Below are 57,088 nucleotides of genomic sequence, written 5' to 3'. Positions count from 1 at the left end.
ACAGTCGACTGGCGGACAGCTGTCCGGAGATGCCGCCCTCGGCCAACGCCTCGGTCAGCCGGCGGCGCAGTTCCCGGCCGACCCGGTACTGCGCCTCCGACGACGTCTTCACGCTGGTCCGCAGGACCGCGCCCTCCACGGTTATCTGCTCGACGCCGAGCACCTCGGGCGGCTCGATCAACAGGTCCCGCCACCGCGGATCTTCGGCCATCCCCCGCGCGGCGGCCCGGAGCAGTTCCACCGACTGGTCGACGCGGTCGTAGTCGACGGTCACGTCGACCAGCACGACGGCCCAGCCCTGGCTCTTGTTGCCGACCCGGACGATCTCTCCGTTCCGGATGTACCAGAGCACTCCCCGGGCGTCCCTAATGGTGGTGATTCGGAGGCCGACCGACTCGACCGTTCCGCTGGCCTCCCCGACGTCGATCACGTCGCCGACCCCGTACTGATCCTCCAGAAGCATGAACAGCCCGGCGATCAGATCCTTCACCAGGGTCTGCGCGCCGAAGCCGATGGCCACCCCGACGATGCCCGCACTGGCCAGCAGCGGCGCCAGGTCGACGCCGATCTCCCGCAGGATCATCAGGGTGGCGATGGAGAAGACCGAGGTGGTCGCGAAGCTGCGCAGCACCGAGCCGACCGCCTCGGCCCGCTGCCGGCGCCGCTCCGGGAACAGCAGCGCGTCGGGCTGCGACGAACCGGGCAGCCGGTCCTTGATCGGCCGGAGAGCGGTCGGCACCGCGCCGCGGGAGGTGCTGCGGACCAGCCGGTTGATCGCCCGGTGCAGCAGGAACCGGGCGAACATCGCGACGACCACGATCGCCAGGATGGACAGCGGCTTGACCAGGAACCAGTAGCTGCCCGCCGCCAGGAACCGGTTGTGGGTCGTGTTGAACACCCAGTGGCACACGTCGTTCGCGGTGGCGCAGTCCGGTGTCGGGGAGATCGGCCCGATGGGCACCTGTACCGGGAGGGACAGCCAGTCAGTCACGCCTGACTTAGTACCGCATGATCGCCTGCGGAGGGGGGATCAACCCGGCGGAACAACCGGACGAACCGGGCGCCGGTCCACGGATTGGCAGGTAAGCCCTGGTCTTGGCCCGCGAACCTTCACGCGGGAGACATTATTAATACGTGCAATTGCGCGATCTATCGGGGACCATTGGCCCACGGGAACTGTTCCGGGTCCGGCGAAGAGGGTGAGTCCGATGCCTGACATACGACGCGCAGTCAGCTCGACCGCGTTGGTCCTCAACCAGACGTACGAGCCGCTGTGTGTCGTGTCAGTGCGCCGCGCCGCCATCCTTCTGCTCGCCGCCAAGGCGGTGTGCGTGGCGGATGGTGACGGCTTCCTGCACAGTGCCCGGGAGGAACTCCCGGTGCCGTTGGTCATCCGGCTGACCCGCTACGTCCGGGTACCTTACCGTGCTCACGTCGGCCTGTCGCGCCGGGCTATCTTCGCCCGGGACGGCTGGCGGTGTGCGTACTGCAAGGGCCCGGCGGAGACTATAGATCATGTGTTGCCCCGCAGTCGGGGCGGCCGGCACGCTTGGGAGAACGTGGTGGCCGCCTGCGCCCGGTGCAACCACACCAAAGGGGACCGCACGCCCGCCGAGCTGGGTTGGCGCCTGCACGCGACCCTGGCCGCGCCGAAGGGCCTGGCCTGGCGGGTGCTCGGCCACCGGACCCCGGACCCGCGCTGGGCGGACTGGCTGGACCTCCCCAGAGCCGCCTGAGCCGTTCGTTGGCGAGGCCGAGCACAGGCCACAGGGTGCACCGCCTGAGCGCAGCCGCAGCCGCGGCATGGCACCGCGTGGTCAGTACCCGTTCGGGCGACGCCCGATCAGGTGACGCGCGACCGCTGCGTCGGGAACCCCTCGTGCCGTCCGGAGGCGACGATCTCGCGTAGCCGGGCGGCCGCGACGTACAGCTCGCCGAAGGTCGTATACAGCGGCGCGACGCCGAGCCGCAGCCGGTCCGGGGTGCGGAAGTCCGGGATCACCCGCTCCTGGATCAACGCCTGGCACACCTGCCACGCCTGCGGGTGGTGCAGCGTGACGTGTGCCCCGCGCTCGGCGGCCGCGCGCGGGGAGGCCAGTTGGAACCCGAGGGGCACCAGCCAGGCGTCGGCGAGCTCGATCAGATAGCCGGTCAGTGCCCGGGCCTTCGCCGCGATCGCCTCGATCCCCGCCTCGGCGGACAGCCGTGCGCCCTCCAGCGCCGCGTACCCGCCGAGCACGGGCGGGGTGCCGACCAGGAACCGTTCGATGCCGTCCGCCGGGCGGTACCGGCCGGCCATGTCGAACTGGTCGGTCTGGCCGAACCAGCCCCAGATCGGCTGGCGGAGCCGGGGTTGCAGATCGCGCCGGACGTAGAGGAACGCGGGCGCCCCGGGGCCGCCGTTGAGGTGCTTGTACGTGCAGCCGGTGGCCAGGTCCACGCCCGCCGCGCCCAGCCCGACGGGTACCGAGCCGGCGGAGTGCGACAGGTCCCAGAGCACCAGCGCCCCGGCCTGGTGCGCGGCCTCCGTGATCCCGGCCAGGTCAGCGATCGCCCCCGACCGGTACGCGACGTGCGACAGGCAGACCAGCGCGACGTCCTCGCCGAGCGCCGCCCGGACGGCGTCGGGGCTCACGCCCCGGTCCGGGTCGCTGGGCAGGACCCGCAGGTCGAGGTCGCCGGCCTCGGCGAGCCCCTGCAACAGGTACTGATCGGTGGGGAAGTTGTCGTCGTCGGTGAGCACCGTCCGCCGGCCCGGCCTCGCGCGCAGCGCCGCGGCGGCCAGCTTGTACAGGTTGACGCTGGTGGAGTCGGAGAGCGTCACCTCGCCCGGCTCGGCCCCGATCAGCCCGGCGATCACGTCGCCGGCCCGCCGCCCCAGCTCGATCCATCGGCTCCAGCCGCGGATCAGGTCCTCGCCCCACTCCACATCGATCACCTGACGCAGGCGGTCGCGGGTCGCCTTCGGCAGCCGGCCCAGCGAGTTGCCGTCCAGATAGACGGTGTCGGGGTCGGAGATCACGAACCGGTCCCGGTACCCGGCCAGCGGGTCCTCGGCGTCCAGTCTCCGGGCGCGGGCCAGCAGGTCGTCCGGGCCCCGTGACTGGCCCGGTACGCCGGCCGGCACCTGCGCCGGATCCTCCGCAACCGGTACCCGCGGCGTGCCGCCCGGTCGGCGATCATCTCCCATCCCGTCACCGTAGCGGCCTGCCAGGCCCGCAACGGCACCCGGCCGCGTGCAGCGCGCTGCTTTCCGCTACCGTTGATCCGTCCCATGGTTCCTCTGACGCCTGGGGGCGTTGAGCTTGTCCATCACACAGACGGCGCTGGTCTTCGCCGGCATACCGATCGTGGTGATCGCCGCGGTCTTCGCACTCGTGTACGGCACGAGCGCGCGCCGAAGCAGCAAGCGTTACCGGCCGGGACGGCCGTTCACGTTCACTCCGGTCTGGTTCCTTGCCGCACCCGAACGGGTGATCGGCGAGGGTCCGGGCGCTACCGAGCTGCCCGCCGCGCACCGGCCCACGCTGCCCGCCGGCCCACTGCTGGCCCAGGCCGCGGACGCGCCGGCCACGGCGACCGCCGTCCATGGTGAGACTGGAGGCGCAAGTGACAGCTGGTAACAGTACGAAGCTGACCGACCGGCCGGGCGTGCTGGACGGACCGTTCAACACCCCGCAGTTGCTGCGTCTCGACGAGGCGCTGCGGTTGGCTGACCGGTCCACCGGGCTGATCTTCAGCGTGTACGTCGGCGATCTCGACGAGCCGACCCGTGGGCACGCGGAGAAGCTGCATGAGCAGCTGGCCGACCCGGATAGCGCCGTGATCGTCGCGGTCTCCCCCAACCAGAGGCTGTTGGAGATCGTCACCGGTACCGTGGCCCGCAAGCGCATCCCGGATCGCGCCGCCAAGCTCGCGGCCCTCTCGATGGCCGCGGCCTTCGGCGGCGGCGACCTCGCCGGAGGCATCGTCGCCGGGCTCGCCCAGCTCGTGGAGCAGGCCGGCAAGTCCTGAGTGGACCGGCGCGTCCCGAGCCGGCCGGCGTGTCCACACCCGAGCCGGGCCGGGCGGCGCCCTGCCGCGCCGCGGCCCCGGTCACACTGCGCGGCGACGAGAAACCGCCGCGCGCGACAGCCGGGGAATCAGACCGACGCGGCCCGCCCCCCAAATGATCGTCAAGAACCACCGGCGGCGGCCGGCCCCTCCGGGCCGGCCGCCGCCGTCTGTCGTATCCCCGCGGGTCAGGCCGCAGCCGAGCCGTTAGGCCGCGGTCGGGCCTTCCGCCCCGCGGTCAGGCCGCGGCCGAATCCTTGGCGCGCGCCCGCAACGCCCGGGCGACGCCGTCCCGGCCCTCACCGATGAGCCGGCGCAACGGGGCCGGCTTGTCCGGATCGGACAGCCACGCGTCCGTCGCCTCGATGGTCTCGTCGCTGACGTGCATCGACGGGTACGCCAGCTCGACGAACTCCTGTGCCGGCTCGCTGTCCCGGGTGGCCCAGATCTGGTCCACCGCCTCGAAGTAGCGGGACACGTACGGCGCGGTCAACGCGAGCTGCGAGGAGTGCTGGAAGCCGAGGAGCAGGGCCCGCTGCAGCCAGTTGGGCAGCGCGTCAGGTCCGGTCAGTCGGCGCCACGTCGTCTCCTTCGCCTCCGGCGTGGCCAGCAGCGCCGAGGCGACGGTGGCCTGCCGCTCCCCGCTGGCCGTGCGGTCGCGCTCCAGCTCGGCCTGGATCTCGGACTCGCCGATCCGGCCCCCGGCCGCCAGGGCCTGGACGAGCCGCCAGCGCAGCTCGGTGTCGATGGCCAGCCCCTCCGGCGCGTCGCCGTTCAGCCAATCCCGCAGCAGGTCGAGCTCGGCGTCCGAGCGGGCGGCCGAGGCGTACGCGCGGGCCCAGGCGAGCTGGAATCCGCTGCCCGGCTCCGCGTCGGCCATCGTGGCTCGTGCGGTCGCGGCCAGCAGCGCCCAGCCGACCGGCGCCCAACTCTGGTCCGCGTAGTAGGTCAGCGCGCCCTGCGCCTGGGACAGGCTGGCGGTGACAAGGCTGATGTCGCGCTCGGGTGGCAGCCCGTTGCAGACCAGGGCGACGTAGTCGCGCGCGGCCAACTCGCCGTCGCGGACCATGTCCCAGGCCGCTCCCCAGCACAGCGCGCGGGACAGCGAGTTGGACAGGCCGCTGATGTGGTTGACGACGGTGTCCATCGACCGCTCGTCCAGCCGCAGCTTGGCGTAGGACAGGTCGTCGTCGTTGAGCAGCAGCACGTCGGCGGCCGGCTTGCCGGCCAGCTGGGGAAGTTCGGTGCGCGGGCCGTTGACCGTCACCTCGATCAGCTCGCGGCGGATCAGGTTGGCGCCGACCAGGTCGTACAGGCCCACGCCGATCCGGTGGGTGCGCAGCGCCGGGTACTCCTCGGGAGCCTGCTGGAGGACCGCCACCGACGCGTAGGCGCCGTCGGCCCCGATCGAGAGCTCCGGCTGCAGGGTGTTGACCTGTGCGGTCTTCAGCCACTGCGCGGAGAACTCGCGCAGCTCCACGCCGGAGGCCGACTCCAGGGACGTGAGCAGGTCGTCAAAGGTGGCATTGCCCCAGGCGTGCCGGCCGAAGTAGTCCTGCAGCCCCTTGCGGAACGCGTCGATGCCGACGTACGCGACCAGCTGCTTGATCACGCTGGCGCCCTTGGCGTACGTGATGCCGTCGAAGTTCACCTCGACCGCCGCGACGTCGGGGATGTCGCTGTACACGGGGTGGGTCGAGGAGAGCTGATCCTGCCGGTAACCCCAGTTCTTGCGGATGGACAGGAAGGTGGTCCAGGCGTCGGTGAACCGGCTGGCGTTGGCGTTGCACCAGTGCGAGGCCCACTCCGCGAACGACTCGTTGAGCCACAGGTCATCCCACCACCGCATGGTGACCAGGTCGCCGAACCACATGTGGGCCATCTCGTGGGTGATCGTGTTGGCCCGGTTCTCGTACTCGTAGTCGGTCACCTGGGACCGGAAGATGTAGTGCTGCTCCGCGTGCACCACGCAGCCGAAGTTCTCCATGGCGCCGGCGTTGAACTCCGGTACGAACACCTGGTCGTACTTGGGCAGCGGGTACCGGATGCCGAACTGCTCGTTGAAGAAGTCGAAGCCCTGCTTGGTGACCAGGAAGAGGTTGTCCGCGTCGAGGTACTGGCGCATCGACTGCCGGCAGTACAGGCCGAGGTCGATGCCGTCGTGCTCCTCGCGGACCTCGTGGTAGGGGCCGGCGCACACCGCGGTGATGTACGTGCTCATCCGGACCGACTCGAGGAAGTGCCACGTCTTGGCGCCCTCGCCGGCGGCCTCGGTGCTGGCGAGGCGCGCGTTGGACACCACGGTCCAGTGCGCCGGCGCCGTGACATGCCAGGTGAACACCGACTTCAGGTCGGGCTGATCGAAACAGGCGTAGGTGCGCTGGGCATCGGCCGTCTCGAACTGGCTGTAGAGGTAGACCTCCTTGTCCACCGGGTCGACGCTGCGGTGCAGCCCTTGGCCGCTGTTCGAGTACGCGAACTCCGCCTCGATCACCAGCTGGTTGTCCGCGGCCAGGGCCGGCAGCACGAGGCCGCGATCGGACGACCATGCGGAGGTGTCCAACGGTTGCCCGTTGAGCGCCGCGGAGAGCAGTCGCTCGGCGGCCGCCTCGATGAAGGTGGTGGCGCCTGGCTCGGAGCAATGGAAGTCGACCCGGGTGGTGCAGCGGAACACCCGGTCGCCGGGGCCGCCCGTGCCATCGGTCAGGTCGAGCGTTATGTCATACCCGGTGACGTCGAGCAGCCGGGCACGCTCGATCGCTTCGACCTGGGTCAGGTTTCGTACTCCAGCCACTCGTCAAGTCTCCATCCGAACGGGTCGCGCTGTCTTCATTGGCAGCTCGGCTACGCCGCACGGTACCCGGGTCTCGGGTTCGGCGGCTCGCCGCGAGTGTCGCACGGACACTACGGTTGAACCAGAAGTGGTTCACGTCACGTGACCTCCGGTCGCGCGCGCCCGTCGACGCGAGAAACGATCGGGCGGAAGCGTGGCCCTCTGACACTAATCGGGAGACGTCGTGGTTGTGGAACGTATGACAGTGGACATGTGGTTCGATCCGCTGTGCCCATGGGCGTGGTTGACCTCGCGGTGGCTGCTGGAGGTCGAGAAGGTACGACCGGTGGACGTCCGGTTCCACGTGATGAGCCTGTCGGTCCTCAACCAGGGCCGTGACCTGCCGGAGAAGTACCGGGAGGCGATGGACGCCGCCTGGGGGCCGGTGCGGGTGTGCATCGCCGCCGAGCAGAAGTACGGCAACGGAGTGCTGCGCGACCTCTACACCGCGTTGGGCACCCGCCGGCACCCGGGCAAGCAGGAGTTCGGCCGGGACACCTACGTGGCGGCGCTCACCGAACTGGGCCTGGACCCGGCGCTGGCCGACGCGGCGGAGTCCACGGACTACGACGCCGCCCTGCGGGAGAGCCACGAGGCTGGCATGCGCCCGGTCGGGCTCGACGTCGGTACCCCCGTGATCCACGCCCCCGGGCCCACGGAGGGTTCGCAGATCGCCTTCTTCGGCCCGGTGGTGACCCCGGCCCCCAAGGGCGAGGCGGCCGGCCGGCTCTGGGACGGTGTGCTGCTGGTCGCCGGGACCGAGGGGTTCTACGAGATCAAGCGGACCCGCGACGTGGGCCCCGTGTTCGACTGACGCGCCGGGAGGGCGCGTCACGCGAGCGACGCGCCCTCGTTTCTTCCTGCGGAATCAGCCGCGGCGGGACTTGTGATGCCCGCCGCGCCGCCCGCGAGGAGGAGCCGATGGGCAGGGACGAGCCGCGCTCGGAACCAGCCACGCCGACCGTGTCCGAGACAGGGGTGTGCCGCGGCGAAGCGCGATGGACGGTCGCCCACTCCGCGTGGGAGGCGGTGGCGCCGGGCCTGCCCGATGAGGTCCGCTCACTTCTCGCGGCGCCGATCGTGGTGTCCGTCGACGTGTCGGGCGATGCCCGGGGGGCCGCTGGCCGCCGGGGCGCCGCGCGCGCCGAGGACGACGACGAGGAGAGGCAGCCGGAGCGGTACCCGAGCCCGGTCGACCCGTGCGCGGGCCTCGGCACCCGGCACGGTGAGGCCCGGCACGGTGAGGCCCGGCTCGGTGAGGCACTGCGCGGTGAGGTTCGGCCGGCCGAGCACCGGCACGGCGAGCCCCGGCCGATGTTTCTCGCTCCGGCCGGGCTGCGGCCGAGGGCCCTGGCCCGGCACCGCGTCTGAGCCGGACCTATCCGGGCAGGTCACCATGGCGAAGTCGATCGGGTGTCAAACTTCTGGGACGGGCCGGCCCGGCCGGCGGGGCCCGGCGGCCGGGCCGATAGCGTCATGGGTATGACGATCGCGCATGCCATCGCCCGTGCCTGGCTGTCCACCGGCGGCACCGGGGCACAGAACTACGACGAGTTCGCGGACGAGACCGAGATCACCGACATCATCGCGGCGAACCCGGCCAGCGCGCTGGCCGTGGAGATGCCGCACCGGGCGCCGGAGAACCTCGGCCGCTCGTTCGCCGAGACGCTGCCCTCAGCCAGGGCCCGGCTGGACGCCGCGCAGGCGGACGGACATTACCGGCCGCACGAGCGGATCGTGGCCCTGTACCGGATCAGCGGCGCGGGACAGGTCGGCTACGGCCTATGGACCATGATCGACACCGATCAGATCTCCACCAGCGCCGAGGAGCCCGGACTGGTGATCCGCAACGAGGACGTGTTCCTGGAGAAGGTGCGCGAACGGGTCGCCCTGGCGCAGGCCGTGGGCCGGCTGCTGTCCCCGGTGCTGCTGCTGCAGACCGCGCTCGGCGACCGGCTGCAGGACGCGCTCGTCCGGACGGTACTGGCCGCCGGCGCGCCGGACGTGACCGACACCGACCAGGCTGGCCGCACGCACGAGGTGTGGGCCGTGCCGGCCGGGCCGACCCAGGACGAACTGCTCGCACTGGCCGGAGGCGGCGAGCTGGTGGTGGCCGACGGTAACCACCGCAGCCTGGCCGCGCAGACCGCCGGGTACCCGCGCTTCCTCGCGGTGGTGACCACCCCCCAGTCGGTGGCCATCCAGCCGTACAACCGGCTGGTCTCCGAGCTGCCGGACGGGGTCGACGGGCTGCTCGCCGGCCTGCGCGCGGCCGGCGCCACGGTCACCTCGGTGGACGCGGCGGACGTGCCGACCGGACGCGGCACGGTCATCGCGTACGCGGGTGGGCAGGCCTACGCGATCACCCTGCCGCCCGACCCGACCGCCCGGCCGGTGGACAACCTGGACCACGCGCTGGTCGAGCGGGTGCTCCTGCGCGACGCGCTGGGCCTGGACCCGGGCGACAAGCGGATCACCTACGTCGGCGGCGACTACCCGGCGTCCTGGCTGGCCGGAGAGGTCGACGCGGGCCGTGCGGAGCTGGCGGTGCTGGTGGCGCCGGTCACAGTCGAGGACTTCGTGGCGGTAAATCTTGGCCGACAGAAGCTGCCTCGCAAGAGCACCTGGTTCACGCCGAAGGCCCGTGCGGGTCTGGTCGTCGCGGACCTGTCCGCACAGGGATGACAGACTGCGCGTATGCGCGTGTATCTCGGCTCGGACCATGCCGGCTATGAATTACGGAAGCACCTGGTCGATCAGCTGTCCGGACAGGGGTACGAGGTGGTTGACGTCGGTCCCGCCACCTACGACCCGAACGATGATTACCCGGCCTACTGCTTCGAGACCGGCGAGCGGGTCGTCGCGGACCCGGGCAGCCTGGGCGTGGTGATCGGCGGGTCCGGCAACGGCGAGCAGATCGCCGCCAACAAGGTCGAGGGCGTACGGGCCGCGCTGGCCTGGAACGCGGAGACCGCCACGCTGGCCCGCGAGCACAACGACGCGAACGTGGTGGCCATCGGTGCCCGGCAGCACTCGCTCGACGAGGCGACCGGGTTCGTGGAGATCTTCCTGGCCACCGCGTTCTCGGGCGACGCGCGGCACGCCCGCCGTATCAACCAGGTCGGCGAGTACGAGCGCGCCCACCGGGGCACGGGAGCCTGACTCCCCAAGCAACCCCGCGGCTCTGACACCCCGGCGCCTACTTTCGGGCGTCGGGGGGAGTCCAGCCGCGCCGGATGATGATCAGGTTCGTCTCCGCGGCGGCCAGGTCATCCGGGCTCGGCCGGGTGGCGTCCCGGGCCCGCATCGCGGCGCCCACGCTCACCTGTGAGGACCCGCCGCCCACCAGGCCGCGCAGGCCGCGCTCGGCCTCCCGGTCGTCGCCCGCCGGGGCGTCCTCGTCGTGGATCGCGCTGGTCACCGCGGCCAGGTCGGTCGGGGACGGCGCCGGGCCGTCGCCGACCGGTTCGGAACGCACCCGACGCCGCCGCCGTGGGGTCTCGGTCATGCCGGGCCACCTCCTCGTCCCGCCGGCGGCCCGCCCCGCCGGGCGAGGCGGGGCGGGTCACCGGTGACGGTCAGAATATTTCCGTCGCGGCGGGCGCCCGGTGCCAGCGGAATGCCGCATCGACCCCGACCAGCGTGCCGGGGGTCAGCTCCCTGAGCCGGCCACCCGCGGCCAGCGTACCCAGCGGGGTGCCCCCCAGGTATACGGCGCCCAGCGCGCCCAGCTCGAAGTCCAGGTCGGCGGGCCGGTCGGTACGGGTACAGCTGGCCCGATCCGGGCCGCCGATGAGGTGCCAATTGCCGGAATTCTCCGGCAGCAGCGGATCTTCGGTGCGCAGCACCACGTCGACCGGCACCGGGTACCGGCGGGCGGCCAGGGCGGCCGGTACGTCGACCAGCCGCAGCCACAGCGCGTCCTCCAGCCTGGCGCCCAGTGCGGTCGGCTCGTTGACCAGGTACAGCAGGGGCTCGTCGATGGCGGCGAAGGTGAACTGGGTGCGCCGGGTCAGGTCCATGTTGAGCAGGAAGTGCCACAGCGCCCGGTACCCGGCCGGATCGGCGGCGACCACCTCGCGGACGTCCACCGTGCCCGGCCCATCGTCTTCCCTGTTGCGGCCCCGCCACAGCGCGTACCCGTCGATCCCGCCCGCCGTCTCGTGGAGCACCGCCCGCATCGCGGTGCCGCCGTGTCGCCAGCTCTTCGGGTCGGCGGTGATCCGGTGCCAGAGCCGGTCGTGGCGGCTGGACCAGCCGGGCCGGCCTGGTAGCGCCTGGTCGTACACCTTGCGAAGGTCGGCGACGACGTCGGCCGGGACGGCGGAGCGCAGCCGGCCGCTGTCGTGCGGCGGCTCGCGCAGCTGAACCTCGCGGTCGGCGTTCAACATCAGCCGGCACGCGGCCAGGCCGTACCCGTACCGCTGGTAGATCTTCCCCTCGCTGGCCCACAGGTGGGCGACCGGCTCGCCGAGCCGGCGGGCGTCGGCCAGCAGGTGGCCCATCATCCGGTTGAGCAGCCCGTGGCGGCGGTGGGTGGGCTCCACCCCGACCCCTGTCACGTGGGCCGACGGGACCACCGCCCCCGGCACGGCCAGGTCGCGGGTGTACGCGCTGGCGGACCCGGCGAGGATGTCGCCGTGGTACGCCACGACGGCCCGCGCGGGCTCGAAAACGGCGCGATAGAGGTCGATGACCCCTTCGTCGGGATCATCATGGAAAACGGTAGTCAGCAGCCTGTGAATCGGTTCGAAATCCTCGGGGGTGCCGGTCCGCAGCACGTACTCATCGCTCACCATCCCCCCTTCCTAAGCGATTGGGGTGGGGCAAAGCGAGCTATTTACGCGGTCGCTACGCTCGACAGAGGCGGCAGGACGAGGGGGAGTGACCGGTATGGCCGAAGTGCTGGATCTGGTGTGCGGTCCGGCGAGCCCGCTGCCGGAGACCTACCAGCGCTACCGGCTGGTCGCGCACCTCGGCTCCGGCGGCCAGGCCGAGGTATACCGGGCGGTCCGGCTCTGCGGCGGGGTGGCCAGCGCGCCGATGACCGTGAAGGTGTTCCGGGTCGATCCCAAGCGCCCGCTGGTCGACGAGCTGCGCTCCTGGGACAAGGGTGACGCCACGCTCATGGACCTCAACAACCGGGGCGTGACGGGCATCTGCCGGCGCGCCGACGGCTTCTACGGGCCCCCGCCGCACCGGCCGGGTGAGGCCCCCGAGCCGGGCAACGCGGTGCCCTACCAGATCTACGACTACCTGCACGGGGTGAACCTGCGGGTCTACCTGCTCTCGGCGGGCGCGGCCGGACCCGGCCCGAAGCTGAACGCGGTGTCCGCGCTGCGTACCCTTGCCGGGATCCTGCGTGAGCTGCATCATCCCGATGACCCGGGTGCCACCCCCGTGCTGCACATGGACGTCAAGCCGTCCAACGTGATGGTGCTGGCCAACGGCGAGGTGCGGCTGATCGACTTCACCGGGGCGCGGTACTGGCGGACCGGGGAGATCACCCAGATCGCGTACACCCCGGAGTCGGGCGGGCCCGAGGCGCTGCGGGGTCAGGTCGGCCCCGCCTACGACGTGCACGGTCTCGGCGCGGTCGCCTACTTCATGGTCACCGGTGCCCTGCCGCGCGGCGAGCAGGCGCCGCCACCGGCCGCCCACCCGGTGCTGTCCGGCCGGCCGGCCCTGCGCGACGTACTGCTCGCCCCGCTGGCCGACCGGCCCGGCGACCGCCCGTCGACCCTGGAACTCAACGCCTGGGTGGACCGCCTGGCGGCGCTGGTGCGCTCCGGCTCGCTGCCGGAGACCGGGGTGGACTGGGCGGAGCCGGAGCAGGCGGTCACGGTGCGGGCGGTCGGCCGGGCCGCGGTGGTCTCCGGTACCGAGACCGACGCCTTCCAGCGCATCGAGCGGCTGGAGCGGGAACTGGTCAAGCTGCGCGGCTCGCTCGGCGCGGACCGGGCCGCCTCGGCCGGCCCGCTGCTGGCGGCCGCCGCGTACGCGGCACACCCGCTCGGCGATCGGGAATCCCCGGCGGGCACCGAGCCGGGCTCGCCGGAGCCGGCAGGGGCGGGACTGGGCGGCCTGGCGACCGCCCGGATGGGCCGCGCCAACGGCGGCTCGGGCGGCGGCCCCAACGGTGGCTCTCCCGGTGGCTCTCCCGGCGCTGGGGCGGCCGCCGCGACCGTGCTCAACGACTCCCTGGCGGACCGCGGCCTGAACAACCGCACCCTGGTCGAGCGGCCCGGTGGTGGCGGCTCGGGCGGCGGCAACGGGCGACCCGGCGGCGCGTCCTCCGGCCCGGCACCCACCCGGCTCGCCGAGGCTGACCAGTCGGGCGGCGGCGCCCACCCGGCGGACGGCCAGGGCGCGGGCGAGCAGGCGATCCGGGGCCGCGCCGCGGTGGTGTCCAAGCCGCCGCCGGGCCCCGACACCAGCGTCTACGAGCCGGGTGAGCCGCCCCGCGAGCCCCGCCCGTCGATGGACGAGCAGATCCGGGTGCTCAAGCGCGGCGGCGGCTGGACCTGGTTCGGCGGGATCGTCGCCTTTGTCGGCTGGGGCGTGTGGGCGATCGCCAACCGGGGGCAGAGCCTGTTCGCCCCGCTGCTCGAATTCGCCGCGGTGCTGGCGGTCGGCGCCGGCCTGTTCATCGTGTTCCGGCTGATGGGCAGGCTGGTCGTGGAGCGCTGGATGGGTCACCGGCGGCAGACCGCCCGGCTGGCCCACCTCGGTACCGCCCTGTACCTGGTGGTGGTCGGGGTGGCGTACCTGCGCCAGACGCCGTGGGTGATGCACCTGGTGTCCTGGGTGCACGGGGCGTAGCGGCCGAGGCCGCCACGGGCGGAGCGGCCGAGGGCCTCCCGCGCGACCGGAACCCTCCGGTAGCGACCCGGGGATTCCTGTCGTACCCCTCCGGTAGCTTGCGCCACATGCCACAGGTTTTGGTCATGATCGACGTTCAGCGCGACATGCTGGAGCCGCCACTGCCGGTGCCCTCGGCCAGACAGGTAGGCGCGGCGATCCGGGACGTGCTCGACCGCGCCCGCCAAGCCGGTGCCCAGGTGGTGCACGTGCGCAACAACGGCGGCGCCGACGACCCCGACGCGCCCGACAGCCTCGGTTGGGAACTGGTGCACGAGGTCCGCGACGGCGAGCACCTGATCGACAAGTCGGTGCCCGACTCGTTCGACGGCACCGGGCTGGACAAGATCCTGCCCGACGGCGCGCCGCTGATCCTGGTGGGCATGCAGAGCGACTACTGCGTGCGGGCGACCGCACTGGCCGCGCTGAGCCGGGGCCACCAGGTGACCCTGGTGCGCGACGCGCACGCGACCTATGACGACGAGGTGCCGGCGGCGCAGGCCTCACGCCGGGTCGAGGACGAGTTGCGGGCGGCCGGCGCGATGGTGATCGGCAGCGAGGACGTCCGCTTCGACTGACCGGGGTCGCCGGGCGCCGGTCCTCACGGCCCGGTCACGGGGCGGGCCGAGCGGCCCGGCGCCCGGCGATTCCGGTGCGCACGGTCCCGGTGCCCGCGCTCCCCGATACGCGATCCCGGTGCGCGGTCCCGTTGCACGGTCAGGTGTGCGGTCGGCCCGAGCGTGGTCCTGGCCCGAGCGTGGTCCTGGCCCGAGCGTGGTCCTGGCCCGCGCGTCAGGTGTGCGCGGTCGCGGCGCTTGCGGTCGGGTATGCGTGGTCCCGGTATGCGTGGTCCCGGTGTGCGTGGTCCCGGTGTGCGTGGTCGAGGTCCGCGCGGTCCTGGGCCGCGGCGATCGCCGCCTGGCCCAGGCTGATCCCGCCGTCGTTGGCCGGCACCCGGCGGTGGGTGAGCACCTCGAAGCCCGCCGAGGTGAGCCGGGCGACCGTGCGCTCCAGCAGCAGTAGGTTCTGGAAGACGCCGCCCGACAGCGCCACCGTGGACAGCCCGGAGCCCGACCGGATCAGGGCGCAGGCCCGCACCACGGCGTCCACCATCCCGTTGTGGAACCGTGCCGCGATCATCGCCGGGGGCACCCCGGCGGTCAGGTCCGCGACGGCCGCCCGGATCAGGTCGGCGCCGTGGATGAGCAGCGGATCGCCCGGCTCGACGGCGGCGCGGTAGCCGCCGGACTCGGCGCGGTCGGCGCGCCGCTCCAGTTCGATGGCCGCCTGGCCCTCGTAGCTGACCGTGTCCCGCACCCCGATCAGCGCGGCCACCGCGTCGAACAGCCGTCCGGCGCTGGAGGTCGGCGGGGAGTTGAGGCCGGCCCGGCCGAGCGCGGCGACCTGGCGCCAGGCCGGATCGTGGCGCCGCAGCAGCTCCAGTCCGGTCGGCGGGGCGCCGTCGAAGGCGGCGTCGAGGTGGGCGACCGCCATCCGCCAGGGCGCCCGGATCGCCGCCGCGCCGCCGGGCAGGGGTACCGGGACGAGGTGGCCGGCGCGGGTGAAGCCGGCCAGGTCGGCGACGAGAAGCTCGCCGCCCCAGATCGTGGCGTCGGTGCCGTACCCGGTGCCGTCGAAGGCGACCCCGATCACCGGGCCGGGGTGGCCGTTGTCGGCCAGGCACGAGGCGAGGTGCGCGTGGTGGTGCTGCACCGGTACCCGGTGTGGCGCCTCGTACTCCAGCGCGTACCTGGTTGACAGGTACTCGGGGTGCAGATCGTGCGCCACGACGGCGGGGCGTACGTCGAACAGCCGGGTGAAGTGTTCGATCCCGTCGACGAAGCTGCGCAGCGTCGGGTGGTTCTCCAGGTCGCCGATGTGCGCAGAGAGGAACGCGTGCCGCCCCTTGGCCAGGCAGAACGTGTTCTTCAGCCCGGCACCGCAGGCCAGCACCGGCCGGGGCGTGTCCCAGGCCAGCCGCACCGGCTCCGGCGCGTAGCCGCGCGAGCGCCGCACCGGCATCGGGTGACCCCGGAACACGCGTACCACCGAGTCGTCGGTGCGCACGTGGATGGGGCGGTCGTGGGTGAGCACGGCGTCGGCGATCGCGCCCAGCCGGGCGATGGCGTCGTGGTCCTCGTGCGCGATCGGTTCGTTGGACACGTTCCCGCTGGTCAGTACGATCGGGCCGGCGACGCGCCGGAGCAGCAGGTGGTGCAGCGGGGTGTACGGCAGCAGCACCCCCAGCGAGCGGTCGCCGGGGGCGACCGAGGGCGCGATCGGCGGCCCGTCCGGTCCCGGTGACCCGGTCCGGTGGCGGTCCAGCAGCACGATCGGGGCGGCCCGGTCGGTCAGCAGCCGCTCGGCGACCGCGTCGACCTCGCACAGCCGCCGCGCCCGGTCCAGATCGGCCACCATCACCGCGAACGGCTTGTCCTCGCGGTGCTTGCGCGCCCGCAGCCGGGCCGCCGCGCGCTCGTCCGTGGCCGACACCGCGAGGTGGTACCCGCCCAGCCCCTTGACGGCGACGATGCCGCCGGCCCGCAGCACCTCGGCGGCGCCGGCCAGCGGCCCGTCTGCCGGGCCGTCCGCCGGGGTGGCCGCCGGTGGCGTGGGCCATGGGCGGCCCGCCGGGTCGAGCAGCGCGAGCCGGGGGCCGCACGTCGGGCAGCAGACGGGCTGGGCGTGGAAGCGACGGTCGGCCGGGTCGTGGTACTCGGCGGCGCAGGCCGGGCACAGGGCGAAGCCGGCCATCGTGGTGAGCGGGCGGTCGTAGGGCACCCCGCGGGTGATGGTGAAGCGCGGGCCGCAGTTGGTGCAGTTGATGAACGCATACCCGTACCGGCGGTCCGCCGGATCGTCCAGCTCGCGCAGGCAGTCGGCGCAGGTGGCGCTGTCCGCGCAGACCAGGGTGGCGACCCGGCCGGCCGGGTCGCTGGGCACGATGGCGAAGCCGCCGGTGCCCACGGGCTCGCGGGGCTCGGTGCGCACCCGATCGACACACGCGAGCGCGGGTGCCTGCCGGTGCAGGGCGAGCACGAACTCGTCGACGGTCTCGGCCGGGCCCTCGACCTCGATGAAGACGCCGGCGACGTCGTTGCCGACGTGTCCGTTCAGGCGCAGCCGGGTGGCGAGGGCGTACACGAACGGGCGGAACCCCACGCCCTGCACCACACCCTCGACGCGGATGCCCATCCGGACCGATTTGTCCATGCTCGCCAGTTTCCCGCCCGGCGGCCGAACGCGCAGGTCAACCCGGTGGATCGCCGGGACCGGAACGACAAATACATCGACCGTGCTCTGGACAAGCCAGATCAGCGTCCTACGCTATCCGAATCCGGCTCAACACCGGCCGTGACGGTTCCGGGGCGCGATCGACCCCGACTCCGCCGGGTCGCCGGGCGTGGGCGCGGGACTCGGTGATGAGGGGACGGCTATGGCAGACGTCATTCGCGCCGCTCTGGTCCAGGCCAATTGGACCGGCGACAAGGAATCCATGATCAAAGCGCACGAGGAGTACGCCCGGCAGGCCGCGGCGCGGGGCGCCAAGGTGATGTGCTTTCAGGAGCTGTTCTACGGGCCGTACTTCTGCCAGGTGCAGGACTCGCGGTATTACGCCTATGCCGAGCCGGTGCCGGGCCCGACCGTCGAGCGGTTCGGTGCGCTCGCCGCCGAGCTGGGCATGGTGCTGGTGCTGCCGGTGTACGAGCAGGAGCAGCCGGGGGTGCTGTACAACACCGCCGCCGTGGTGGACGCCGACGGGCGGTACCTCGGCAAGTACCGCAAGTCGCATATCCCGCAGGTCAAGGGGTTCTGGGAGAAGTACTACTTCCGGCCCGGCAACCTCGGGTACCCGGTGTTCGACACGGCGGTCGGCCGCGTCGGCGTGTACATCTGCTACGACCGGCACTTCCCCGAGGGCTGGCGGGCGCTGGGCCTGGCCGGCGCGCAGGTCGTGTTCAATCCATCGGCGACCAGCCGTGGCCTGTCGGCGTACCTGTGGCAGCTGGAGCAGCCCGCGTCGGCGGTGGCCAACGAGTACTTCATCGGCGCGATCAACCGGGTGGGCATCGAGGCCGACCTCGGCGACGACGACTTCTACGGCAGTTCCTACTTCGTGGACCCGGAGGGCAGGTTCGTCGGCGAGGTGGCCAGCGCGCACGACCCCGAGCTGGTGGTGCGGGACCTGGACCTGGAACTGCTCGCCGAGGTGCGTGCCCGGTGGGCGTTCTACCGAGATCGCCGGCCGGACAGCTACGGGAACCTGGTCCAGCCATGAGCACCTTGTTGATCAAGGGCGGGACGGTTGTCGGGGTGGCCGGGGCGATCGCGGCCGACGTGCTGGTCGACGGCGAGACGATCGCGGCCGTCACCGAGCCGGGCCGGATCTCCTCCGCCGACCGGGTACTGGACGCGACCGGCAGGTTTGTCATCCCCGGCGGCATCGACGTGCACACCCACATGCGGCTGCCGTTCGGCGGCACGTTCGCCAGCGACACGTTCGAGACCGGTACCCGGGCGGCGGCGTTCGGGGGTACCACCACGATCATCGACTTCGCGGTGCAGCGCACCGGCGAGGTGGTGCAGGACGGGCTGGCCGCCTGGCACGCCCTCGCCGATGGCGAGTGCTTCATCGACTACGGCTTCCACATGATCCTCGGCGGGGTCGACGAGGACGCCCTCAAGGCCATGGACCAGTTGGTGGCCGACGAGGGGGTGACCAGCTTCAAGCTGTTCATGGCGTACCCCGGCGTGTTCTACAGCGACGACGGGCAGATCCTGCGGGCCATGCAGCGGGCGCGTGGCAACGGGGCGATGATCATGATGCACGCCGAGAACGGGATAGCCATCGACGTGCTGGTCCAGCAGGCGCTGGCCAGGGGCGAGACCGACCCGGTATACCACGGCCTGACCCGGCCGCCGGAGCTGGAGGCGGAGGCCACCCACCGGGCGATAGTGCTGGCCGGGGTCGCCCGGGACTGCCCGTTGTACTTCGTGCACCTGTCCGCCAGCGAGGCGCTGGAGCACGTGGCCGCCGCCCGGGACGCGGGCCGGAACGTGTTCGCCGAGACCTGCCCGCAATACCTGTACCTGACGCTGGAGGACCAGCTCGGCGCGCCCGGCTTCGAGGGCGCCAAATGGGTGGCGTCGCCGCCGCTGCGCAGCCGGCACGAGCCGCACCGGGCCGACCTGTGGAAGGGCCTGCGCGCCAACGACCTGGCGGTGGTCTCCACCGACCACTGCCCGTTCTGCATGAAGGAGCAGAAGGAGCTGGGGCTGGGCGACTTCTCGAGGATCCCCAACGGGATCGGCACCGTCGAGCACCGCGTCGACCTGCTGTACCAGGGCGTGGTGGAGGGCAAGCTGTCCCTGCAGCGGTGGGTGGAGACCATCGCCACCACGCCGGCCCGGATGTTCGGCCTGTACCCGCGCAAGGGCGTCATCGCGCCCGGCTCGGACGCGGACATCGTGCTCTACGACCCGCAGGGGCACACCAGGATCGGCGCGGCCACCCACCACATGAACCTGGACCACTCGGCGTGGGAGGGGTTCGAGATCGCCGGCCGGGTCGACACCGTGGTGTCCCGGGGCGACGTGATAGTGGACGGTACCGGGCTGCACGCGACCAAGGGCCGCGGCCGGTACCTGCGCCGGGGCCTGTCGTCCTACCTGTTGTGAGGCGGGGGTCCACGAGTCCGGCACGGCGACGATGAGCGGCGGGAGCATGCGAATGCGGACGATTCAGCACTGGATCAACGGGTCCACGGTCGGCGGTGAGGGAACCACCCGGCTACCGGTGTTCGACCCGGCCACCGGCGAGCAGGCCGCGGAGGTGATCGCGGCGACCGCCGGCGAGGTGCGCGAGGCGGTGCGCGCCGCGACCGCGGCCTTCCCCGGCTGGCGGGCGACCGGGCTGTCCCGCCGGGCCGAGGTGATGTTCCGGTTCCGCGAGCTGGTGGACGCCAACCGCAAGGAGATCGCCGGCCTGATCAGCGCCGAGCACGGCAAGACGGTCGCGGACGCGCTCGGCGAGCTGGCGCGGGGCATCGAGAACATCGAGTTCGCGGCCGGCGCGTCGGCGCTGCTCAAGGGTGGCTTCACCGAGCAGGCCTCGACCGGGGTGGACGTGTACTCGATCCGGCAGCCGCTGGGCGTGGTCGCCGGGATCACCCCGTTCAACTTCCCGGCGATGGTGCCGATGTGGATGTTCTGCACCGCGCTGGTGGCCGGCAACGCCTTCGTGCTCAAGCCCAGCGAGAAGGACCCGTCGACGTCGCTGCTGCTGGCGGACCTGCTGCACCAGGCCGGGGCGCCGGCCGGCGTGTTCAACGTGGTGCAGGGCGACTCCACGGCGGTCGAAGCGCTGCTCGCCGACCCGGGCATCGCGGCGGTCAGCTTCGTCGGCTCCACACCGGTGGCCCGGCACGTCTATGAGACCGCCACGCGGGCCGGCAAGCGGGTGCAGGCCCTCGGCGGGGCGAAGAACCACATGGTGGTGCTCCCCGACGCGGACCTCGACGCGGCGGCCGACGCGGCGGTGTCGGCCGGGTACGGGTCGGCCGGCGAGCGGTGCATGGCCGTGTCGGTGGTGGTGGCCGTCGGTCCGGTCGCCGATCCGCTGGTCGACGCGATCGCCCGCCGCGTCGCCGCGATCCGGGTCGGGCCGGCCAGCGACCCGAACGCCGAGATGGGGCCGCTGATCAGCCGGGAGCACCGGGACCGGGTCGCCGGGTACCTGGCCGGCGGGGGCGGCGACGTGGTGGTGGACGGTCGGGTGGCGCCGGCCGCGCAGGGTCCGGGATTCTTCCTCGGACCGTCCCTTGTGGACAATGTGTCCACCGGATCCGGCTACTACACCGACGAGATCTTCGGGCCGGTGCTGTCGGTGGTGCGGGTGCGCACCTACGACGAGGCGGTGGCCCTGGTCAACGACAACCCGTACGGCAACGGCACGGCCATCTTCACCCGGGACGGGGGAGCGGCCCGTCGCTTCCAGTACGAGGTGGTGTGCGGCATGGTCGGCGTCAACGTGCCCATCCCGGTGCCGGTGGCGTACTACAGCTTCGGCGGCTGGAAGTCCTCCCTCTTCGGCGACCTGCACATGTACGGGCCGGAGGGGCTGGACTTCTACACGCGCACCAAGGTGGTCACCTCGCGCTGGCCGGATCCTTCCACCTCGCAGGTCGACCTGGGATTCCCGACAGTGAGGTGAGCGCATGGATCTGGGCGTCGTCTTCCAGCTGGATCCGCCGGCCGGCGAGGTCGTCCGGCTGGCCCGGCTGGCCGAGGGTTACGGTTTCAGTCACGTGTGGACGTTCGACTCCCACCTGCTGTGGCAGGAGCCGTTCGTCGTGTACAGCCAGATCCTGGCCAACACGTCGCGGGTGACGGTCGGGCCGATGGTCACCAATCCGGGTACCCGCGACGCCAGCGTCACCGCGTCCCTGTTCGCCACGCTCAACGACATGTTCGGCAACCGCACGATCTGCGGCATCGGCCGGGGCGACTCGGCCCTGCGTACCCTCGGCCTGCCCCCGGGCAGCCTGGCCGACCTGCGCAAGTGCGTGCGGGTGATCCGGGAGTTGGCCAACGGGCGGCCGGTTGTCCACAACGGACACGAGCTGCGCTTCCCGTGGGTGCGCGACGGCCGGCTGGAGGTCTGGGTCGCCGCGTACGGGCCGAGGGCGTTGGCGCTGGCCGGCGAGGTGGGCGACGGGTACATCCTGCAGTTGGCGGACCCGGACATCGCGGCCTGGATGATCGATGCCGTGCGCTCGGCCGCGCGCCGGGCCGGCCGCGACCCGGACGCGGTGAAGTTCTGCGTGGCGGCCCCCGCGTACGTCGGCGACGACCTGGCCCACCAGCGGGAGCAGACCCGCTGGTTCGGCGGCATGGTCGGCAACCACGTGGCCGACATCGTCGCCCGGTACGGGGCGGGCGGCGGGGTGCCGGCCGCCCTGACCGACTACATCGCCGGCCGGCGGGGGTACGACTACGCCGAACACGGCCGGGCGGGCAACCGGCACACCTCGTTCGTACCCGACGAGATCGTGGACCGGTTCTGCGTACTCGGGCCGGTCGAGGCCCACCTGTCCCGGCTGCGCGCGCTGCGGGACCTCGGCGTCGACCAGTTCGCCATCTATCTGCAGCACGACGACAAGGAGCACACGCTGGCCGCGTACGGCGAGCACATCCTGCCGGCGCTGGCGCCCACGGTCCCCGCCTGAGCCCGCCCGCCCACCCGGTCTGCCTGCCTCGTCCGTCCGCCCGCCCCGCCCCGGCCCGGTCTGGCCTCGGGCCCGTCTGGCCCGGGGCGGGCTGGCGTGAGCCGCGGCGCGCCCGGCCCCGCCACGCCCAGCGGTTCGTTTGCGTGCCGGGTCGCCGTGGTAGGACCCGTTCAGGATGGCCGGAGAAGCGGGCGAGTCGATGTCGGGGAGCGGACCCGTCGCGCTGTTGCGCGACCCCGGCCACGCCCAGCGTTCGACGTTCGTGGAGCTGTTCTTCGACCTGGTGTTCGCGTTCGCGCTGACCAGGCTGGCCGACGGGTTGATCGACGACCTGAAGTGGATCGACGTGGCCCAGACCGCGCTGCTGCTGCCGGCCATGTGGTGGGTATGGACCCTCACGCTCTGGCTGAACGACTGGCTGGACCCGAATCACCTGGCCGTCCAGCTGACGATAGTCGTGATCATGCTGGGCAGTCTGGTGATGGCGGCCGCCGTACCGGAGGCGTTCGGCCGGCACGGCAAGTTCTTCGCGACCGCGTACGTCGTCACCCAGGTCGGGCGCACCGTGTTCTTCGCCCTCGCGCTGCGCGGCCACCGGCTGCAGAGCCGGGGTTGGCGGGTGCTGTTCTGGTTCGGCCTGTCGGCCGTACCCTGGATCGCCGGCGCCGTCGGCCACCACGCCGTACGCGGCGCGCTGTGGGCGATCGCGCTGGGCATGGACTATCTGGCCGCCGCGCTCAACTACCCGACGCCCGGCCTGGGCCGGTCGCACACCGAGGACTGGCGGCTGGCCGGAGAGCACCTCTCGGAGCGGTACCGGCAGTTCGTGATCATCGCGCTCGGCGAGACCATCCTGGTCACCGGCTCGGCGTTCAGCGCCGCCTTCACCGGCGGGGGCTCGGCGGCGGCGGTGGCCTCGTTCGTCACCACGGTGCTCCTGTGGCGGATCTACTTCCACCGCTCCACCGACCTGATCGGGGCCTCGGGCGCCGTCTCCCGTAGCCCGGCCGGGTTGGGCCGGCTCGCCGCCTACACGCACCTGGTCATCGTGGCCGGCATCGTGATCACCGCTGTCGGTGACCGGATCGACCTCGCCCACTCGCTCACGCCGGTGCGGCTCGCGTGGGTCCTGGCCTCCGTGGGTGGCCCGGCGCTGTTCGTCGCCGGGCGGGCGCTGTTCGAGTACACGGTGTTCTCCGGCGTGTCCTGGTCGCGCCCGGCCGGCCTGGCCGCGCTGGCGGCGCTGGTACCGCTGGCCTACTTCCCGCACGCCCCCACGCTCGTCGTCGCCCTGGTCGTCAACGCGATCCTGCTGGCCGTGGTGGTCATTGACGCGGTGACCAGCCCGGTTCGGCCGCCGCGCCAGGGCGTCCAGCCCGCGTTGCGCCGCACCGGTCGAGCGGCTCGCCCGGCCGGCCCCAGTGGCCTCGCCGGTCGGGCGAACCCCGACGACATGGGCGGTCCCGCCGTGGTGGAGGGCGGGTCCGGGCCGCTCAGTTGAGCACGCCCACCAGCGTCACCAGGATGCCGAAGGAGTTGGCCAGCACGTGCATCACCATGCCGAGGCGGTAGCTACGCAGGCGCACGACCAGGGTGGTCAGGATGAGTTCCAGCACGAAGATCAATGGCCAGTTCCAGGGCTGCCAGTAGTGCTGGACGGTGAACAGCGCCGCCGACACCGGTACCGCCGTCCAGCCGGCCACCGGCAGGCGGGGCAGCAGGTACGCGCGGAAGTACAGCTCCTCCACGATCGGGTTGGTCACGCCGTCCACCGCCAGCGCCACCAGCATCGTGGCCACCAGTACCGGCCGGGAGAACCCGGACGTGGCGTCGTAACTGGGCAGCAGCCAGTGCGGGTACAGGCCCGCGCAGTGGGCCGCGAGGGCGTCCGTGAGCGGGCCGGACGTGACGGCCGCGATCAGGGCGACCGCGAACAGCGGAGGTACCAGCAGGACCCACCGGCGCAGCGGCCGGCGGTAGGCCAGCACGGCCGGCAGCGCCCGCAGCGACCAGCGCCCGGTCGCGCGGTGCGCCGCGACCAGCAGGATGCTCAGCTCGACCGGCGTGAGCAGCAGTGCGAACGCGACGTCCAGAGAGAAGTCGGCGGGCAGCCCGAGCCGTGAGACGAGGGGCTTCAGGGCGAGGGCCCCGGCGAACGCGAGCACCGCCGGGGCCAGGTGCCGGAGTACCGCCGACGGCCATCCGAACCGGGGAAAGTCGCTCACCGGAGGTGAGGACCGCGGATCGAGTGTGGTCATCATGCGGTTCAGGGTTCTCCGCGCCGGCCCCGGCGGGAATCCGGCCGACCCGACTTCGCGTGGTGGGGTCAGCCGGAGGTCGGCGGCTCCATCCGGAAGTCGGCGAAGTCGAAGCCGGGCGACACCACGCAGGTGACCAGCGTCGGCTCCACGGTGGACGGACCCGCCACCGGCGCCGCGGACTGCCACGTCCCGGCCGGCACCAGGCGGGCGGGCGCCGCGCCGGCCCCGAGGTCGGGGCCGAGCACCAGCGCGTCACCGGGCGGTCGGGGGCTCTGCCCGGTGCCGCCGAGCCGCAGCAGCAACGGGCCGCCCGAGTGCCACAGCCACAGCTCGTCGGAGCGCACCACGTGCCAGCGGGACTCCTCGCCGGGGTGCAGGAGGAAGTGGATGGCGGTGGCGGTGTGCCGTGGCCCCGGATAACCGGGCGGGGTGACGGTGACCGGGGACTCCCAGATCCGGGCGTACCAGCCGCCCTCCGGATGCGGGGCCAGGCCGAGCCGCTCAACCAGGTCGCAGACGTCGGCGGGCATGCCGACCATCCTTCCACCGTACGGGGCGGCGCGGCGGCGGTCCGGGTGGGAGGATGCGGCGATGCGCGTACTCGTGGTGGGCGGCTCGGGCTATGTCGGCAACCTCGTCGTGCCGCGGCTCGCCGAGCACCATCTGGTGCGGGTGCTCGATCCGCGCCCACCGGACGCCGCCGTCGAGCACCTGGCCGGCAGCGCCCTGGACTACGACGCGCTCGCCGCCGGCCTGGTTGGGATGGACGCAGTGATCCATGCCGCGATGGGCAGCCACGACTGGGACACGCCCGCCGGTGCCGCGGACAACCTGAGCGTGAACGTCACCTCGGTGCACCTCACCCTGCTGGCCGCGCATCGCGCCGGTGTGCCGCACGCGGTGCACGTCAGCAGCATGTCGGTCTACCAGGATCTGATGGAGCGCCGGCTCTCCGACGAGTCGGTCCCGCCCGACGCCACCGACCCGTACGGGCTGTCCAAGCGGTTGGGCGAGGAGGTGTGCCGGGCGGCCGTGGCGCAGTGGGGCCTGTCGGTGAACATTCTGCGACTGACCTGGCCCACCCCCGACGAATTGTGGCCGGCCTGGGGCGCCCTGGGCGGCAGCGAGCGGCTGCTCGCCGCCGACGGCACGCCGGTGGACGCCACCGCGGCGAGCGATCTGGCGCAGGCCCTGCTCGCCGCCCTGGAGCACCGCGACGGCCTGCAGGTCTTCACCATCTCGGGCGACCGTTCGGCGAAGCTGTGGAGCGTCGAACGGGCCCGCCGGACGCTGGGCTGGGAGCCGACGTTCCCGCGCGGCTGAGCCGGTCGCGGACCGGATGAACTGTCGGGCTCGGCCGTCCGTATGTGTCCGCGGACGGTTCCGGTACCCTCGTTCGAGATATTGGGCGGTGCGCCGGGCGGGACGGGCGGCTTCGCAGGGGCATGATTGCCGCGGCCGAACGCACGCCGTGGATTGACATCTCGCCCCTAAAGGAGGTCACAGCAATGGCGGCACCCCTCCCGATGAGTCGACGTGAGCTGCTCGCCCTCATGCCGTACGCGACCGCTCTCGGCATCGTGCTCGACGAGGCGACTCCGGGGCTCACCCGGGGTTGGGTGGACTGGGCGCCCAACCGGTGCACCGTCGACTCGGCGATGCACGGTGGAGTGCTCATGTCGCTGGCGGATTCGGTGGGGGCGGTCTGCGCGTACCTGAACGTGCCGGTCGGCGCGGGTACCTCGACGGTCGAATCCAAGACCAATTTCTTCCGCGCGCTGCGCGAGGGCAGGCTGCACGCCGCCGCCCGGCCGCTGCACGTGGGCCGGTCCTTCGTGGTCATCCAGACCGACCTCGCCGATGACCACGGGCGGCCGGTCGGCCAGACCACCCAGACCCAGGCGGTCATCGCGCCCAAGGCGCCACCGGCCGACGCCCCGCGCGCCTGAGCGGACCCGCGAGACGCGCTGGTCGCTCAGGCGCTGTTCCCCCGTCGCCGCTCGCGCCCCGTCGCCGCTCGCGCCACGTCGCCGGTGAGCCGGCCGGCGTGCCTGAGCGGGCGCCGTCGTGCCTGAAGCGGGGGCCGTCGTGCCTGGAGCGGGCCATCGTGCCTGAGCGGGCGCGGGTGCGCACACGGTGTCCGTCGACCCACCGTTACTGTCGGTGATCGTATCGACAGTGGGTGGTGAACCAGTGCAGGGTTCACGCATCACCCCATAACGGCACCGGAGATGCCATGTTGGACCCGCGCACACCCGTCGCCCCGCCATCCTCCGCAACGACCGCCACGCGACCCAAACCGGCCGGGCTGGGCCCGGCATCGACGACCACTCAGGAACTGCGGCTGGCGATCGTGCTCACCGGCGGCGTGAGCCTGGCGGTCTGGATGGGCGGCGTGTGCCGCGAGATCGACCTGCTCAACCAGGCCAGCGACCCGGGCGGCCAGGAGCCTGCCGACCGGACCGAGGACGTACGCACCGTCTGCGACCTGTACCGGCGGCTGCTGAACCTGCTCGACGTGCGGGTCAGTCTCGACGTGCTGTCGGGTACCAGTGCCGGCGGGATCAACGCGGCCCTGCTCGGTCTGGCCAACGCGCGACGCCGCGACACCGGCGCCGTGCGCAAGCTGTGGATGGACGCGGGCGCGTTCGACCAGCTGTTGCGCAACCCGCTGCGGCCCGACCCGCCATCACTGCTGAGGGGCGACGAATTCCTGCTGTCCAAGCTGCGCGAGGCCATCGCGATGATCGCCGGCGGGCCGGCGGCCAGCCCGCGCCCCACGCACGTCTTCATCACGACCACCCTGCTGTCGGCCGAGACCAGCCAGTTCACCGACAGCTACGGAACGCTGATCGCGGACGCCGACCACCACGGGCTGTTCCACTTCACCGACGACCTGCTGGGCCCGCGGCCGGCCGACGAGGTGGCGGCGCCGCTCGCGCTCGCCGCCCGCAGCAGCGCGTCGTTCCCGGGCGCCTTTGAACCTGCCTACCTGCCGTTCGGCGCCAAGCTGGACGATGCGCACCCCGACATGGCCAGCTACTCCAACGCCACGGCGCCGCACTGGGCCTCCGACGGCGGGTTGCTGGTCAACCGGCCGATCGCGCCGCTGCTGCAGGAGGTGTTCGATCGGGCCGCGAGCGGCCAGGTGAGGCGGGTCCTGCTCTACATCGTGCCGTCGTCCCGGCCGATCCAGCCGCCCACCCCGGACCGGTTCGACCACCCGCTGAATCTCAGCCAGGCGCTGATGCGGGACCTGAGCGCGACGCTCAACCAGTCGATCGCCGCTGACCTGACCGCGATCCGCGAGCACAACGACCGGGTAGCCGCCGCGGCGGAGACCCGCCTGCGGCTGGCCGCGCTGGGCTCCCGGTTGGACGGGCGGCACGGTGCGCCCGTGCCGCCCGCCGGGGGGCCCGAACCGCATGCCGAACCGGTCGGAACGGTCGGGTCGGGTGAGTCGCCCGCGGGTCCGGGGTCCGCGTCCCTGACCGTGCTCGCCGATCCGGCCGCCTGGCGCGACTATCGGCTCCGGCAGGCGGAGTGGCTGGTCCGCCCGCTGGTCGCCGCGGTGATGCGCGCAATCGCCGCCGACCCCCGGCTGCACTCGCGCTGGCTGGCCACCCTCGGCCCCGGCTCGGACGCCGAGCAGCGACTGCGTGCCGCCGCGGGCGCCGAGGTGGTCCGTAACTGGCCGTCGACGCCGCCGGCCTCGACCGACCAGGTGCTGCGCGCCGCCGCGCGCCTGGGCCGCCCGGCCTACGACGCCGCCAAGGCGACCATCCTGGACATCCTCGCGGCCGGGTACGTGCTGGCCGAGGGCCCCGACAGCCGCGCCCGGCTCGCCGAGTGCAGCGGGCAGGTCCACGACGCGTACACGCCGGCGCCGGAGCCGGACCTACGCGAGCTCGTGGCCGCCGCGCTCGCCACGTCGCCCCAGGGAGAGGCGCTGGAGCTGCCCGTCGCGCGGATCGCCGCCCTGCTCGCGGGGCGGCCCGACGCGGTACCGACCGGTGCCGGGGCCGGGGCCACGGACGGCCCCGGCACCACCGATATCGTCGAGATCCTGATGCCGGCGTGGCAGAAGCTGGCGGCGGCGTTGATCGGCGCGCGAGAGCTGCTCAATGATCTGGCGCCTCGCCGGATCGCCACGACGCCGGAGGCCGGTCCGGAGCCGGACGGGCCGGTGCGGCTGTCGCTGCTGCAGCGCCGGTCCGAGGCGGCCTACCGGGTGCGCACCTACCTGGACTTCCTGTTGGCCCGCGACGTGCCGGTCACCGTGGCCCGGCTGCTCGACCTGCACGTCGCCGAGCGGTCGGTGCTGCCGGTCGGCGTCGAGGTCCAGCAGGCCGTGGAGCTGGTGCAGGTCAGCGCCGACACCCGCAGCCTGCTCGACCCGGGTCGGCGGCAGGCCGAGGACAAGCTCACCGGCATGCAGTTGCACCACTTCGGCGCGTTCTACAAGGGATCCTGGCGCGCCAACGACTGGATGTGGGGCCGGCTCGACGGCGCCGGGTGGCTGATCCACCTGCTGCTCGACCCGCGCCGGATCCTGTCCGTGGCCGAGAGCGCCGGCGTCGAACCGGTCGACCGGGCCGCCTGGTTCCTCGCGCGGCTGGAGGAGATCGTGGGCCCGGTGCCGGAGGCATCCCCGGACGGCTTCCTACCGCCGCGCGGCGCGCTGCTCGCCGAGCTGGCGTTCCTGGGCTCAGACACGATGCCCCTGCCGGCCAGTCTGCCCGAGCTGTCCCAGTGGGTGGCGCTGCACGCCCAGCGGGCCATCGCGGTCGACGAGCTGGCGACGGTCGCCCGGCAGATCCGGGACGCGGGGGACGCCGCACCGAGCAGGGCCGAGCGGGAGTGGCTGGCCGACTACGACGCGACCACCCCCGAGGCGCGGGCGGACGCCGCCGCGGTGGGGGCCCTGCTGGCCAGCTGCCCGGTCCCCGCCCAACGCCTGTCGGAGCGCGACCAGACCAACTCGCCACTGTTCATCCGGACCCTCACCCAGACCGTGGCGGTCACCACCGCCGCCGCCACCGCGATGGCCAACCCGCCGGCGTTCCTGCGCCCCACGTTCGCCGTGGCCCGCTCGATCACCCGCGGCGCGTACGTGGCGACCGACGGGGTGCACGGCGCCCGGGGGAGGGTACTGCTGACCGGGGTCCTGTTGATGGCATTCGGGACGCTGGCCATGGTCACTCACAACCTCGTGCTCGGGGCGTCGGGCCTGGTGCTGGTCGGCGCCGGCACCGTGATGCTGTCCGTCGCGCTGTGGCGGTCGATCCCGACGGTCCTGGCGATGGTCGTGGCCATCGCGTTGCTGCTGGTCGCCGCGGCGCCCTGGCTGCCCTGGCTCGACGTGCGGCTGTTCGACTGGCTGCGCGAGGACCTCGTGCCGTGGATGCATGAGCAGCGCTGGGCGTGGACCGTGCTGTTCCTGCTCGTCCTGCTGCCGCCGCTGGAGGCGCTGATCCGGCTGGCTCCCAGGCGGCTGCGCGGCCGGCGGCTGGTCCGGGCGGTACGGCGGCTGAACTCCCGCGGTGCCCCGCCGCCGGTACCGGCGCCCCGCCGGCCGGACGAGGCACCCGCGACCGGCACGTCGTCCCGGGGTCAGGACGGGTAGAGCCCGCCGTCCAGCGTGATCACCTTGTCGGTCAGGTAGGCGTTGGTCAGCATCGCGACCGCCAGGTCCGCGACCTCCTCGGGGCGGCCGGTGCGGCCGACCGGGATCGGTACCGGCATGGTCCGGCTGCCGGCGGGCTCGCCCGGGAAGAACCTGGTACCGGTGATCAGCGCCGGCGCGATGGTGTTCACCGTGACGCCGTGCGCCGCGACCCGGGCGGCCAGGTGGTGCATCAGACCGTGCAGGCCGGCCTTGCTGGCGGCGTAGTGCGGGCCGACGATGCCGCCGTTGAGCGCGGCGACGGAGGAGACGTACAGCACCCGGCCGAAGTTCCGGCTGATCATCGCGGGCAGGGCCGCCCGGGTCAGCAGCCAGGGCGCCCTGAGGTTGACGGCCATGGTGAGGTCCCAGGTGTCCAGGTCGAGTTCGTCGTCGTCCCAGGCCAGCTGGTGGCCGGTGCCGGCGTTGGCCACGAGCACGTCGAGCGCGCCGAACTCCTCGCGTACCCGCCCCACCAGCTCGGCCGGGGCGGACGGCTCGCTCAGGTCGGCCGGCAGGGCGACGCCGCGCCGGCCCAGCTCGCGGATCTGGGAGGCGGCGGCCTCGGCCTCCTGGCGGTGGCCGTGATAGGTCACGGCGACGTCGGCGCCGGCCTCGGCCAGCCGCAGCGCGGTCGCCGCGCCGATGCCGCCCGACCCGCCGGTCACCAGCGCGGTGCGCCCGCCCATCGACCGGTACTCCGGCTGCGTCATGGTCCCTCCGGTTACGTTCGCCCGGCCGCCGCCGCCCCCTGGCGGCAGGCCACCCCCACAGCCGGCCGCCGCCGTCCACCACAGCGGCGGCCGGTAACCGTGCGGTGTGCCCAGCGCGGCCGGTTTCGAAACCCGCCATCGGGGCGGAAACGCTCCCCACGGCCGGTCGGCCCCGCCGACGGGCCGCGGCACCAGGCGCCGGCCGGGCTGTGATTCCGTGCCCGAGCACTGTGATCCAGGGCTGTGATGCCGGGCACCGGGCCGGTGAGGGGCCGGGGCCGGGGTCGTACTGTGGCCGGGAAGAGGTCAGACCTCTGTCCTCGCCGCCGTGGCGGGGCGTGACGGCTGATCGACGCAGCGTGCTGTAAGGGGAGTCTTCCTTTGTTGCAAGAAACGGCGCCGCGCTACCGCGGCCACAAGTCGTACTCGTACCTGGAACCTCACCGCGACTACCGGATCTTTGAGCTGGCCGACGAGGTCGGCCGGGTGCCCGACTTCGACCTGGGCCTGTCCGACGCCCAGCGGCAGCGGGTCGACCGGCTGCTCGCCGAGAATGTGGCCATCTCGCTGCACGAGCACCCGGTCATCCTGCCCAAGGACGTCTCCGAGCTGCGCGCGTACAACCGCACCGCGCGCCAGCACACCGCGTACGCCGGGCTGGCCCGTTCCGGCCTGGCCGCGGTCTTCGACAACTTCATGGCCGGCGCCTCCTGCGTGACCAGCGAGAACGGCTGGAAGTGGAACGACCTCATCTACGCGCTCGGCATGCGGCTGTCCGACGTGGCCAAGCAGGACTACGTGGTGCTGGCCACCTCGCTCGCTGACATCTACGCGGCCAAGCGCAACGGCCAGCTGGCCCTCGTGGCCGGCCTGGAGTGCTGCACGCCGATCGAGAACGAGCTGGACCGCATCGACATCCTGTACGGCTTCGGCGTCCGCCAGCTCGGCATCGCCTACAGCCAGTCGAACATGCTCGGCGGCGGCCTGTCCGAGTACGCCGACGGCGGCCTGACCCACCTGGGCCGGCGCGCGGTGGACCGGATGAACCGGCTCGGCATCGCCATCGACATCTCGCACTCCGGCGACCGCACCAGCCTGGAGGTCATCGAGGCCAGCCAGGTGCCGGTGTTCATCACGCACGCCGGGGCCCGCGCGGTGTGGAACACGCCGCGGATGAAGCCGGACGAGGTGATCCGCGCCTGCGCCGAGCGCGGGGGAGTCATCGGCATCGAGGCCGCGCCGCACACCACGCTGTCCGAGGCCCACCCGAGCCACTCGCTGGACTCGGTGATGGACCACTTCACGTACCTGGTCGACCTGGTCGGCATCGACCACGTGTCGTTCGGACCGGACACCATGTTCGGTGACCACGTCGGGGTGCACCAGACCTACGCCAACAACTACGCGCACGACGCGCGGCCGGTACCGGACCACCCTCGGGTACCGTACGTAGCCGGCATGGAGAATCCGGCCGAGGCAATCAACAGCGTGGCCGGCTGGCTGGTCGCCCACGACTACTCGGACGACGAGATCGTCAAGGTGATCGGCGGCAACACGATCCGGGTACTCGAACAGGTCTGGTGAGGACGCATGGCTCGGCGGGAGACCGCGCAGGACGGCGCGCAGGCGCGACTACGCGAGCTGATCGCCGCCGAGCTGCGGCCGGGTGACCGGCTGCCCAACGAACGGGAGCTGGCGGCCCGGCTCGCGGTGAGCCGGGCCACCATGCGCGAGGCGATCGGGGCGCTGGTGGCGGCCGGCGAGGTCTTGCGTACCTGGGGCGTGGGAACCTTCGTGCGCGAACCACCCGCCGGGGTACCGGTGTCCCTCGGCGAGGTGATCGCGCTCCGCGACAAGATCAGCGCGACCGGGCACCGGCCGGCCCTGCACGACGCCTCGGTCGGCCGGGTGCCCTGCCCCGACGACTGCGCCGAGGCGCTGGGCTGCCCGCCGGGCGCACCGATGTGGCGGGTGGACCGGCTCTTCGCCGTGGACGGCGTACCGGCGGCGTGGATCCGCGACCACCTGCCGCTGTCCGTGGCCGGCCGCGACCTCGACCCGTCCTCCCTGGTCAGCATCGAGGTCGACCTCCTGGAGTTCCTCGCCCGGGTGACCGGCGTGCCGGTGCGGCGCACCGACATCGACATGGCGGCGGTGCTGGCCGAGGGCGACGCGGTCGACCGCCTGGCGGTGCCGGCCGGGCATCCGCTGATGAGCGCGGTCCAACTCGGCGTGGGCGAGGGGAACCTCCCGCTGTTCCACGGGCACATCCTGGTCCGCACCGACGTGCTGACGCTGCGGATCACCCGGCGCGGCTGACCGCGGGCTTCGGGCCGGCGCGGCTGGACGTGGGCCGCGGGCTTCGGGCCGGCGCGGCTGACCGCGCGCCGCGGGCTCGGGCCGGCCGCGGGCTGGCGTGCCGACCGGCCAGCCTCAGTGCGCCGGGGCGGCCAGTTCCCGGGCCCGGCCGCCGCGCATCACGTGCTCCATCAGCGCGATGAGCACCTCCTTGCCGGACTCCCGCCGCCGCGCGTCGCACAGCAGCACCGGCACGTCCGGGTCGAGGTCCAGCGCCTGCCGCACCTCCTCCGGCTGGTACTGCCGGGCGTCGTCGAAACAGTTGACCGCCACGATGAACGGGGTGTCCCGGCGCTCGAAGTAGTCCACCGACGGGAAGCACGCGGCCAGCCGCCGGGTGTCGGCGAGCACCACCGCGCCGAGGGCGCCGAGGGCCAGCTCGTCCCAGACGAACCAGAACCGGTCCTGCCCCGGCGTGCCGAACAGGTACACGACCAGCTTGTCGTTGATGGTGATCCGGCCGAAGTCCATGGCCACCGTGGTGGTCGACTTGGCCTCCACGCCCGACAGGTCGTCCACCCCGACGCTCTCGTCGGTGAGGTACTCCTCGGTGCGCAGCGGCCGGATCTCGCTCACCGCCCCGACCAGCGTCGTCTTGCCCGCGCCGAACCCTCCCGCGACCAGTATCTTCAGGGCGGTGGGCAGGTCGTCGGCGGACGGATCAAAGTGCCCGTAGTCCATTGATTACCGCCTTGAATATGTCATCGGTGGGCATGTCGGCCGGGGGTTGCGGTACCCGCACGAAGACCAGCTCACGGTCCAGCAGGTCGCTCAGCAGCACGCGGATGATGCCGATCGGCAGGTCGAGATGCGCCGCTATCTCCGCCACCGACAGCGGTCGCTGGCACAGCCGGAGGATCGCCAGGTGCTCCGGGCCGAGCCCGACGTCGCTGACGGTGGTGTGTCGCATCGCCACCACGAGCGCGATCAGATCGAATTCGCCGGTCGCCCGGGTCCGGCCGGACGTCATGGCGTACGGCCGGACCACCGGCCCGGCCGCGTCGTCGAACCAGACGTTTTCGTCTCGGTGCTCATCACTGCGCGGCATGGCCCGGCATCATTCGTCTGGGCGGGCGGATGCCCGGGCCGGAGAGGTCAGGTACTGGCCGACCCTGGTGACGAGCATCGCCATCTCGTAGGCGATGAGACCCACGTCGGCGTCCTCGTCGGCCAGCACGGCGAGGCAGGCACCGGTGCCCGCGGCGGTGACGAACAAAAAGTTGGTCTCCATCTCCACGATGGTCTGCCGCACGGCGCCGCCGCCGAAGTGCCGGCCGGCGCCCCGTGCCAGGCTCTGAAATCCGGCCGCGACGGCGGAGAGGTGCTCGCCGTCCTCCCGGCTCAACCCGCTGGATGAGGAAATCAGCAGGCCGTCGGCGGATAGCACGACGGCGTGCCTCGCCTGCGCCACCCGCTCGACGAGATCATCGACCAGCCAGGTGAGGTCACCGGCCGACGTTGTCTTCTGCACCACAGTCATCCTCTTTCTAGCGCTGCCCCGGGTCGTTGGCGCGAACCGGGGCCGGCATACGGGTTTTCGGCTGGCTCACGACTGCTGATCGCCGGCCGGCTCCGTCGGCGGCCGTGGCGGGGCCGGCGTCCCCGGCGCGGGTGCGTGGCCGCCGGGTGATTCGGGCGGCCGGCGGCTCGCGCGGTCGACGGCGGGTTGCCCGGTCGGAGCGCCGGTCGAGTCGGTAGAGCCGATCGAACCCTTGGGCCCGGCCTCGCCGCCAGGGCTGGCCTCGTCCCTAGGGCTGGCATCGTCCCTAGGGCTGGGCTCGCCACTGGGCCCGGTGGAGCCGATGGGTCCGGTGGGGTCGGTGGGTCCGGTGGAGTCGCTGGGTCCGGTCGAATCGGTGAGGCCGGCTGGATCGGGCCCGGCTGGGTCGGGGCGGGTTGGACCGGGGCCGGCCGGATCGGTTGGGCTCACCTCGCTCGCCGCAGCGCGGCCCCGCCGGGTACCGGACTGGTAAGAGGACATCATCCGGCGGATCTCCTCCGGCCGTCGGGCCGGCTGCGCCGGCCGGTCGGCGTCCGGCTTGTCGGTCGGCGGCTCCCCGCGCAGCGGCGCGGCGAGGTTGGCCTGCCTGCGCCGGAAGGGCAGGCCGGCGGCGGTGAGGACGACCGGCTCGTCGGACTCGGGCCGGGGCTGCACCGTGGCGTTCCGGCGCGGCAACCGCTCGGCCCCCTGCGCCGGGGGACTCACGGTCGGTCTCGTCGGGCTCGTCGGGCTTGCCTGGTTCGGCGCGCTCGCTTGGTTCGGCGCGCTCAGCTGGCCGGTCGGGCCCATCGTGCCGGCGGGGCCGATCGGCTGCATGGGGATCTCCTCCGTCACGGCGGAATGCACGCCTGCCGGGTCGGTGCCAGCCCGATCCGTGCCAGCCCGCGCGCCCGTCGCCGCGCCGGCCGTGCCAGTCGCCTCCGGGCGGCTCGACGGCCGCACCGCGGTCGGCTCGGCCACCCGCTGCCCGCCCTGCCGGTCCGCCGCCGGGGTGGCGTGCGGCCGGGGGCCGGGCGCCGCGCCGTTCAGCTGCCCGTCGGGCCCCGCCGTGGGGCGCGGGCCCGAGCCGGTGGGGGTCGGGCGCGGTGCCGGGCTGGTCGGTGCCGGGCTGGTTGATGCCGAGTTGCTTGGTGCCGGATTGCTCGGTGCCGGGCTGGTCGGTGCCGGTGCGATGCCGGCGGTACCGTCCGGTCCCGGCGTCCCCGGCCGCTCGCCGCCCGGGGTGCGTCCCGCTCGGCGGCGCACCGCCGCGTCCTGCGGGTCGACCACCAGGCTGGTCGGGATGAGCACGATCGCGGTGGTGCCCCCGTATGGCGACTCCCGCAGCCGTACCTTGACGCCGTGCCGCTCGGCGAGCCGGCCGACCACGTACAGGCCCAGCTGCGCGGTGCTCGACAGGTTGAACTCCGGCGGCTCGGCCAGCTGCTCGTTGGCGCTGACCAGGTCGGACTCGGACATGCCCAGGCCGCGGTCCTCGATCTCCACGGCGAAGCCGTTGGCCACCAGCGCGCCGCCGACCTGGACGTTGGTGTACGGCGGGGAGAACGACACCGCGTTCTCGATCAGCTCGGCGAGCAGGTGGATGACGTCGCCGACGGCCCGACCCGCCAGCGCCGCCGACTCGATCGGCAACACGCTGACCCGGGAATACTCCTCCACCTCGGCCACCGCGCCGCGGATCACGTCCACCATCGGCACCGGGTTGCGCCAGCCGCGCCCGGCCACCGATCCGGACAGCACGATCAGGTTCTCCGCGTTGCGTCGCATGCGGGTCGCCAGGTGGTCGATCCGGAAGATCTCGTCGAGCTCCTCGGCGTCGTGGTCCCGGCGCTCCATGGTGTCCAGCAGCTGCAGCTGCCGGTGCACCAGCGCCTGGCTGCGCCGGGCCAGGCTCAGGAACACATCCCGGACGCCGCGGCGCAGCTCGGCCTGCTCGACGGCGACCCGGACCGCGGTCTCCTGTACCGCGTTGAACGCCTGCCCGAGCTGGCCGATCTCGTCGTTGCCGAACTCCAACGGCGGTGCCTCGGCCGCGACGTCGACCTCGTCGCCGTGCTGCAGCCGGGCCACCACCGCGGGCAGGCGCCGTTCGGCCAGCTCGCGGGCGGCGGTGCGCAACCGCTCCAGCTGCCGGACCAGGTCCCGGGCGGTGGTGACGGACACGATGATGGACGCGATGACGGCGAGCAGGCCGAGGCCGCCGGCCAGGAACAGCCGGACGAGCACCCAGATGGCCGCCGGCTCGGCATCGTGCACGGCCTCGTTGGCGCCGTCGATGACCAGGCCGCTCAGCGCCTCGTTGACCGGGTTGATCGCATCCTGCCAGGCGACCGCGGTCACCGGGGGCGTCTGCCCGGCCCGGGCCTCGGTGCGCAGGTGGTTCTCCACGTCGGTGAACCGCGCGTAGTCCGTACCGGTGACCATCCGCTGGTACTTGGCGTGCAGCGCGGTCGGCAGTGCGGCCTCGGCCTGCGCGTACAGGTACTGCTGCAGGCCGACGAGCTGCACGTACTGCTGCAGTTCGACGGGGGTGAACCGGCCGGCCGACAGGGCGCCGGCGACCAGTGTGTCCTCCTGTGACAGCACCTCGCGGGCCTGGTCGAGGGCGACGAGGGTGCTCGCCTCCTTGGCGATGTCCTGGCTGGAAAAGGAGGTCAGCGAGCCATAGACGCGGAACTGTACGTCGATGACGTTGGTGTACACGGTCGCCGCCTGGCTCCGGTCGGTCCGCAGCCCGTCGACCTGGCCACGGATCTGGCCGATGCCGGCGAGGCTCGTGATCGCCTGGCCGATCCGGGCTTCCAGCTCGTCGCTCGCGGCCCAGTGCACGTCCCGACCGTCGGTGGATTCGCGGAACCGCTTGAGCGCCTCGTCCGTGCGGGCTCGCTGCGCCACCAGCGCCTGGTGCTGTGCCTGGTCGTGAGTGGCGAGGTAAACCACGGACAGCCGGCGCTCCTGCTGGAGATCTTCGACCAACGAGGTGTTCGGCTTACCGATCTTCTCGTTCATGGTGTTGACCCAGAGCAGGTTCAGGCCGTCGCGCACTGTCACGAACGCCGCGAACACCCAGAGCGCGGCGAGCGACAGCAGCAGGGCCAGAACCTTGGTGCGCACGTGCAAGCTGCGGGATTTCATCGACGCATCCCCGGCCAGGCTAGAGGGGTTAGTTTCCAGGACCACCCGTCCGCTGTCGGAGGATCACGCGGACAAGACCAACACCGCCACCCGTCGGCGTCCGGGCACCCGGGCACGGTAGCAGCGTCCGGGGCGTCTCTCAAGGCGCGAGGAAGCGACGCGGGGCCGGCGCGCGAACCCCGTGTCCATTGCCGTCAACCGATGAACGGAAGGCGGTTGGATCAGCCCTCGCCGGCCACGGCCGGGTTGCCCGAAGCAAGCGCGAGCGCGGCGAGCACGCCGCCGCGGACCACCGCGGCGGGCAGGTAGAGATCTTTGTCATGCCACAGCGGTGGGTCGGCCCGCTGGCCGTACGTCGCGCGCAGATACCGGTACCCGCGGGCCGCCTGGGCATCGCCGCGACCGGGTGCGGCCACCAGCAACACCTGCAGCGCGTACCCGGTCTCCTCGGCGGTGGCGCCCCACCGGCCCCAGCCGCCGCCACTGTCCTGAGTGGACATTACGAAGTCGATCGCCCGATCCACCGCGGCCGTGCCGGCCCGGCCGCCGTACCGGTGCAGCGCCAGCGCGCAGCAGGCGGTGGCGTAGTACGGGGAGGCGTGCCACTTGTCCGACCAGCTGCCGTCCGGCCGCTGCCGCTGGCTGAGCCAGTCCGCGACGGATCGTACGGCGGCGGTGTAACGTTCGGGCGCCGTCACGCGATGCGTCAGGTGATGTCCAAGGGTCTCCAGCACGTGCGCGTTCGCGGTGGGCGAGGTGGTGCGCTCCCCGGGCCACACGCAAAAATGATCGTCTGCCTGGAAGTTCCACAGGCAGTCGACGTCCGGCCGTCGCCCGAGTTGGGCGAGTGTCAGCAGCACGACGGACGTGGTGTCGGCGTCTGGCGGCAGGCCCGTGCCGCCAGACGCGCCGGCCGGGCCGAGAGCGGCCGACAGCTCGTCGAGCAGCCGGCCGGTGGTGGCGGCGTCCAGTCCGGCCGGATTCAGCCCGGCATGGTGCAGCCCGGACAGCACCCAGGAACGTTCGAACATGGTGATCGGAATGACGCTGGGCACCGGCCCACCGTGTGTGGCCACAACGGTTTCCAGGTAGTTCATGCCGGCCGGGTCGCGCCGTTCGGCTGCCAGCCACGCGGCGGTGGCGGCGGGTGAGGCTCCGACGGTTCCGGTGTGGCCGACCCGTACCCGGCCGGCGCCGCCGAGAATCTCCAGCGAATGCAACAACTTGAGCGGTACGTCGGTGGGGCCGGCAAGCCGCGCCCGCAGCCCGGCGAGCAGCGAGGCGTCGACGCCCGGCGGCAACGGCAGCCGCGCGCGACCACGCCAGGCGGCCAGTCCCGGCGGCGTCGGGTCGGGCAGCCGGTCGAGGTGCTCGTTCAGGGCGGCGGTCAGGGCCGGCACGATCAGCTCGATGGCCGGGGTGTCCGGCAGCGCGTCACCGCCCAAAGTGGACAGTAGTCGGTGGCAGGCATCGAGTCCCTTGTGGACGGATGTGACCAGCCGATCGGTCGGCGTACCGCGTTGCGGCTCGCCGATCAGGATGCCGAGCAGCGCCTCCGTCGCGCTCAGCGTGGGTACCAGCGCGTAGCCGTCCGGGCCGGGCCACGCTCCGTCGGAGCCCTGGGTGCCACACAGGAACTCCACCCGCTCCGGATGCCCGGCCAGCCACGGTGCCAGGGCGACCAGTCGGCCCGTCTCGTACACCGACGGGGAGATCTGCCCCCACGGCGCGGCCAGCAGCCCGGTCAGCAGCTCGCGAGCCTCGGCGGACACGTCGAGCGGCCCGGATGGCTTGTTTCGCAACGCCTCCGAGTCGGCGGCGGACCGGGCGGTCGCGGGTGTATAGATCACGTTAGCCTCCGGGGGTCGGCGCGATTGACGGGTCGGCGAGGGACGGCGGGGAAGGAGTACCGGTGGTACTGCCAGACGTGGTCGAGTCCGCGCCCGCGGCCTCGCAGCTGGGTCGGATCGGTGCGGTCGCCGGCCAGAGCCAGCGCGACCTGCGGGACTGCGCGGCGGCGTACCCGCGGCTGTTTCCGGCCAAGCCGTTCGAGCCGGCGGTGTTCGGCACCATCGCGATGGCGAACGCGTGCTGCGCGCCGTGGCTGGACGCGTCCGGGCTGCGGGTCACGAACCGCGCCGCGCTGTGGGCGTTCGGCGTCGACCGGCTGATCGACCACGTCGCCCGGTCGCGGGCCGAGGTGGACGACGTCGTGCGACGCTGCCGCGAGGTGGCCTCGGGTGGAGCGCCGGCCCCCGACGACGCCCTGGCGGGGCTGCTGGCCGAGCTGCGCGACCGGCTGGTTGCCGCGCCCGCCCACCCGGACCTGCTCGCCATCTGGCGCGGGGAGCTGGACCTGATGCTGACCGCGATGGCACGGGAGTGGGACTGGAAGGACTCCGGCGCCTCCCCGACCCTCGACGAGTACCTCGCCAACGCCGACAACCTCGGCTTCTCCTTCGTCTTCGCGGCGCATTGGGCGACCAACGCGCCGGACGGGCGGCCCGGGCACGTCGAGACGCTGCGCGCGGCGGCCGGCGCCGTCCAGAACGCCATCCGGCTGATCAACGATCTCGGCTCCTACGACCGGGACGTCCGCTGGGGCGACCTCAACGTGTTGATGCTGGGGGTGAGCAGGGACGCGGTGAGCCGGCGGATCGTGGAGTTCGCCGACGAGTGCGACGCGCTGCTGCGTGGCCTTCCCCCCGAGCAGGCCGGCCTGGCCGGGTACCTGTCCCGTCAGGTGCGGTTCAACATGGGCTTCTACCCGGTCTCCGACTACTGGGTCTAGGCCGGGAGCGGACCGGGCCGCCCGGCTTGGCCGCGAACACCAGGTCGATCGGCCGGTTCGGGCGCAGGTTGACGGCGGCGCGCGGTGCCACCGGCCCGGACTCGCCGCGGGCCGGGCGGAACCGGGCCAGCAGCGCGGCCACGATGAGCTGCGCCTCGACCGTGAAGAAGTGGCTGCCCAGGCAGCGGTGCGCGCCACCGCTGAACGGGTAGTACGCGAAGCGGTGCTGTCCCGCTCGGCGGTCCGGCGCGAAGCGCTCCGGATCGAACTCGTCGGGGCGCTCCCACAGCCGCGGTGACCGGTGGGTCAGGTACGGGCTGATGATGATCGGGGCGCCGCCCCGGACGCGTACGCCGTCGATGACGTCGGGCCGCGCGGCGGTGCGCGGGATGATCCAGCCGACCGGGTACAGGCGCAGCAGCTCCTGCAGGACGAGGCCGGTGTAACGCAGGCCGCCGAGGTGTTCCCGCCCCGCGGTCCCGGAGCCGACCACCCCGTCGATCTCCTCGTACAGCCTGGCGGCCACGTCCGGACGCTGGTCCAGCACGATCCACAGCCAGGTCAACGCGACGGCGGTGGTCTCGCTGCCGCCGACGAACATGGCCACCACGTCGTCGCGTACCTGCCGGTCGTCCAGGTGTCCGCCGTTCTCGTCCGTGGCCCGGCACAGCAGCGAGGCGATGTCGCTGTCCCCGGCACCCTGTTCCCGGCACTGGCGCACCAGCGGGAACATGATGTCGTCGACGGTGCGCACCGCGCGGGCGAAGGCCCGGTCGCCGGGCACCGGCACGCCGTCCGGTACGAACGGCAGGAGCATGCGCGGGCCGAGCGAGGTGAACGCGACCGCGATGGCCTGCCCGAGGCGGTCGGCGTCCGGTGCGCTGATCCGGTCGCCGAAGAATGCCCGGATAACCGCGCGGTTGACGATCCTGGTCATGGTCAGGCACGCGTCGACCGGCCTGCCGGTGCGGGCGACGGGGTCCAGTTCGGCCACCGCCTCGGCGATGGTCTCGGACATGAGGTCGATGAGCGTGGCGATGTTGTGGGCCGAGAACATCGGCTGGATGAGCCTGCGGCGGGGCTGCCACTCGGGGCCCCCGCTGGCCAGGCCGTGCCCGATCAGCCGGCGCAGCGGTTTCCACATCATGCCGTCACGCAGGTAGTTGTCCGCGTGGTCGACCAGCACGTGCTGCACGTGCTCCGGCCGCCAGACCAGGTACGGGCGGACCAGCCCGAGGTCGACCCGTACCAGCGATCCGCCGGCGCGCTGGCCGATGTCGGTGAGCGTGCGCAGCGGCGCTCGGAACAGCCCGGGCAGGGTCCGGTACGCCGGGATGGTGGTGGGCCGGTCGGGGCGCTGCCGTTCGGGGTGCTGCCGGTCGACGCTCCTGCGCGGAGTGGACACCATGCCGAGGCCCCCAACGTGGTCGCAACAAGTGATCAACTAGGAGCAATGCGTGGAAGTATTGCATGATCAAACTTGGCTACACAAGATCAAATGGCGCGTTGCCGCTCTTGGTGAACGAGTCAATACGGGCAGTGTCGGCCGCACGAAGTTGATCGGTATCATTCGACCGCGCGATCTTACCGGTTCCCGATCGATTGACATGAATCGACCCATTGATGCGGATAGGGTGTGGTGGTCAGGTTGGCCAGCGGTAGCCGGTTCGCGTCGGGTCCGACCGGCCTGGACGAGTCACTGCAACGGGAACTGGACGGCCTGGTGACCTCGGCCGCGACCAGCGGCGTGCCCTGGCTGGACGCCGAACTCGGGCGGCTGCTGCGCCGCCCGGGCAAGCGGATCCGGCCCGGCCTGGTGCTGGCGTCCGCGCGCTGTGGGCCGATACTCGACCTTTCCACGGCGCTGACCTGTGCCGCGGCCATCGAGCTGCTGCACCGCAGCACCCTGGTACACGACGACCTCATGGACGGCGCGAAGTTCCGGGGCGGCGAGCCCACCCTGCACCACACCAGCGGGGTGGCCGGCGCGCTGCTCGGCGGGGACTACCTGTTCGGGGTCGGCGGCCGGCTGATCGTCCAGGTCGGCCAGGAGGCCGCCGCGGTATGGCACGAGGCGTACCTGGACCTGTGCGACGGCCAGGCCCGCGAGACGGCCAACCGGTACCTGACCATCACCGACGAGGAGTACCTGCGGGTGATCCGCGGCAAGACCGGCTCGCTGATCCGGGCCGCGTGCGAACTCGGCGCGCTGTGCTCCGGGCTACCGGTGGCCGGGGTGCGGGCGCTGGCCCGGTTCGGGGACTGTTTCGGCATCGTGTTCCAGCTGGTCGACGACCTACTGGACGTGGTCTCCACGCCGGCACTGTGTGGCAAGCCGGTGCGGCACGACGCGGCACAGGGCGTGTACACGCCGCCGCTGCTGCTGGCCGCGCGGCGGGACGGCGTGGCGCTCGGGCCGGACCTGCCGCCCGAGCGGATCGCCGCGCTCTACCGGACCGCCCTGGAGCACGGGGTGACCCCCACCGTCGCCGCCGCGTACGACTGGGCGGACCGGGCCCGCGTGGCGCTGTCCGCGCTGCCGGCCTCGCCCGCCCGGGAGGGCCTCGCCGAACTGCCCGAGCAGCACGTGACCGAGGCACTGGCCACCCGCGTGGCGCCCGAGCACCGGCACCTGGTCGCGACGCTGATCCGTCGCGGCGAACCGGTCGCGCTGGCCTAGCCCTGTCCGGCCGGCTTGCCGGTCAGGCGGTAGTGCAGCACGAGGAAGGGCAGCCCGAAGACCCAGAATTCGTGCTCCGCCCGTAGCTGGCCGTCCCGGACGTAGACGTCCAACTGCTCGGCGAAGCCGTGCACGGCCAGCGTGGTCAGCGCCCGCGTGTTCCGGTCGACGTGGGTCAGGTAGTGGCCGGCGTGGCTGGTCTCGCCCCGGCTGCGCAGGGTCAGTCCGCCGTCCTCACGCGAGCACGGCTCCAGCGTGGCGGTGAAGCTCGCCTCGGGGACCGGGAAGCCGACGCTGACGTACCCCCGGCCGTCGAACCGGTATGTGGTGTAGATGCCGACGTAGATGGGCTCGTCGGTGTCGGCGAAGGAGCGGATCCAGCCGCGTACGGTGATCACGCCATCCACGCCGCTGATGGTGTCGATCCGGCTGTGTACGCCGCGCAGCGTCTCCCGCTGGTTCATCGGCAGGTTGGCCTGCCCGAGGGGGCGCGCCAACAGGGTGCGGTACAGCAGGTATCCCGGTCGCACCCAGAGCCGCCAGCTCGGCACGATGTCGAGCGCGAACCGGGTCGTGTGCTCGTAGAACTCCCGCACCAGCGGGTGGACTCCGGACGGGTCGAAGCCCGGCCCGGCCAGCTCGTCGAGCGAGGCCACGATGCCGACGCCGGGCGCCTGTGCCGTGTACCGGCCACCGAGCACCTCGGCCAGATCCCGGACGTACCCGGTGCCCACGTACCTGGTGCGCGCCGGCACCGGTACCACGAACGGCAGGTCGGACGCTGGTACCCGCTCGGCGAGCAGGCTCACCTGCGCGTCCCGGAACAGCGCGGCCGACAGCACCCGGAACAGCACCACCGTGGCCGCCGCCATCACCGAGGCCGGTACGGTCCAGCCGGTGGCGAGCGCGATCCCGCCCAGGGCCGCGCCGAGCACGGGGCCCATGATCACCTTCTGCGGCCGCAGCCCGAGCAGCCCGGTGACCAGGCCGGCCGCGATCCCGACCAGCAGCGGCCCGGCGCCGGTCAGCCACCCGACCAGCCAGCCGAGCGAGGCCGCCAGCGCGCCGCTCATCACGATGCGCGCCCACAGCGCCGGGATCTCGGCGGTGCGCTGCCGGGCCCGGGCCACCGCGTCCACGGCGGCCACGACGACGGCGCCGGCCGGAGCGCCCACGGCGACCGCCGACCCGCCCCAGTGCGCGGTCAGCGCGGCGCCCGCGAGAGCACCGATCACGCCGGTGAAGATGGCCGACTGCACTGGCCCGGGGCGCCCCGAACGCTCCCCGCCCGGGCCCCCCGCCGAGTCCTGGCCGGCGGCCGTCGGCCGTTCGGGGCCTGGGGTGGGGCCGTCGGCCGGGGTCGAACCATTCAGCGTCACGCCCGGAATCTACCTACCGGAACAAAGCCGGCGGCGGGCGCTCGCGCGCCAGCCGCCGGCGTTGCCCAGGTAGGTGACCGTCAGTGTGTAGTTTCCGGCGGTCAGCGCGCTGCCCGGCACGGTGATCACGCCCAGCGGCAGGATCGGCAGCAGGTTGGCGTGCGTGGAGTAGGCCACGCGGCCGCTGCCGTCGGTGACCGTGACCATGACCGTACCGGTCACCAGCGACGGGGCGATCCGGGTCGGAGTGACCGCGACCAGCACCGCCACCGGCAGCCCGGCCCGGGTACGGGTCGGCGCCACCAGCGCGTTGGTGACCGTCGCTGTGCCCGCCACCGTCTCGCGCAGGGTGCCGCCGCTGGGTGCGAAGTCGGCGCTGCCCGAGTAGCTGGCGCCGGCCGTGTAGGCCGACCCCGAGGCGTGCAGGGCCCCGGCCGGCAGGGTGCAGGTGGCGATGCCGGCGGCGGACACCGGGGCGGTGTTCGAGGAGGCGCAGTCCACGGTCGAGCCGTCGGCGCCGGTGACCGAGAAGGTCACCGTGCCGGTCGGCGTTCCGGTGCCGGCCGCACCGCGCACCGTGGCGGTGAGCGTCACCGCCTTGCCGGGCGTCGCCGGGTTCGCGCTCGCCGCCACCGACACGGTGGTCGCCTGGGCGGCCGGCGGGGCGTAACTGAACACCACGCCGAGGTCCTTCTGCAGGTCGGTGACGATGCCGGCCTTGGAGGTCAGGCCGTCACCGTAGAAGACCACGTCGCCGTCGTCCTGGATGAGCTGGACCGGGGCGCCCGCGACCAGCGGGTCCGGCACGCTGACGATGGTCTCCCAGGCGCCGAGGTTGTCGGCCGAGGGCAGCTGCGGCAGCGCGGTCCCGGTCTTGCGCGGTGCGTGCGCCGGGTTGCCGTCCCAGGTGTACAGGGCGAAGCCGGCGTTGGTGTCGTCCGCGGTGCCGGCGATGATCAGGTACTGGCCGTCGGCGTTGCGCCGGATGTCCCGGATGCCCAGCCCGCCCAGGTCGAAGAAGATGGGCGCGCCGAACGTGGCGTGCACCGACCCCGGGTTGCCGGCGGTCGGCAGCGCGGCGAAGTTCGTCACCGGTACCAGCATGGCCAGATGCCGGTCGGTGGTGGGCTCCAGCGGAGCCCGGAACGCGAGGTACGCGGTCGAGCCGTCGGTCGCGAACTCCAGCCCCTCGACGTTGAGCGCGTCGGCCTCGTGCCCGTCCACCCCGGCGGCCGACGAGGCGGCCAGGCCGAGGTAGTTGGCGCCCAGGCCGTGGCCGTTGTTCTGGTCCCAGGCGACCAGGTCGGACAGCAGGCCGGTGTAGCTGCCGACGTAGCTCAGCGTGGTGTCCGCCCCGGTACCGGAGATCCGGGTGGCGAACAGCGTGCTGCGGGCCGGTGCGGTGGCCCCACTGGAGCTGGTGGACAGCGACCCCTCCCAGTAGAGGGTGTCCCCGGAGCGCGCCACCGATTCGATGTCCACCTCGGTGCCGCCCAGCGGCAGCTGGTCGCTGAAGTCGAAGGTCTTCACCGGGGCGCCCGAGTGGCCCAGGTCGTACAGCCGCAGCACGCTGTTCTCGTCGTCGGCCACGATGGCGTACCCGCCGCCCACGTCCACCGCCGTCGAGGCGTTGCCCGCGCCGGAGTAGTACCGCGGGTCCTGCCCGCCGGCCGCGGTGACCGCGGCCGTGAGGTCGGCGGAGACGCCGTACCGGATCTGGGTGCTGGCCGAGGTGCCGTCCGGCGCCTTGACGGTCAGCGTGATCGTCGAGTCGCCCACGGCGCCGGGCGTCACCGTCAGCGTGCGGTCGGCGCCGGTACCGGTGACCGAGATCCCGGAGGTCGGTGCCACCGTGGTGTCCGACGAGGTGGCGGCGACGGTCAGCAGGTCGGCGGCGGCGTTGGCGTCGCCGACCGTGATCGGCAGGGTGGGGTTGGTCGGGTCGCCGAGCGCGGCCGGCAGCGCGGCGCGGGGCGTGGTGATGGTCGGCTTGGTCGTCGGCGGCTTGACCACGCCGCCGCCGGACCCGATCACCGTGCCGGGCGTGAAGGCGACGCCCCGGGCGGCCTCGTTCGCCGGCAACGTGGCGATCGTGGTCGCGGTGCCGTCCAGCGTGCCGCCGATCCCGCTGTCGTCAGTGATCTTGTACAGCGTGCCGGTGGTGCCGTCCCCGCTGCTGGTCGCGTAGATCGTGACGGTGCCGTTGTCGTCGTTGGCGGTCAGCCCGGCGGCGCCGGTCACCGGCACCGAACCCTCCGCCACCCAGGAGCCGTCCACCAGGCCGTACTTGACCACGGCGCCGGCGGTGAGGTCGGCCTCGTACAGGGTGTCCGGGGTGCCGTCGCCGGCCGTGCCCGTCGGGCCGGCCAGGGTGAGCAGCGAGTACGAGTACGGGTCGCCGGGCGGGGTCGCGAACGGAAGGTTGGTCACCGCCTGCCCGGCGGTGGTGGGCAGGCCGCTGCCGACCGTACCGATGGTCAGCCCGGCCTTGGTCGGGTCGGCCGAGGCGTAGAGCTGGCCGTCCACCACCGACACCTGCCGGACGTTCTTGAACGTGCCGCTGTCCAGCTGCGTCGAGGTCGAGGCGCCCAGCGTGGCGTACCGGGGTCCGCCGGCCGCCCCGCCGACCCACAGGTCGGTGCCGTTGCTGCTGGTCGCCGAGCGCGGGTTGTTGGCGGTGGAGAAGTCGGTCAGCGCGGTGGTGGTGTCCACGGCACCGGAGGCGTCCACCCGGGCGACGGTGCGCGGCGTGCTCGCCGAGTCGGTGTCGGCGATCTTCTTGGTACCCACCGCCGCGTCGTACCCCGGCGCGATCAGGTACCGGCCGTCGGCCGACAGCGTGAGCAGCCCCTCGGACGTGGCCGAACCGCTGGCCACCAGCGGGTTGTTGGCGCCGCTGGCCGCCGTCGGCAGCGGCACCGACGTCACCAGCGTGCCGTCCGGCGAGTACTCGTCGAGGAACACCGGTGCGGCGGCGCTGGACAGCGCCGTGCTGCCGTCACCTACCCGGTACACCACCAGATCGCCCGGGGTGAACCCGTCCGCCGCCGCGGCCGGCCCGCTTCCGGTCGCCACCAGCGCGGCGGTGCCAAGCAGCACGCTCGCGCCTATCGCTATTCCGCGTCCGCGGATACCTAATGGATTCGAGCTCAATGCCATAGCACGCCCGCTCTCTGAAGCTGCTGGATTCGCGCCGCGGCAAACGATGGCGATCGCGGCGCACGGCCGAAACGTAGGAGCGGTACCTGAATCGGAACCACCGCGCAGTCGTCCGAAAAATGAACGGGTCGCAACGCGGCGCTGGACCGGCCCTGTGAGATTGACTGGGGGATCAGCGGGTAGCGGGCATGTCATGACATCGGACGTTGGCGCCCAGGCCGACAAGGCGTACGGGCTGTACCTCGGCGGCCTGCGCGACGGGCAGTGGCAGGGATTCCATGAAGTTCTGGCCGACGAGGTGGACCTGGTCTGGCCGTACCCGCCGAGTGCCGGGCACTACACGGGCGCTGACGGGCGGCAGAAGCTGATGGTCTTCCTCGACCAGTTCGGCGACGAGGGCAACCGGATCGTCGAATCGGAGGTGCTCCTCCGGGTCATCGACGGCGACCGGGTCATCTTCGAGGATCACGGCAAGGGCACCCTTTTCCGCCGGCCGTACGAGGGGCGGCACTGCATCATCTTCGTGATGTCCGACGGGCGGGTGGCGGGATTCCACGAGTACACGGCGCGCGTCGCGTAGCGCGGAGATCCCTACCGCCGGGCCGCGCCGGTACCCTTGTCCGATGCCGATCCGGCCGGTGCGCGTGGGCGAGTTGGACGTCCTGCGGGACATCGAGCGGGCCGCCGGGCTGTGCTTCCGGGACGTCGGCATGCCGGAGATCGCCGATGACGAGCCGTTTCCGGTCGAGGTGCTGGCCGAATACCAGGCGGACGGTCGGGCCTGGGCGGCCTCGGACGGGGCGGACGCGCCGATCGCGTACCTGATCTGGGACCCGGTCGACGGCAACGTCCACATCGAGCAGGTGTCGGTGCACCCGGACCACGCCGGCCGGAGGATCGGCCGGTCGCTGCTGGAGCAGGTGGCCCGGCTGGCCGCGGCGGACGGGGTGCCCGCGCTGACCCTGACCACCTTCGTGAAGGTGCCCTGGAACGCGCCGTACTACCTGCGGTGCGGCTTCCGGTGCCTCGACGAGTCGGACCTCACGCCGGGCCTGCGGGCGATCCGCCGCCGGGAGGCCGAGCACGGCCTGGACCGCTGGCCACGCACGGCCATGCGCCGGGACCTGTAGGCGGAGCCGGCCATTCGCGAGTTAATGCCCGAATGGGACATTTCAGCATAGGTGGTATTGATCTCCCAGCGCGCCAGCCGAGCGCCACGGGCCGGAAACCGGCCCTGACCAGCAACGGGAGTAAAAGAGCGGCCGACGGGAATCGAACCCGCACCGTCAGTTTGGAAGACTGAAGCTCTGCCATTGAGCTACGGCCGCGACGCCCCGATCGTCCGGGGCGTCCCTAGCGTACAAGTAGACCGGCGTCTCCGCCGAACCAGTTCCGGCGGGTCTGGGGGCGGGTGCGATGAACCCGACAAGCGGACACCCCGCCCGACCCCTTACACTTCACCCACGCTACGGGGTGTGGCGCAGTTTGGTAGCGCACTCGCTTTGGGAGCGAGGGGCCGTGGGTTCAAATCCCGCCACCCCGACTCGTGGCCGGGGCCGGGGCGTGTGCGGCGCCCGGCTGGGCACCGCGCGTGTCGCCTCGCCTACACTCGACCGAGCCCCAATTTCTGCAGATCACAAGGAGTACGCCGTGAAGAGCACCGTCGAGACTCTGAGCCCAACCAGGGTGAAGCTTGCCATCGAGGTGCCGTTCGCCGAGCTCGAGCCGAGCCTGAAGAAGGCGTACCGGGAGATCGCCTCCCAGGTCAACGTCCCCGGCTTCCGGCGGGGCAAGGTGCCGGCGTCCGTCATCGACCAGCGGGTCGGGCGTGGCACCGTGCTCAACGAGGCCGTCCAGGACGCCATCCCGACCCAGATCGTCGCCGCCGTGCAGGAGCACGAGGTCAAGAGCCTCGGCCGTCCCGAGGTCGAGATCACCGATTTCTCCGACGGGCAGCCGCTGTGCTTCACCGCCGAGCTCGACGTGCGCCCCGAGATCAACTTGCCGGACCTCGAGGGCATCGCGGTGACCGTCGACGAGATCCAGATCGGCGACAACGAGATCGACGACCAGGTCAGCGCGCTGCGTGAGCGGTTCGCGACGCTGAAGACCGTGGAGCGGGCCGCCCAGGTCGGCGACTACGTCCAGATCGATCTCGCGGCGACCGCGGACGGCCAGGAGGTGCCGGGCGGGTCGGCCACCAACATCTCCCACGAGGTGGGCAGCAACCAACTGCTGCCGGGCCTCGACGAGGTGCTCGGCGGCCTGTCGGCCAACGAGTCGGCCTCCTTCACGACCCAGCTGGTCGGTGGCGAGTTCGCCGGCAAGGACGCCGACGTGGCGGTGACCGTGCGGACCGTCAAGGAGAAGGAGCTCCCGCCGCTGGACGACGACTTCGCCCAGCTGGCCAGCGAGTTCGACACGCTGGACGAGCTGCGGGAGGACCTGCGGACCCGGCTGACTCGGGCCAAGCGCGTCGAGCAGCTCTACTCGGCCCGCGACAAGGCCCTGGAGGAGCTGGTCAAGGCGGCGGAGGTGCCGGCGCCGGACGGCATCGTGCGCGACGAGGTCGAGCAGCGCAAGCAGGCCATGGCCGACGAGCTGGAGCGCATGGGCGCCTCGATGGACGAGTATTTCGCCGCCGAGGGCAAGTCCGCCGAGGACGTGGACAAGGAGCTCACCGAGTCGGCCACCGAGGGCGTCAAGATCCAGCTGCTGCTGGACACGCTGGCCGACCGGGATGAGATCGAGGTCACGGACGACGAGTTCGGCCACGAGATCGTGCACCGCGCCCAGCGCGTGGGTGTCGCTCCCCAGCAGTACTACGACCAGCTCGTCCGGTCCGGGATGGCCGCCGCTGTCTATGGCGACGTTCGCCGGGGTAAGGCGTTGGCACAGGTACTGGAGCACATCAAGATCAGCGACAGCGCCGGGAACGAGATCAGCCTGGACGACCTGCGCGGCGAGGTGGCGGCGGCGGAGCACAACCACGAGGGCCACGATCACGAGGGCCACGACCACGAGGGCCACGAGCACTGAGAGCGGGCGGCGCGTCCGCCGGACGTGCGCTTTGAGCGAACAGTAGCCGTGGAAGGGAGTTCCCGTCCGAACCACCGGTTAGTGTCGGGCGTACGGAGGGATTTCACCGGCCCTGTGGCCGGTGCGGATCCGGAGCTCCGATTCGGATTCTTTGGACGCGAAGGGCTGCCATGACCGACCTGATCATTCCCACGGCGCGCAGCGCCGACCAACTTGGCGGCAACCTCGACGACGCGGTGTTCAACCGGCTGCTGCGCGAGCGCATCATCTTCCTCGGCAGCGAGGTGACCGACCAGGTCGCCAACCGGATCTGCGCCCAGTTGCTGCTGCTCGCGGCCGAGGACGAATCCCGCGACATCTGGCTCTACATCAACTCGCCCGGCGGATCGGTCTACAGCGGCTTCGCCATCTACGACGTCATGCAGTACGTGTCCAACGACGTGGCGACCGTCGCGATGGGGATGGCCGCCTCCATGGGCCAGCTCCTGCTGTGCGCCGGCGCTCAGGGCAAGCGGTACGCGCTGCCGCACGCGCGGATCATGATGCACCAGCCGTCCGGCGGCATCGGCGGTACGGCGGCGGACATCGCGATCCAGGCGGAGCAGATGCTCTACACCAAGCGGATGTTCCAGGAGCGGGTCGCCTTCCACACCGGCCAGGCCCAGGAGCAGATCGAGACGGACTCCGATCGCGACCGCTGGTTCACCGCCGAAGAGGCGAAGGACTACGGCTTCATCGACCGAGTCATCACCGTAGCGGGCCAGGTTCCGTCCGGCGCTGGCACCCTGCAGTAAGAGGAGGACAATCCAATCGTGGACGTCTACAACCGCTATGTCCTCCCGTCGTTCGTCGAGCGCACGTCGTACGGGATCAAGGAATCCAACCCGTACAACAAGATGTTCGAGGAGCGGATCATCTTCCTCGGCGTGCAGATCGACGACGCGTCGGCCAACGATGTGATGGCCCAGCTGTTGACGCTGGAGTCGGCCGATCCGGACCGGGACATCGTGATGTACATCAACTCGCCGGGTGGCTCGTTCACCGCGATGACCGCGATCTACGACACCATGCAGTTCGTCCGGCCCGACATCCAGACCGTGTGCCTGGGCCAGGCGGCCAGCGCCGCCGCGGTGCTCCTCGCCGCCGGCACGGCCGGCAAGCGGATGGCGCTGCCGAACTCCCGGATCATCATCCACCAGCCGGCCACCGAGGGAGGGTTCGCCCAGGGCTCGGACATCGAGATCCAGGCCCGGGAGATCCTCCGGATGCGCACTCAGCTGGAGGAGATGCTTTCCCGGCACTCCGACCAGCCGGTCGAGAAGGTGCGCCGGGACATCGATCGCGACAAGTTCCTGACCGCGGTCGAGGCCCAGGAGTATGGTTTGGTCGACCAGGTGCTCAAGAGCCGCAAGAAGGCGCTCGTCACCAGCAAGTGAAACGGCGACCATCGCCGAAGTGTTACCACGACACCCGGTCCGGGGTCGACAACTTCGCCTCCGGACCGGGTAACGTCGAGTCTGTAAGTCGGTCCAGAACCCCGGACCTGGGCGTCGGATGACCCAGAGACCGGCCGCCACACGGCGTGCCGACCGCTGCCCAGCGCCTTGGGATATTGGGGCCCATCACAGCAGGGGAGAACGTAGGTGGCACGGATCGGCGACGGCGGCGACCTACTGAAGTGTTCCTTCTGCGGGAAGTCGCAGAAGCAGGTCAAGAAGCTCATCGCGGGCCCAGGGGTCTACATTTGCGATGAGTGCATCGATCTCTGTAATGAGATCATCGAGGAAGAGCTCGCGGAGTCCCCGGACGTCAAGTGGGACGAGCTGCCAAAGCCGATCGAGATCTGTGAGTTCCTCGACCAGTACGTGGTCGGCCAGGACCAGGCCAAGAAGGCCCTCGCGGTAGCGGTCTACAACCACTACAAGCGGATCCAGGCCGAATCGGGCGGCGGCCCCGGCGATTCCGGCGTCGAGCTGGCCAAGTCCAACATCCTGCTGATCGGGCCCACCGGTTGCGGCAAGACCCACCTGGCGCAGACCCTCGCCCGGATGCTCAACGTGCCGTTCGCGATCGCGGACGCGACCGCGCTGACGGAGGCCGGCTACGTCGGCGAGGACGTCGAGAACATCCTGCTGAAGCTGATCCAGGCGGCCGACTACGACATCAAGCGCGCCGAGACCGGGATCATCTACATCGACGAGGTCGACAAGATCGCGCGTAAGTCGGAGAACCCGTCGATCACCCGGGACGTCTCCGGCGAGGGAGTCCAGCAGGCGCTCTTGAAGATCCTCGAGGGCACCGTCGCCAACGTTCCTCCCCAGGGCGGGCGCAAGCACCCCCACCAGGAGTTCATCCAGATCGACACCACCAACGTGCTGTTCATCTGCGGCGGCGCGTTCGCCGGACTGGACCGGATCATCGAGTCCCGGGTGGGCAAGGGCGGCCTCGGCTTCGGCGCCAACCTCCGCTCGATCACCGAGCGCTCGCTGGACGACGTCTTCGCCCAGGTGATGCCCGAGGACATGCTCAAGTTCGGGCTGATCCCGGAGTTCATCGGGCGGCTCCCGGTGATCACGAATGTGCGCAGCCTCGACCGCGACGCGCTGGTGCGGATCCTGACCGAGCCGCGCAACGCCCTGGTCAAGCAGTACCAGCGCCTGTTCGAGCTGGACGGGGTCGAGCTGGAGTTCGAGCCCGACGCGCTGGACGCCATCGCCGACCAGGCCAACCTGCGCGGCACCGGCGCCCGCGGGCTCCGAGCGATCATGGAAGAGGTTCTTCTCTCCGTGATGTACGAGGTGCCCAGCAACCCGAACGCGGCCCGGGTCCTGATCACCCGCGAGGTCGTCCTGGAGAACGTGAACCCGACGATCGTGCCGCGCGAGTTCGTGGGCCGGCGGCGGGCGCGTGACCGCGAGGAGAAGTCGGCCTGACCCTCAGCCGCGGCGGTCGAAGCCGCCCTGTGGCATGAGCACGATCATGAGTAGGCGGACCGGAGCGTCGCCGTCGTTGCGATAGGCGTGCGCCCGGTCGGCCAGGAAGTCGATGGTCTCGCCCCGCCGTACCCGGTGATCCACCCCGCGGACGGTGATGAGCAGTTCACCGTCGAGGACGTGTAGAAGCTCCCGGGTCGAGGGCGCGTGGTCGGGCGAGAGGTGCTCGTCGCCGGGGCGCAGCTGCCACTCCCACAGCTCCATGAAGGTGGGGTCGCCCCGGCCGGCGAGTAGCCGCGCGAAGCCACCCCGCTCGCCGCGCCAGAGCAGCGGAGCCGAGGCTGCGTCGGTCACCCGTACCGGCTCCGGCTGATCCGGCTCGAGCAGCCGGGCGACCGAGACCCCGAACGCGTCAGCGACCCGGCAGAGGGTGCCGATGCTGGGATTGGTCTTGCCGCCCTCGATCTGAACGACCATGCCCTTGCTGACTCCGGAGCGGCCCGACAACTCGTCCAGGGACCAGCCATGGGCGTGCCGCAGCGCGCGCACGTGCCGGGCGACCGCCGCGGTAACCGCGTCCACCCCGTTGGCGCTCCGCGCCGGCTCGCCCTGAACCAGACCCTTTGTGTCGGTCAACACACTGTCCTCCGCAGTCAATATCATGTTACAAACTCGTCGTGCTGCCTATCCTGCTCGCGGGCGCGTCGGCAGCCGTTTGGGGTACGAGCGACTTCTGCGGCGGCAAGGCGACCCAGCGCGGCAATGCCCTGACCGTCACCGTCCTGTCCCAGCTCTGGGGCCTGCCGCTGCTCGCTCTCGCGCTGGTGGTGATCGGGGGCGGCTCGCCGAGCGTGGGGGCGTTCGGCTGGGGACTGCTCGCCGGGTTGGCGGGATTCATCGGCATCCTGCTGCTCTACGGGGGGCTGGCCCAGGGCGCGATGGCCATCTTCGCCCCCGTCACCGCGGTGGGGTCGGCGCTGGTACCGCTGATCGCCGGACTGATCCTCGAACGTACGCCGTCCGTGCTCCAGTTGCTCGGGGCGGGCTGCGCCATCGTCGCCATCGGGATGGTGAGCCTGACCGGGGGCGGGCGGACCAAGGTGACGCCCCGGCTCGTGGCGCTCGCGTTGACGTCCGGCGCGATGTTCGGCATCTTCTTCACCCTGCTCGGCCGGACCGGTGGCACCTCCGCCGGGCTGTGGCCGCTGCTCGCGGTGCGGTTCGCGTCGGTCGGGGCGGGCCTGCTGGTCTCCGCCCGCACCCGCACGAGTCTGCGCCTGACCCGTCAGTCGCTGCGCTGGGCCACCGTCGCCGGGCCGCTGGACATCCTGGCCAACGTGCTCTACGTGCAGGCCGCGGATCGTGACCTGCTGTCCGTGGTGGCCCCGGTCGCCGCGCTGTACCCGGTCAGCACGGTGCTGCTCGCGCTGGCGGTGGACCGGGAGCGGGTGCGGGTCGTCCAGTTCGTCGGTCTCGGCCTCGCCGCCGTCGCTCTCGTGCTCGTCGCGACCTGAGACCCGGCCGGGCCAGAGCCGTCCCGGCTTGGCCGGCTGCGCCGTCCCGGGCTTGATCGCGCGGCGGTCGACGGCGACTCACGGGCGACTTAGGCTGGGCGGCATGCGGGTCGCAGTCTGCCAGCTCAACTCCCGGGACGACCGGTCGGCCAATCTTGCCGTCGCCCGATCCCTGCTCGAGCGGGCCGCCGCCGCTGGCGCGGACCTCGCCGTGCTCCCCGAGTTCACCGACTACCTCGGCCGCGCCGCGGAACTGCCCAAGCCCGAGCCGATCGACGGCGAGTACGGCCAGTTCTTCGCCGACGCCGCGCGGGAGCTGTCGATGTGGGTGCACGCCGGCTCCTTTCACGAGGCCGGGCCGGATCCCGCTCACACGTACAACACCTCGCTCGTCTTTGACCCGAACGGCGACCTGGCCGCCGTGTACCGGAAGATCCACCTGTACGACGTCGAGATCCCGGGGCGAGTGTCCTATCTGGAGTCCGCGTCGGTCGCGCCAGGCTCCACTCCGGTCTCGCTGCGGGTGAAGGACCGGACGGTCGGCCTGTCCATCTGCTACGACCTGCGCTTCCCCGAGTTGTACCGGCATCTCGCCGTCGTCGACGGCGCGTCGATCCTGGTGGTACCGGCGGCCTTCATGCTGCACACCGGCCGGGACCACTGGGAGGTGCTGCTGCGCGCCCGCGCCATCGAGAACCAGTGCTTCGTGGTGGCAGCCGGCCAGATCGGCGATCACGAACCCGGGCGCACCTGCTTCGGCCGGAGCATGGTCATCGACCCCTGGGGCACGGTTCTGGCGCAGGCCCCCGATCAGGTTGGAGTGACCGTCGCCGACCTCGATTTCGATCGGCTCGACGCCATCCGGGCGGAGCTGCCCAGCCTGGCCAACCGGCGGCTCCCGCTCGGCTGAGCCGGCGCGCTCCGCGCGGTGCAGATGGCGTCCGCGCCGGCGCGCTCCGCGCGGAACCCATGGCTTCCGCGCCGGCGCGGGATTCGCGCCGTGTCCGACGGCTTCCCGCGTGGCCGCGCCGCGACTGTCCGTGTGTGAACACCGCGTGGACGGCGCTGGCACGGCCGATGATGATCAGCCGTGGCCCGGACCCGTACCGGTCGAATCCGGGGCCGCCTCGTGGCTCTCACGGGGCTCGGCGCCGCACTCGGCAGTGACGCCGGGCCCCGCGATCGAGGCGAGGCTCAGTGACCGGCGAACATGACGCCGACCGCCGCGATGGCCAGTGCGGTGCCGCCGATGACGATGAGTGCGCGGGACATCCGGGTTGGGCCCCGACGCAGTAACGGCACGATCGACAGCAGCACGGCGGCCAGGACGCAGCCCCCGATCACCAACTGCCACATGGGGAACAGCAGGCCAGACGAGCCGTCCTGGGACATGTCAGCCATTGAACCCCGTCGCCGCCATAGTTCGCGCGGTCGACCGTGTGACGTGAGTCAACGTCCGCCGATTTGACGCGGCACGTCCATGACCCGTAACTTTCTCTCTGCCTGCGGGACACCGGACAAAACGGCCGGTCCGCCAGGCGGTTGACCAGGGCTTTTAAGTCTCGGTCAACGGAGTGAACGGAGCTTTGATCGCCGGAAACGGGATTTGAACTCCGGACACTGAGAAGGTAAAGTAGCTAGGCCGGCGAGGAGCCGGGCGGGCAAGGAGCGCGAGAGCGGTCCGAGCCGGCCGGTCTCGGCGGACCTCCTGCAAGACCCCAGCCGGAGACGGCGGAGTCACTGTGGGTGGGAACTGGTCAGACTTGAACGGTCCGGCACAAAGTGCTTGACCATTCGGATCCGGTCGGGTAAGGTAGTGAAGTTGCCCCGCTACAGGGCCTCTTAGGGGGCCGGGTACGGTGTGTGTTTGTTTTTTGAGAACTCAACAGGGTGCTTGTAAAAGCCAGTGCCAAATATTGGTAATTTCCCCCGTCAGGGGATTTGGCAACTTTTGTTGCCAGGACAATTGTGTCCGACAAAGGTTT

Annotated in this window: 48 protein-coding genes and 2 tRNA genes (1 of these 50 cut by a window edge); 30 read left to right on the top strand and 20 right to left on the bottom strand. The window is 72.0% G+C overall.

Annotated features, from left to right (window positions below; genetic code table 11):
• Positions 1-961, bottom strand: partial view of a mechanosensitive ion channel family protein gene (locus ABEA87_RS10265; RefSeq protein WP_425570846.1) — the 5' portion only. The gene continues 137 nt to the left of window position 1, outside the view; the window shows 961 of its 1,098 coding nt (coding positions 1-961); the start codon lies at positions 959-961; its stop codon lies beyond the left edge, outside the window.
• Between the two features lie 247 nt (positions 962-1,208).
• On the opposite strand from ABEA87_RS10265, the gene ABEA87_RS10260 reads away from it, so the two are divergent.
• On the top strand, positions 1,209-1,736 hold the full coding sequence (locus tag ABEA87_RS10260) for an HNH endonuclease (RefSeq protein ID WP_345628296.1): 528 nt from the start codon (positions 1,209-1,211) through the stop codon (positions 1,734-1,736).
• Between the two features lie 107 nt (positions 1,737-1,843).
• On the opposite strand, the gene kynU is transcribed toward ABEA87_RS10260, so the two are convergent.
• A complete protein-coding gene (gene kynU, locus ABEA87_RS10255) occupies positions 1,844-3,190 on the bottom strand; it encodes a kynureninase (protein ID WP_345628295.1) in 1,347 nt (448 codons plus the stop codon).
• Positions 3,191-3,305: 115 nt separating this feature from the next.
• Here kynU and ctaJ point away from each other — a divergent pair, with 115 nt between their 5' ends.
• Positions 3,306-3,623 carry an aa3-type cytochrome oxidase subunit CtaJ gene (gene ctaJ / locus ABEA87_RS10250; protein WP_345628294.1) on the top strand — a complete coding sequence of 106 codons (318 nt, stop codon included), beginning with the start codon at positions 3,306-3,308 and terminating at the stop codon, positions 3,621-3,623.
• Positions 3,589-4,014 (top strand): DUF5130 family protein, encoded by a 426-nt coding sequence (locus ABEA87_RS10245; protein WP_345628293.1) that lies wholly within the window; start codon positions 3,589-3,591, stop codon positions 4,012-4,014. Before ctaJ ends, ABEA87_RS10245 begins: the two co-directional genes overlap by 35 nt.
• A 277-nt stretch (positions 4,015-4,291) precedes the next feature.
• Here ABEA87_RS10245 and pepN read toward each other — a convergent pair whose 3' ends face one another.
• Complete coding sequence (gene pepN, locus ABEA87_RS10240) at positions 4,292-6,847, bottom strand: aminopeptidase N (RefSeq protein ID WP_345628292.1); 2,556 nt, start codon at positions 6,845-6,847, stop codon at positions 4,292-4,294.
• Between the two features lie 238 nt (positions 6,848-7,085).
• On the opposite strand from pepN, the gene ABEA87_RS10235 reads away from it, so the two are divergent.
• The 4 genes from ABEA87_RS10235 (at position 7,086) to ABEA87_RS10220 (ending at position 10,048) form a co-directional block, all read left to right on the top strand.
• Positions 7,086-7,700 carry a mycothiol-dependent nitroreductase Rv2466c family protein gene (locus tag ABEA87_RS10235; RefSeq protein WP_459112884.1) on the top strand — a complete coding sequence of 205 codons (615 nt, stop codon included), beginning with the start codon at positions 7,086-7,088 and terminating at the stop codon, positions 7,698-7,700.
• A gap of 107 nt (positions 7,701-7,807) precedes the next feature.
• Entirely contained in the window at positions 7,808-8,257 is a 450-nt protein-coding gene (locus tag ABEA87_RS10230; protein ID WP_345628291.1) for a hypothetical protein, read from the top strand.
• Between the two features lie 111 nt (positions 8,258-8,368).
• Positions 8,369-9,571, top strand: coding sequence for a DUF1015 family protein (locus ABEA87_RS10225; protein WP_345628290.1), 1,203 nt, complete (start codon positions 8,369-8,371; stop codon positions 9,569-9,571).
• Between the two features lie 12 nt (positions 9,572-9,583).
• A complete protein-coding gene (locus tag ABEA87_RS10220; protein ID WP_345628289.1) occupies positions 9,584-10,048 on the top strand; it encodes a ribose-5-phosphate isomerase in 465 nt (154 codons plus the stop codon).
• A gap of 37 nt (positions 10,049-10,085) precedes the next feature.
• Here ABEA87_RS10220 and ABEA87_RS10215 read toward each other — a convergent pair whose 3' ends face one another.
• Together ABEA87_RS10215 and ABEA87_RS10210 are read right to left on the bottom strand one after the other, a co-directional pair.
• Positions 10,086-10,394 carry a hypothetical protein gene (locus ABEA87_RS10215; protein ID WP_345628288.1) on the bottom strand — a complete coding sequence of 103 codons (309 nt, stop codon included), beginning with the start codon at positions 10,392-10,394 and terminating at the stop codon, positions 10,086-10,088.
• A 70-nt stretch (positions 10,395-10,464) separates the two neighbouring features.
• Positions 10,465-11,685 carry a GNAT family N-acetyltransferase gene (locus ABEA87_RS10210; protein WP_345628287.1) on the bottom strand — a complete coding sequence of 407 codons (1,221 nt, stop codon included), beginning with the start codon at positions 11,683-11,685 and terminating at the stop codon, positions 10,465-10,467.
• A gap of 94 nt (positions 11,686-11,779) precedes the next feature.
• Between ABEA87_RS10210 and ABEA87_RS10205 the strand changes: the two genes are divergently transcribed.
• The gene (locus ABEA87_RS10205; protein ID WP_345628286.1) at positions 11,780-13,708 is read left to right on the top strand and encodes a protein kinase domain-containing protein; all 1,929 of its coding nucleotides are present in this window, start codon (positions 11,780-11,782) and stop codon (positions 13,706-13,708) included.
• A gap of 107 nt (positions 13,709-13,815) precedes the next feature.
• On the top strand, positions 13,816-14,325 hold the full coding sequence (locus tag ABEA87_RS10200) for an isochorismatase family protein (protein WP_345628285.1): 510 nt from the start codon (positions 13,816-13,818) through the stop codon (positions 14,323-14,325).
• 214 nt (positions 14,326-14,539) lie between these two features.
• Here ABEA87_RS10200 and hypF read toward each other — a convergent pair whose 3' ends face one another.
• The gene (hypF, locus tag ABEA87_RS10195) at positions 14,540-16,960 is read right to left on the bottom strand and encodes a carbamoyltransferase HypF (RefSeq protein ID WP_345628284.1); all 2,421 of its coding nucleotides are present in this window, start codon (positions 16,958-16,960) and stop codon (positions 14,540-14,542) included.
• A gap of 223 nt (positions 16,961-17,183) precedes the next feature.
• Here hypF and ABEA87_RS10190 point away from each other — a divergent pair, with 223 nt between their 5' ends.
• The 5 genes from ABEA87_RS10190 (at position 17,184) to ABEA87_RS10170 (ending at position 23,476) form a co-directional block, all read left to right on the top strand.
• Complete coding sequence (locus ABEA87_RS10190) at positions 17,184-18,026, top strand: nitrilase-related carbon-nitrogen hydrolase (protein WP_345628283.1); 843 nt, start codon at positions 17,184-17,186, stop codon at positions 18,024-18,026.
• Positions 18,023-19,426, top strand: a complete 1,404-nt coding sequence (gene hydA, locus ABEA87_RS10185; protein WP_345628282.1) for a dihydropyrimidinase — start codon at positions 18,023-18,025, stop codon at positions 19,424-19,426. The genes ABEA87_RS10190 and hydA overlap by 4 nt, the downstream gene beginning before the upstream one ends.
• Before the next feature lie 52 nt (positions 19,427-19,478).
• Complete coding sequence (locus ABEA87_RS10180) at positions 19,479-20,960, top strand: CoA-acylating methylmalonate-semialdehyde dehydrogenase (protein WP_345628281.1); 1,482 nt, start codon at positions 19,479-19,481, stop codon at positions 20,958-20,960.
• 4 nt (positions 20,961-20,964) lie between these two features.
• A complete protein-coding gene (locus tag ABEA87_RS10175; protein WP_345628280.1) occupies positions 20,965-21,975 on the top strand; it encodes a TIGR03842 family LLM class F420-dependent oxidoreductase in 1,011 nt (336 codons plus the stop codon).
• 175 nt (positions 21,976-22,150) lie between these two features.
• The gene (locus tag ABEA87_RS10170; RefSeq protein ID WP_345628279.1) at positions 22,151-23,476 is read left to right on the top strand and encodes a low temperature requirement protein A; all 1,326 of its coding nucleotides are present in this window, start codon (positions 22,151-22,153) and stop codon (positions 23,474-23,476) included.
• Here the strand turns inward: ABEA87_RS10170 and ABEA87_RS10165 are convergent.
• Positions 23,469-24,236 (bottom strand): CPBP family intramembrane glutamic endopeptidase, encoded by a 768-nt coding sequence (locus ABEA87_RS10165; RefSeq protein ID WP_345628278.1) that lies wholly within the window; start codon positions 24,234-24,236, stop codon positions 23,469-23,471. The two genes, ABEA87_RS10170 and ABEA87_RS10165, sit on opposite strands and share 8 nt — an antisense overlap.
• A gap of 65 nt (positions 24,237-24,301) precedes the next feature.
• Entirely contained in the window at positions 24,302-24,766 is a 465-nt protein-coding gene (locus ABEA87_RS10160; RefSeq protein ID WP_345628906.1) for a cupin domain-containing protein, read from the bottom strand.
• Positions 24,767-24,827: 61 nt separating this feature from the next.
• Here ABEA87_RS10160 and ABEA87_RS10155 point away from each other — a divergent pair, with 61 nt between their 5' ends.
• From ABEA87_RS10155 to ABEA87_RS10145, 3 genes are all read left to right on the top strand, one after another.
• A complete protein-coding gene (locus ABEA87_RS10155; RefSeq protein WP_345628277.1) occupies positions 24,828-25,559 on the top strand; it encodes an NAD-dependent epimerase/dehydratase family protein in 732 nt (243 codons plus the stop codon).
• A 185-nt stretch (positions 25,560-25,744) separates the two neighbouring features.
• Positions 25,745-26,185 (top strand): PaaI family thioesterase, encoded by a 441-nt coding sequence (locus ABEA87_RS10150; RefSeq protein WP_345628276.1) that lies wholly within the window; start codon positions 25,745-25,747, stop codon positions 26,183-26,185.
• A 287-nt stretch (positions 26,186-26,472) separates the two neighbouring features.
• Positions 26,473-29,862 (top strand): patatin-like protein, encoded by a 3,390-nt coding sequence (locus tag ABEA87_RS10145; protein ID WP_345628275.1) that lies wholly within the window; start codon positions 26,473-26,475, stop codon positions 29,860-29,862.
• On the opposite strand, the gene ABEA87_RS10140 is transcribed toward ABEA87_RS10145, so the two are convergent.
• Complete coding sequence (locus tag ABEA87_RS10140) at positions 29,850-30,614, bottom strand: SDR family NAD(P)-dependent oxidoreductase (RefSeq protein ID WP_345628274.1); 765 nt, start codon at positions 30,612-30,614, stop codon at positions 29,850-29,852. The two genes, ABEA87_RS10145 and ABEA87_RS10140, sit on opposite strands and share 13 nt — an antisense overlap.
• A gap of 381 nt (positions 30,615-30,995) precedes the next feature.
• Here ABEA87_RS10140 and ABEA87_RS10135 point away from each other — a divergent pair, with 381 nt between their 5' ends.
• Both ABEA87_RS10135 and ABEA87_RS10130 read left to right on the top strand, forming a co-directional pair.
• Positions 30,996-32,198, top strand: a complete 1,203-nt coding sequence (locus ABEA87_RS10135) for a dipeptidase (protein WP_345628273.1) — start codon at positions 30,996-30,998, stop codon at positions 32,196-32,198.
• Positions 32,199-32,204: 6 nt separating this feature from the next.
• Positions 32,205-32,933, top strand: coding sequence for a GntR family transcriptional regulator (locus tag ABEA87_RS10130; RefSeq protein ID WP_345628272.1), 729 nt, complete (start codon positions 32,205-32,207; stop codon positions 32,931-32,933).
• A gap of 114 nt (positions 32,934-33,047) precedes the next feature.
• On the opposite strand, the gene ABEA87_RS10125 is transcribed toward ABEA87_RS10130, so the two are convergent.
• From ABEA87_RS10125 to ABEA87_RS10105, 5 genes are all read right to left on the bottom strand, one after another.
• Positions 33,048-33,653, bottom strand: a complete 606-nt coding sequence (locus ABEA87_RS10125; protein ID WP_345628271.1) for a GTP-binding protein — start codon at positions 33,651-33,653, stop codon at positions 33,048-33,050.
• Complete coding sequence (locus ABEA87_RS10120) at positions 33,634-34,020, bottom strand: DUF742 domain-containing protein (protein WP_345628270.1); 387 nt, start codon at positions 34,018-34,020, stop codon at positions 33,634-33,636. The genes ABEA87_RS10125 and ABEA87_RS10120 overlap by 20 nt, the downstream gene beginning before the upstream one ends.
• A 9-nt stretch (positions 34,021-34,029) precedes the next feature.
• Entirely contained in the window at positions 34,030-34,446 is a 417-nt protein-coding gene (locus ABEA87_RS10115) for a roadblock/LC7 domain-containing protein (RefSeq protein ID WP_345628904.1), read from the bottom strand.
• A gap of 72 nt (positions 34,447-34,518) precedes the next feature.
• Positions 34,519-37,608 (bottom strand): sensor histidine kinase, encoded by a 3,090-nt coding sequence (locus ABEA87_RS10110; protein WP_345628269.1) that lies wholly within the window; start codon positions 37,606-37,608, stop codon positions 34,519-34,521.
• A gap of 221 nt (positions 37,609-37,829) precedes the next feature.
• A complete protein-coding gene (locus ABEA87_RS10105) occupies positions 37,830-39,458 on the bottom strand; it encodes a prenyltransferase/squalene oxidase repeat-containing protein (protein ID WP_345628268.1) in 1,629 nt (542 codons plus the stop codon).
• Between the two features lie 62 nt (positions 39,459-39,520).
• Between ABEA87_RS10105 and ABEA87_RS10100 the strand changes: the two genes are divergently transcribed.
• A complete protein-coding gene (locus ABEA87_RS10100; RefSeq protein WP_345628267.1) occupies positions 39,521-40,399 on the top strand; it encodes a terpene synthase family protein in 879 nt (292 codons plus the stop codon).
• Here ABEA87_RS10100 and ABEA87_RS10095 read toward each other — a convergent pair.
• Positions 40,359-41,807: a cytochrome P450 gene (locus ABEA87_RS10095; RefSeq protein WP_345628266.1), complete on the bottom strand. Its 1,449-nt coding sequence runs from the start codon at positions 41,805-41,807 to the stop codon at positions 40,359-40,361. The genes ABEA87_RS10100 and ABEA87_RS10095 overlap by 41 nt on opposite strands.
• Before the next feature lie 228 nt (positions 41,808-42,035).
• Here ABEA87_RS10095 and ABEA87_RS10090 point away from each other — a divergent pair, with 228 nt between their 5' ends.
• Complete coding sequence (locus ABEA87_RS10090) at positions 42,036-43,079, top strand: polyprenyl synthetase family protein (protein WP_345628265.1); 1,044 nt, start codon at positions 42,036-42,038, stop codon at positions 43,077-43,079.
• Here ABEA87_RS10090 and ABEA87_RS10085 read toward each other — a convergent pair.
• Positions 43,076-44,458, bottom strand: coding sequence for a hypothetical protein (locus tag ABEA87_RS10085; RefSeq protein WP_345628264.1), 1,383 nt, complete (start codon positions 44,456-44,458; stop codon positions 43,076-43,078). The genes ABEA87_RS10090 and ABEA87_RS10085 overlap by 4 nt on opposite strands.
• A 9-nt stretch (positions 44,459-44,467) precedes the next feature.
• Positions 44,468-47,557 (bottom strand): beta strand repeat-containing protein, encoded by a 3,090-nt coding sequence (locus ABEA87_RS10080; RefSeq protein ID WP_345628254.1) that lies wholly within the window; start codon positions 47,555-47,557, stop codon positions 44,468-44,470.
• A gap of 253 nt (positions 47,558-47,810) precedes the next feature.
• On the opposite strand from ABEA87_RS10080, the gene ABEA87_RS10075 reads away from it, so the two are divergent.
• Together ABEA87_RS10075 and ABEA87_RS10070 are read left to right on the top strand one after the other, a co-directional pair.
• The gene (locus ABEA87_RS10075) at positions 47,811-48,197 is read left to right on the top strand and encodes a nuclear transport factor 2 family protein (RefSeq protein ID WP_345628252.1); all 387 of its coding nucleotides are present in this window, start codon (positions 47,811-47,813) and stop codon (positions 48,195-48,197) included.
• A gap of 43 nt (positions 48,198-48,240) precedes the next feature.
• The gene (locus ABEA87_RS10070) at positions 48,241-48,747 is read left to right on the top strand and encodes a GNAT family N-acetyltransferase (protein WP_345628250.1); all 507 of its coding nucleotides are present in this window, start codon (positions 48,241-48,243) and stop codon (positions 48,745-48,747) included.
• 127 nt (positions 48,748-48,874) lie between these two features.
• Here the strand turns inward: ABEA87_RS10070 and ABEA87_RS10065 are convergent.
• A tRNA-Gly gene (locus ABEA87_RS10065) sits at positions 48,875-48,945 on the bottom strand.
• A 141-nt stretch (positions 48,946-49,086) separates the two neighbouring features.
• On the opposite strand from ABEA87_RS10065, the gene ABEA87_RS10060 reads away from it, so the two are divergent.
• The 5 genes from ABEA87_RS10060 to clpX all read left to right on the top strand — a co-directional run bounded on the left by ABEA87_RS10060 (position 49,087) and on the right by clpX (position 53,589).
• Positions 49,087-49,160 (top strand) — tRNA-Pro (locus ABEA87_RS10060).
• A gap of 107 nt (positions 49,161-49,267) precedes the next feature.
• Positions 49,268-50,656 carry a trigger factor gene (gene tig, locus ABEA87_RS10055; protein ID WP_345628248.1) on the top strand — a complete coding sequence of 463 codons (1,389 nt, stop codon included), beginning with the start codon at positions 49,268-49,270 and terminating at the stop codon, positions 50,654-50,656.
• A gap of 170 nt (positions 50,657-50,826) precedes the next feature.
• Positions 50,827-51,450 carry a ClpP family protease gene (locus ABEA87_RS10050; RefSeq protein ID WP_345628246.1) on the top strand — a complete coding sequence of 208 codons (624 nt, stop codon included), beginning with the start codon at positions 50,827-50,829 and terminating at the stop codon, positions 51,448-51,450.
• A gap of 18 nt (positions 51,451-51,468) precedes the next feature.
• On the top strand, positions 51,469-52,092 hold the full coding sequence (locus tag ABEA87_RS10045) for an ATP-dependent Clp protease proteolytic subunit (protein WP_345628244.1): 624 nt from the start codon (positions 51,469-51,471) through the stop codon (positions 52,090-52,092).
• Positions 52,093-52,299: 207 nt separating this feature from the next.
• A complete protein-coding gene (clpX, locus tag ABEA87_RS10040; protein ID WP_345628242.1) occupies positions 52,300-53,589 on the top strand; it encodes an ATP-dependent Clp protease ATP-binding subunit ClpX in 1,290 nt (429 codons plus the stop codon).
• Positions 53,590-53,592: 3 nt separating this feature from the next.
• Here clpX and ABEA87_RS10035 read toward each other — a convergent pair whose 3' ends face one another.
• Entirely contained in the window at positions 53,593-54,225 is a 633-nt protein-coding gene (locus ABEA87_RS10035) for a helix-turn-helix domain-containing protein (protein WP_345628240.1), read from the bottom strand.
• Positions 54,226-54,266: 41 nt separating this feature from the next.
• Between ABEA87_RS10035 and ABEA87_RS10030 the strand changes: the two genes are divergently transcribed.
• Both ABEA87_RS10030 and ABEA87_RS10025 read left to right on the top strand, forming a co-directional pair.
• Positions 54,267-55,103 (top strand): DMT family transporter, encoded by an 837-nt coding sequence (locus ABEA87_RS10030; protein WP_345628238.1) that lies wholly within the window; start codon positions 54,267-54,269, stop codon positions 55,101-55,103.
• Between the two features lie 103 nt (positions 55,104-55,206).
• Positions 55,207-56,013, top strand: a complete 807-nt coding sequence (locus ABEA87_RS10025) for a carbon-nitrogen hydrolase family protein (protein ID WP_345628236.1) — start codon at positions 55,207-55,209, stop codon at positions 56,011-56,013.
• A 284-nt stretch (positions 56,014-56,297) separates the two neighbouring features.
• Here the strand turns inward: ABEA87_RS10025 and ABEA87_RS10020 are convergent, their stop codons facing one another.
• On the bottom strand, positions 56,298-56,495 hold the full coding sequence (locus ABEA87_RS10020) for a hypothetical protein (protein ID WP_345628234.1): 198 nt from the start codon (positions 56,493-56,495) through the stop codon (positions 56,298-56,300).
• Positions 56,496-57,088 lie beyond the last annotated feature (593 nt).

This window comes from Rugosimonospora acidiphila (assembly GCF_039543385.1).
Classification (GTDB): Bacteria; Actinomycetota; Actinomycetes; order Mycobacteriales; family Micromonosporaceae; genus Rugosimonospora; species Rugosimonospora acidiphila.
The sequence above is the reverse complement of the archived record's forward strand: the minus strand, read 5'-3'. Positions and strand labels throughout refer to the sequence as shown.

What these genes read in the sequence shown, in the direction of transcription:
- ABEA87_RS10260 (WP_345628296.1), top strand. Translation starts at nt 1,209, where the DNA reads ATGCCTGACATACGACGCGCAGTCAGCTCGACCGCGTTGGTCCTCAAC.
- kynU (WP_345628295.1), bottom strand. Translation starts at nt 3,190, where the DNA reads ATGGGAGATGATCGCCGACCGGGCGGCACGCCGCGGGTACCGGTTGCG.
- ABEA87_RS10245 (WP_345628293.1), top strand. Translation starts at nt 3,589, where the DNA reads ATGGTGAGACTGGAGGCGCAAGTGACAGCTGGTAACAGTACGAAGCTG.
- ABEA87_RS10235 (WP_459112884.1), top strand. Translation starts at nt 7,086, where the DNA reads ATGACAGTGGACATGTGGTTCGATCCGCTGTGCCCATGGGCGTGGTTG.
- ABEA87_RS10230 (WP_345628291.1), top strand. Translation starts at nt 7,808, where the DNA reads ATGGGCAGGGACGAGCCGCGCTCGGAACCAGCCACGCCGACCGTGTCC.
- ABEA87_RS10225 (WP_345628290.1), top strand. Translation starts at nt 8,369, where the DNA reads ATGACGATCGCGCATGCCATCGCCCGTGCCTGGCTGTCCACCGGCGGC.
- ABEA87_RS10220 (WP_345628289.1), top strand. Translation starts at nt 9,584, where the DNA reads ATGCGCGTGTATCTCGGCTCGGACCATGCCGGCTATGAATTACGGAAG.
- ABEA87_RS10215 (WP_345628288.1), bottom strand. Translation starts at nt 10,394, where the DNA reads ATGACCGAGACCCCACGGCGGCGGCGTCGGGTGCGTTCCGAACCGGTC.
- ABEA87_RS10210 (WP_345628287.1), bottom strand. Translation starts at nt 11,685, where the DNA reads ATGGTGAGCGATGAGTACGTGCTGCGGACCGGCACCCCCGAGGATTTC.
- ABEA87_RS10205 (WP_345628286.1), top strand. Translation starts at nt 11,780, where the DNA reads ATGGCCGAAGTGCTGGATCTGGTGTGCGGTCCGGCGAGCCCGCTGCCG.
- ABEA87_RS10200 (WP_345628285.1), top strand. Translation starts at nt 13,816, where the DNA reads ATGCCACAGGTTTTGGTCATGATCGACGTTCAGCGCGACATGCTGGAG.
- hypF (WP_345628284.1), bottom strand. Translation starts at nt 16,960, where the DNA reads ATGGACAAATCGGTCCGGATGGGCATCCGCGTCGAGGGTGTGGTGCAG.
- ABEA87_RS10190 (WP_345628283.1), top strand. Translation starts at nt 17,184, where the DNA reads ATGGCAGACGTCATTCGCGCCGCTCTGGTCCAGGCCAATTGGACCGGC.
- hydA (WP_345628282.1), top strand. Translation starts at nt 18,023, where the DNA reads ATGAGCACCTTGTTGATCAAGGGCGGGACGGTTGTCGGGGTGGCCGGG.
- ABEA87_RS10180 (WP_345628281.1), top strand. Translation starts at nt 19,479, where the DNA reads ATGCGGACGATTCAGCACTGGATCAACGGGTCCACGGTCGGCGGTGAG.
- ABEA87_RS10175 (WP_345628280.1), top strand. Translation starts at nt 20,965, where the DNA reads ATGGATCTGGGCGTCGTCTTCCAGCTGGATCCGCCGGCCGGCGAGGTC.
- ABEA87_RS10170 (WP_345628279.1), top strand. Translation starts at nt 22,151, where the DNA reads ATGGCCGGAGAAGCGGGCGAGTCGATGTCGGGGAGCGGACCCGTCGCG.
- ABEA87_RS10165 (WP_345628278.1), bottom strand. Translation starts at nt 24,236, where the DNA reads ATGATGACCACACTCGATCCGCGGTCCTCACCTCCGGTGAGCGACTTT.
- ABEA87_RS10160 (WP_345628906.1), bottom strand. Translation starts at nt 24,766, where the DNA reads ATGCCCGCCGACGTCTGCGACCTGGTTGAGCGGCTCGGCCTGGCCCCG.
- ABEA87_RS10155 (WP_345628277.1), top strand. Translation starts at nt 24,828, where the DNA reads ATGCGCGTACTCGTGGTGGGCGGCTCGGGCTATGTCGGCAACCTCGTC.
- ABEA87_RS10150 (WP_345628276.1), top strand. Translation starts at nt 25,745, where the DNA reads ATGGCGGCACCCCTCCCGATGAGTCGACGTGAGCTGCTCGCCCTCATG.
- ABEA87_RS10145 (WP_345628275.1), top strand. Translation starts at nt 26,473, where the DNA reads ATGTTGGACCCGCGCACACCCGTCGCCCCGCCATCCTCCGCAACGACC.
- ABEA87_RS10140 (WP_345628274.1), bottom strand. Translation starts at nt 30,614, where the DNA reads ATGACGCAGCCGGAGTACCGGTCGATGGGCGGGCGCACCGCGCTGGTG.
- ABEA87_RS10130 (WP_345628272.1), top strand. Translation starts at nt 32,205, where the DNA reads ATGGCTCGGCGGGAGACCGCGCAGGACGGCGCGCAGGCGCGACTACGC.
- ABEA87_RS10125 (WP_345628271.1), bottom strand. Translation starts at nt 33,653, where the DNA reads ATGGACTACGGGCACTTTGATCCGTCCGCCGACGACCTGCCCACCGCC.
- ABEA87_RS10120 (WP_345628270.1), bottom strand. Translation starts at nt 34,020, where the DNA reads ATGCCGCGCAGTGATGAGCACCGAGACGAAAACGTCTGGTTCGACGAC.
- ABEA87_RS10110 (WP_345628269.1), bottom strand. Translation starts at nt 37,608, where the DNA reads ATGAAATCCCGCAGCTTGCACGTGCGCACCAAGGTTCTGGCCCTGCTG.
- ABEA87_RS10095 (WP_345628266.1), bottom strand. Translation starts at nt 41,807, where the DNA reads ATGGTGTCCACTCCGCGCAGGAGCGTCGACCGGCAGCACCCCGAACGG.
- ABEA87_RS10075 (WP_345628252.1), top strand. Translation starts at nt 47,811, where the DNA reads ATGACATCGGACGTTGGCGCCCAGGCCGACAAGGCGTACGGGCTGTAC.
- ABEA87_RS10070 (WP_345628250.1), top strand. Translation starts at nt 48,241, where the DNA reads ATGCCGATCCGGCCGGTGCGCGTGGGCGAGTTGGACGTCCTGCGGGAC.
- ABEA87_RS10050 (WP_345628246.1), top strand. Translation starts at nt 50,827, where the DNA reads ATGACCGACCTGATCATTCCCACGGCGCGCAGCGCCGACCAACTTGGC.
- ABEA87_RS10025 (WP_345628236.1), top strand. Translation starts at nt 55,207, where the DNA reads ATGCGGGTCGCAGTCTGCCAGCTCAACTCCCGGGACGACCGGTCGGCC.
- ABEA87_RS10020 (WP_345628234.1), bottom strand. Translation starts at nt 56,495, where the DNA reads ATGTCCCAGGACGGCTCGTCTGGCCTGCTGTTCCCCATGTGGCAGTTG.